Raw genomic sequence first — 57,671 nt, 5'->3', positions numbered from 1 at the left:
ATCGTGGACGGCCGCATCGGTTGTGAGCCGACGCTGCGCCACGAGCCGAACAGCTTCGCCTTCGGCGCCTCGCTGATCCAGGACCCCGTCTCCGGCCGCGCCCTGCTGGCCGTGGACCACCAGCGGTCCGTGGTCCCGGACGCGGCGGCGGAGTCCTTTCTCGACGCCTACGCGGAGGCACTCCACGAGATGGCCACCGCCGCCCGCACCACCGCCCCCGCACACCCCTGAACCCGCCCGGCCCCGATTGGAGCGGATGTTGCCATGAGCGATCCCCAGCACACTCCCCTCGTCCCCACCGGTCCCACCGACCCCGACGGCCCCGCCGTCCCGTCCGCCGCGCAGGACCCGGTGGCGCGTTTCCTGCGGGTCGCCGCCGAGAACCCCGAGCGGACGGCGGTGCGGGCCCCCGACGGCAGCGTGGACTTCGCCACCCTGGAGCGCCGCACCGCCGCCCTCGCCGCCGCGCTGCGCCGGCTCGGCACCGGCCGCGGCGACCGCGTCGGCATCCATCTGCCGCGCGGCGTCGACCTGGTGGTCGCGCTGCTCGGCGTGTGGCGGGCGGGTGCCGCCTATGTGCCGCTCGACCCGGCCTACCCGCAGGAACGGCTGACCCACATGATCGAACAGGCCGGGCTCACCGTGCTGCTGGACTCTGGCGGCGGCTTCCGGCCCCCGGCGGGCGTCACCGTGCTGCGGCCCACGCGGTGGGGCCTGGACGACGACTCCACCACCGACTCCACCACCGGATCCGCCGCGGAGTCCACGAACCCGCTCGACCCGGCCTACACCATCTTCACCTCCGGTTCGACAGGCGTCCCCAAGGGAGTGGAGGTCCCCCGGGGCGCCGTGGCCGCGCTGCTGACCGGATTGGAGGGGATGGGCGCCTACCGGCCGGAACCCGGTGTGGTCGGCTGGAACGCCAGCGTCTCCTTCGACGCCTCCGTCCAGCAGTGGGTCCGGGTCTGCCGGGGCGACACCCTCCTGGTCCTCGACGAGGAGCAGCGGGTGGACCCGGTGCGGCTGGCCCGGACGCTGCGCGCCGAGGGCGTCACCGACCTGGACCTGACGCCCTCGCACTGGGAGCTGCTGCGCGAGCCGCTGGCGGGTGGCCCGGTGCCCCGGCTCTTCATGGGCGGCGAGCCGGTGCCCGAGCGGGTCTGGCGGGAACTGGCAGCCGCCGGGACCGAGGCCGTCAACGTCTACGGCCTGACCGAGTGCACGGTGGACTCCACCGCCGCCTGGATCACCGGCCCGAAGACCCGCCCGCACCTGGGCGCGGCACTGGCCGGAAGCACGGTACGGGTGCTGGACGACCGGCTGCGCCCGTCCGCCCCGGGCGAGACCGGGGAGCTGTACGTGGCGGGGGCCGGGCTCGCCCACGGCTATGTCGGCCGCGCGGGGCTGACCGCCGAGCGCTTCCTGCCCGACCCCTACGGGCCGCCCGGCCACCGGATGTACCGCACCGGCGACCTGGCCAGGACCGGTCCCGACGGCACCCTGGAGTACGTCGGCCGGTCCGATCGGCAGGTGAAGCTGCGCGGCTTCCGCATCGAGCCGGGCGAGATCGAGCGGGCCCTCACCCGCCTGCCCGAAGTGGCCGAGGCCGCGGTGAAGGTGATCGAGGCCGCCCCCGGCGACCTGCGGATCACGGCCTTCGTGACCGTTCGGGGCACCGCGGACACCGGCCGCGACTTCGCCCGGGGCGTACTGGGCCGACTGCGCGACACGCTGCCCGCCCACATGGTGCCCAGCAGCGTCCACCCGCTCGCCGCGCTGCCGCTCACCCCGAGCGGCAAGGTGGACCACCACGCCCTGACCGTCCCCCGTCCCGGCTCCCCCGGCGCGGCGGCGCCCGCCCCCGGCCGGCCCGCGGACACGGCGGCCGGCCGGGTGCCGGAGGACCTGGACCGGCAGGTCGCGGAGGTCTGGCGCACCGCCCTCCAGGTGGACCGGGTGGAGCCGACCGACGACTTCCTGGCACTGGGCGGCCACTCCCTCACCGCCCTGCGGGTGGTGCACGTGCTGCGCCGCCGCCTCGGCATCGAGATCCAGCTGCGCCAGCTGCTGGACTCCCACGACCTGGCCGACTTCACGGAGTCCGTGCGGCGGACCGCCGCCTCCGAAGCCGCGCCTCGACCGGCGTTGGCGAGCCGGGGCGCCCGGTGAACGGACCGCGTCCCCACGTCGTCACCGACCGGTTGCCGCTCCCGGCCCCACAGTCGCACCGCACCTTCCGGATCGTCCGCGTCCCGCGCACGGACGGCGACACCGCCCTCGGCGCCCCGACGGGATCCGCGGCGCGGGGGATCCGGCCCCGTGGGCACGGGGCGCGACTGCGGCTTCCACGAGCAGAGCCTCGACGTCCGGCACACCTGTCGGCACCGCCCCGGGCCGCCGCCCGCGCCCTCCCCGGCGGCCGCCCGGCGGTCGGCGTCGCCCACCGCGGGCCCGTGCCGCCACCGACCCCGACCATCCAACGCACCAGGGAGCACCCGTGGTCACCACGACAGTCGGCCCGAGCGTCAATCTGAGCGATCCCGGCCTGTGGTCCCGGCCCGACCTGCCGGAGCTCGTCGACGGGTTGCGGCGCGAGTCCCCGGTGCACCGCACCGAGACCGAGACCGACGGGCCCGTCTGGTCCGTACTGACCTACGAGTTGTCCGCGCAGGTGCTGCGGGACACCACGGTCTACAGTTCCGAGGGCGGTTCGCTGCTGGGCACCGGCCCCGCCCGGCCCGCCGGTTCCGGCCGGATGATGGCGCTGTGCGACCCGCCCCGACACCGTGCGCTGCGGGCCCCGGCCGTGCCGTTCTTCTCCCCGCAGGGGGTGCGCGGCGCCGCCCGCGGCATCGACGAGCTGGCCGACGCCATCGTCCGGCAGGCGGTGGAGCGGCGCGAGGTGGACCTCGTGCAGATGGTGTCGGCGCTGCCGCTGGAGGTGATGTGCGATCTGCTCGACGTACCGGGTCAGGACCGTGAGATGGTCCGGAACGTCTGCGACCTGGCGTTCCTGGGCCGCGCCCCCGAGGAGCGCCGCGCCGGCCACCAGCGGTTGATCCCCTACCTGATGCACCAGGTGATGCGGCGCCGCGCCGACCCCGGGGACGACCTCATCAGCGCCGTGGCCCACCACCGGGTCGGCGGGCGGCTGCTGCCGGTGGAGGACGTGGTCCTCAACCTGGACAACATCGTGGTGGGCGGGGTGCAGACGGTCCGGCACACCGCCGCGACGGCGTTGCTGGCGCTCGTCGAACGCCCGGTGCTGTGGCAGCGGTTGGTCGACGGCACAGCCGAGACGGGAGCGGCCGTGGACGAGCTGTTGCGCTGGACCTCGGTGGGCCTGCACACCCTGCGCACGGTCACCCGGAACACCGAACTGGGCGGCTTCCGCTTCGCCGCGGGCGACCGGGTGGTGCCCTGGCTCTGGGCGGCCAACCGCGACCCGGCCGTCTACGAGCGTCCTCACGAGATCGAGTTCGGCCGCTCCCCCAACCGGCACCTGGCGCTCGGCCTGGGCGCCCACTACTGCATCGGCGCGCCGCTGGCGAAGGCGGAACTCGGCGCGCTCTTCTCGGCCGTGCTGGAGCGGACCGAGCGCATCGAACGCGTGGGACCGCCGCGCTACAACGGCTCGCTCATCAACTTCGGCTTGGACAGCTGCCCGGTGCGTCTCACCCCGCGCCGACCGACACCACGGCGGCGGAACTTCCGCCGTCCTGCCTGACCGTCTGCCGCCCGGCCACGGCCACCGTCGATAGCTTCGGCGGCACCCCTCCCCGTCCCTGCCCCTCCCCAGGAGGTCATGCGCCATGACGAATCCCTTCGAGAACGAGGACGGCACCTATCTGGTGCTCGTCAACGACGAGAACCAGCACTCGCTGTGGCCCACCTGGATCGAGGTGCCCGAGGGCTGGACCACGGTCCACGGCGAGGACAGCCGTGCGGGCTGCCTGGAGTACATCGAGCGGAACTGGACCGACATCAGGCCCGCCGGCCTGACGGCCTCCCTCGAGCGGCGGTGAGGACCACCATGCCGAACTGGGAACTCGACCCCGGCCGCCCCGCCCGGATCCGGGTGACGGGAGTGACCTCCGCACGGGCGGCGGCCGACTGGCTGCGCGAGTCGCACGAGGAGATCTCCGCGGGTCTGCGGCAACACGGCGCGGTCCTGTTGCGCGGACTGCCCATCGCCACCACCGAGGACGTGGCGACGGTCCGCGACGTCCTGATCCCCGAACGCACCCCGTACCGCGAGAAGGCCACCCCGCGCAGCGACTTCGGCAACGGCGTCTTCTCCTCCACCGACTTGCCGCCCTCGCAGGCGATCCGGATGCACAACGAGAACAGCTACACCCTGACCTTCCCCGGGCTGCTGCTGTTCGCCTGTCTGACCGCCCCGCCCGAGGGCGGGGCCACCCCCGTCGCCGACTGCCGGAAAGTGCTGCGCGAACTGCCCTCCGAACTGGTGGCCCGCGCCCGGGCCACCGGCTGGAGCCTCACCCGGAACTACTCCGGATACATCTCGCTGGACTGGCGGACCGCGTTCGGCACCGAGGACCCGGAGGCGGTGAACGCCTACTGCGCCGAGAACCTCATCGACGCGCAGTGGCGGACGGACGGCACGCTGCGCACCCGGCAGATCCGTCCCGCGACGCTCACCCACCCGGACACCGGCGAGGAGTCCTGGTTCAACCACCTGGCCTTCTGGAACGAGTGGTCCCTGGAGCCGGAGATCCGGGCCGCGCTGATCGACGAGTTCGGCCCGGACGGCCTGCCCTTCAACACCGGCCTGGGCGACGGCACCGCGCTCACCCGGGACGAGGTCGCCGAACTCAACGCGGTCTACGAGGCGGCCACCGTCCGTGAGACCTGGCAGCGCGGCGATCTGATGCTGGTGGACAACATCGGCACCGCACACGGTCGGGATCCCTTCCGCGGCGACCGGAAGATCGCCGTCGCCATGGGCGCCCCCGTCCGGATGGCCGACTGCCGGCCCGGCGTCCGACCGGCCGCCACCGCGGCCGCGTCCACCACCGACCGTTGATCCCCGGGGGCCGTCCGCCGGCCCCCGGGATCCCACCCGACCGGCCCGTCCCCGGTGATGTGATCAAGCAGTAGGGAGTAGCACCGTGATACCGGTGTCGTTCGCACAACAGCGCCTGTGGCTGATCGACCAGCTGGACGGGCCGAGCCCCCTCTACAACCTGCCGATCGCCCTGCGGCTGCGCGGCCCGCTCGACGTGGTCGCGCTGCGACGGGCGGCGGCGGACGTCGTGGCCCGGCACGAGTCCCTGCGCACCGTGTTCCCGGTGAGCGAGGGGATGCCCCGGCAGGAGGTGCTGCCCGCCGGGGAGACCCGGCCGCGGGTCGACGTGGTGCCGTGCGCCGAGGACGAGTACCCGGCGCTGCGTGACGCGGCGGCGGCCCGCCCCTTCGACCTCGGCACCGAACCGCCGATCCGGGTCACCGTCTTCGTCCTCGGCCCCGAGGAGCACGTGCTGCTCGTGGTGCTCCACCACATCGCGGCCGACGGCTGGTCGCAGGCCCCTTTCCTGCGCGACCTGGCGGTGGCCTACCGGGCGCGTCGCGCCGGGGACCGGGCCCCGGCGTGGGAGCCGCTGCCGGTGCAGTACGCCGACTACACCCTCTGGCAGCGCGAGTTGCTGGGCAGCGACGGCGACCCGGAGAGCCTGCTGTCCCGGCAGCTCGCCCACTGGCGGGAGGTCCTGGCGGGGTTGCCCGAGGAGCTGGGGCTGCCCACCGACCGGCCCCGCCCGGCCGCGCTGACCGGCACCGCCGCCGACGCCGTTCCCGTGCGCCTGGCGCCACGGCTGCACCGCTCGCTGGTGCGGCTGGCGCGCGAGCACCGGGCGACGTCGTTCATGGTGCTCCAGGCCTCCCTGGCCGCGCTGATGTCCCGGCTGGGCGCGGGCCGGGACATCGCCGTCGGCACCCCCGTCGCCGGCCGCACCGACGAGGCGTTGGAGGAACTGGTCGGCTTCTTCAACAACACCCTGGTGCTGCGCACCGACGTCTCCGGCGACCCGTCCTTCACCGAGCTGCTGGGCCGGGCCCGGGAGGTGAACCTGTCCGCCCAGGCGCACCAGGACGTGCCGTTCGAGCGGCTGGTCGAGGAGCTCAACCCCGCGCGCTCCCTCGCCCGCCACCCGCTGTTCCAGGTGATGCTGACCCTCCAGAACCACGAGCCCGGCCGGTTCGACCTGCCCGGGGTGACGGCCGAGCCCGAGCCGATCGGCGTGCGGGTGGCCAAGTTCGACCTCAGCATCGGTATCGAGGAGACCCACGGCCCGGACGGCGTCCCGGCCGGCATGACCGGCTCGTTGGAGTACGCCACCGAGCTGTTCGACCGGGCCACCGTGGAGCGGCTGACGCGGTGCTGGGTGCGGCTGCTGGAGTCGGCCGCCGCGCGGCCGGAGCTGCCCCTGTCGGAACTGGAGATACTGAGCGCCGAGGAGCGTCGGGAGGCGCTGGCCGCCGGACGGGGTGGCCCCGTACCACCGCACCGCCTGGCGCCGCTCGGGGAGCTGTTCGCCGCCCGGGCCGCCTGCCGGCCCGAGAGGACGGCGGTGGCCGGTGCCCGGGGCGGCTGGAGTTACGCGGAGCTGGCGGATCGGGTCGACCGGCTGGCGCGGCGGTTGACCGGCCAGGGCGTGGGCGCGGGTACTCCGGTGGCCCTGTCGCTGGGCCGCACCCCCGCGGCGGTGGCCGCGCTGCTGGGCGTGGTCGCGGCGGGAGGCACCGCCGTGCCGCTGCCCACCGAACTCGCGCCGGAACACCGGGCCCACCTGGTCACCGCCTCGGGGGCCGCCCTGCTCCTCACCGACGGCGCCGACAGCGCCGACAGCGTCCGGTGGCTGCCGTCCGGGGTGCGGGTGCTGCGTCTGGCCGAGGCGGACGCCTGGCCCGGCGGCACCGCGCCCCCGACGGGCCCCACCGGGGCCGGGGCGGCGGCCTACCTCCTGCCCGAGGCCCCGCCCCCCGAGGCCGGGGACGGCCCGCCCGCGCTCCGCGCGCTGCGCCACCGCGATGTGGCGGGTCTGACCGCCGACCACCGCTGGGACGACGGCACGGACGGCCCGCGGGTGCTGCTGCACGCGCCCTGGTCCACCGACGCCGCGGTCTTCGAGCTGTGGCTGCCGCTGCTGACCGGGGGCACCGTCGTGCCGGCCCCCGAGGACACTCCCGACCCAAAGGCGCTGCCCGGCCTCGTCGCCGACGGCGGACTGACGACCCTGCGGATGGACACGGCGCACTTCGCCCGGACCGTCCGGGCCGACGCGGCGGCGCTCCGCGGGCTGCGCACGGTCATCGTGGGCGGGGCTCCGGTGCCCGCGGAACCGCTGCGTGTCGCGCGGGAGGCGTGCCCGGAGCTGCGGCTGGTGTGCGCCCTGGACCCGGCCGGTGGCGCCGACTTCGTGACCGCGCGGGTGGTGACGGACGAGGACCTGGCGCACGGCGGCCCCGTACCGCTCGGTCGGCCTCTGGACGGACTGCGTCTCCATGTGCTCGACGGCGCCGGGCTGCGACCGGTGCCCCACGGCGTGCCCGGCGAGCTCTGCCTCGCCGCCGCCGGTCACGCCCACGGCCGGGTGCACGCCCCCTCCGCGACGACTGTCGCGGATCCCCACGCCCCGGAACCGGGCGGGCGGCTGCTGCGGACGGGGGTGCTCGTGCGCCGTCGTGTCGACGGCGTCCTCCTGCTCCCGGACCACGCCCAACCCGCCGACCCCACGCGCCCCACGGCGCCTGTGGGGAACACGGTCCCCGAGGACGTGCGGGCGCGGCCCGGCGGGGGCGGCCCCCGCACCCCCGAGGAGGAGGTCCTCCGCACCCTCTTCGCCGACACCCTCGGCCTCGATCCCGACGGCCTCACCATCGGCGACGACTTCTTCCACCTCGGCGGCCACTCCCTCCTCGCCATCCGGCTGACCAGCCGGATCCGCGCGGCCCTGGGCGCCGAACTGTCCATCCGGACCGTCTTCGAGCACCCCACCATCGCCGAGTTGGGCGAGAAGCTGGCCGCCGACCGGCCCCGGCCGGCCCCGACCGCGGTGGCGGTCCGCCCGGAACGGCCGCCGCTCTCCTACGCCCAGCAGCGCTTCTGGCTCGTCGACCAGTTGGAGGGGGCGGGCACCACTCACAACATCTCCCTGCCGCTGCGCCTGCGCGGCGCCCTGGACGTGCCCGCCCTGGGCGCGGCACTCACCGACGTGGTGGCCCGGCACGAGGCACTGCGCACGGTCTTCGCGGAGAGCGACGGCGTGCCCTGGCAACGGGTACTGGACGCGCCCGGCGCGGAGGCCCTGCTGACCGAGACCGACCGCACCGTGGACGAGGCCGCCGCCCACTCCTTCGACCTCTCCGGCGACCGTCCGTTGCTCCACGCCTACCTCCACCCCGCCACCCGGCCCGAGGACCGGCCCGAGGAGCAGGCCGAGGAACGGGTCCTCACCCTGGTGGTGCACCACATCGCCGCCGACGGCTGGTCCCTGGGGCCGCTGCTGCGCGACCTGGCCACCGCCTACCGCGCCCGCCGCGCCGGAGACCGGGCACCGGCGTGGAAACCGCTGCCGGTGCAGTACGTCGACTACGCCCTCTGGCAGCGCGACCTGCTCGGCAGCGACAGCGACCCCGACAGCCCCCTCTCCCGGCAGCTCGCCCACTGGCGGCAGGCCCTGGACGGGCTGCCCGAGGAGCTGCCGCTGCCACTGGACCGCCCCCGCCCCGCGGCGGCCGGCCACCGCGCCCGGCAGGTGCCGGTGACCCTCGACGCCACCGCGCACCTGCGGCTCACCGAGCTGGCCCGGGAGCACGGCGCCACCCCGTTCATGGTGGTGCAGGCGGCGCTCGCCGCCGTGCTGCACCGGTTCGGCGCCGGGGACGACATCCCCATCGGCTCGCCCGTGGCGGGCCGCACCGACGAGGCGTTGGACGACCTGGTCGGCTTCTTCAGCAACACCCTGGTGCTGCGCACCGACCTCACCGGCCGCCCCGACTTCACCGAGCTGTTGGGCCGCGTCCGGGAGACCGGCCTGGCCGCCCTCACCCACCAGGACGTGCCGTTCGAGCGGCTGGTCGAGGAGCTCAACCCCGCGCGCTCCCTCGCCCGCCACCCCCTCTTCCAGGTGGCGCTGTCACTGCACGGCACCGAGGACACCCCGCCGGACTTCGACGGCCTCGACGTGTCCTTCGCCTCCTCCGACATCACCACGTCCACCTTCGACCTGACCCTCAGTCTGGGCGAACGCCACACCCCGGACGGCTCCCCGGCCGGCCTGGACGGCGCCTTCGAGTACGCCACCGACGTCTTCGACCGTGCCACGGCGCGGCGGCTCGCGACGTGCTTCACCCGGCTGCTCACCGCCGTACTGGCCGACCCCCGGCGGCCCGTCGCGGAGATCGAGCTGCTGTCCCCCGAGGAACGCCGCACCCTGCTCGACGGCCGGCAGGGCACGCCGACCCGGCGGGGCCACCCCGGCGCCACCGTGCCGGAGGTCTTCGCCCGGCAGGCCGCGGCCACCCCGGAGGCCGTGGCCGTGGACGGCGCCCGGCGGCTGACCTACGCCGAGCTCGACGCCCGCGCCAACCGGCTCGCGCACCGCCTCCGTACGCTGGGCGTCGGCCCGGAGACCCCCGTGGCGCTGCTCCTCGACCACTCCCCCGAGGTCGTGACGGCCGCTCTGGCGGTGCTCAAGGCGGGCGGCGCCTACGTGCCGCTGCACCCGGGCCTCCCCGCCGAACGGATGGCCGACATCCTCCACGAGACCGGGGCCGCCGTCCTGCTCACCGACCGGGCCGACGCCGGGTTCGAGCACCGCGCCCGGGTCCTGCGGCCGGACGAGGAGCCGCCGCGGACGGCCGGTGCCGAGGACGCCCCGCCAGTGCGAGTGGCCGCCGGGCAGTTGGCGTACGTGATGTACACCTCCGGCTCCACCGGGCGGCCCAAGGGCGTCGCCGTGCACCACCGCGACATCACCGCCCTCGCCGCCGACCGGTGGTGGGCGGACGGGTCGATGCGGCGGGTGTTGCTGCACTCCTCGTACGCCTTCGACGCGGCCACCTTCGAGATGTGGGTGCCGCTGCTGACCGGTGGCACCGTCGTCTGCGCCCCCACCGCCCATCCCGAGCCCGCCGACCTGGCCGCCCTCATCGCCCGGCACCACGTGACCGGGCTGTTCCTGACCAAGGGCCTGTTCGACCTGATCGCCCAGGAACGGCCCACCGCGCTGCGCGGCCTGCACACCGTCCTCACCGGGGGCGAGGCGGGCTCGGCCGCGTCGATGCGGCGCGTCCTGGAGGCGTGCCCCGGACTGCGGCTGTTGAACGCCTACGGGCCGACCGAGACCACCACCTTCGCCACCCTCCACCCGATCCGGCCGTCGGAGCCGGACAACGGCCGTCCGCTGCCGATCGGCGGCCCGCTGGACGGCACCCGCGCCTATGTCCTGGACCGCGAGCTCCGACCGCTCCCGGTGGGTGTGGCCGGTGAGCTGTACCTCGCGGGGTCCGGCCAGGCGCGCGGCTACCTCGGCCACCCCGCGCTCACCGCGGAGCGCTTCGTGCCCGACCCCCACGCGCCCCGCCCCGGCACCCGCATGTACCGCACCGGGGATCTGGTGCGGTGGAACGACGACGGTGCCCTGGAGTACCTGGGCCGCACCGACCAGCAGGTCAAGCTGCGCGGCTTCCGCATCGAGCCCGGCGAGATCGAGGCGGCCCTCGCCGCCCACCCCGGGGTCGCCCAGGCCGCCGTCCTGCTCCGCGAGGAGAACGGCGACCGGCGCCTGGTCGGCTACTGCGTGCCGGCCGACGACACGCTCACCACCGCCGCCCTGCGCCGGCACGCCGCGGGGTCGCTCCCCGCCTACATGGTGCCCGCCGCCCTCGTGCTGCTGGACCGCCTCCCGCTGACCTCCAACGGCAAGATCGACCGCGGGGCGCTGCCCGCCCCCGACTACACCACGGGCGGTACCGGCCGAGAGCCCGGCACCCCCCGACAGCGGCGGCTGCGGGAGCTCTTCGCCGGGGTCCTGGGCCTGGCGCCGGAGCGCGTCCACCTCGACGACGACTTCTTCCGGCTCGGCGGTCACTCCCTGTTGGCCACCCGCCTCGCCGGCCGTGTCCGATCCGCCTTCGGCACCGGCCTCAGCCTGCGCACCCTCTTCGAACACCCCACCATCGCCGCCCTCGACGCCCTTCTGGACCTCCCGGCGGACCCGGCCTCCCCGTCCGGCGGCGCCGGCGGCGCCGGCGGCGCCGGGGAGGCCACCCCGGTCGAGGCGGCCCGGCCCCGCTGTACGGCCGGGGAGCGTCCGGCCGTGCTTCCCCTCTCCTTCGCCCAGCGGCGGCTCTGGCTGATCGACCGGTTGGAGGGGGAGAGCCCTTTCTACAACATCCCGCTCGTCCTCCGCCTGGACGGCCCGCTCGACCGCGCCGCCCTGCGCGCCGCCGTCGGCGACCTGATGGTCCGCCACGAGAGCCTGCGCACCGTGTTCGGCACCGGGCGGGACGACGAACCGCACCAGCGGGTGCTGCCCGCGGACACCGTCCGGAACGCCGGGGCGATGTGGCAGGAGCACGACCGCACCGGTGACGGCGCGACGCTGCGCGCCGCCTGCCAGGAGGCCGTGTGGCGGCCGTTCTCGCTCGCCGCCGAGCCACCGCTGCGGGTCGATCTGTTCCGCGCGGGCCCCGACGAGCACCTGCTGGTCCTCGTCCTGCACCACATCGCCGCCGACGGCTGGTCCCTCGGCCCGCTGCTGCGCGACCTCGACACCGCCTACCGGGCTCGCCTCGGTGGCGCCGCGCCCGGTTGGGCGCCGCTGCCCGTCCAGTACGCCGACTACACGCTCTGGCAGCACGAGCTGCTCGGCGACGTCACGGACCCGGGCGGCCTCCTCGCCCGTCAACTCGCCCACTGGCGCGATGCCCTCGACGGCCTGCCCGAGGAGCTGCCGCTCCCCGTCGACCGGCCTCGCCCCGCGGTCGCCGGCCACCGCGGCGACCGCGTCGCACTGCCGCTGGACGCCGAACTCCACGCGGCGATCGTGCGGCTGGCGCGCGAGCACCGGGTGACGTTGTTCATGGTGCTCCAGGCCTCCCTGGCCGCGCTGCTGCACCGGTTCGGCGCCGGGGACGACATCCCCATCGGCTCCGTCGTCGCCGGCCGCACCGACGAGGCGTTGGAGGAACTGGTCGGCTTCTTCGCCAACACCCTGGTGCTGCGCACCGACGTCTCCGGCGACCCGTCCTTCGCCGAGCTGCTGGGCCGGGCCCGGGAGGTGAACCTGTCTGCCCAGGCGCACCAGGACGTGCCGTTCGAGCGGCTGGTCGAGGAGCTCAACCCCGCGCGCTCCCTCGCCCGCCACCCGCTGTTCCAGGTGATGCTGACCCTCCAGAACAACGATGCCGTGCCGCTCTCCCTGGGCGGGCTCGAGGTCACGGCGGAGTCGGTCGACGCCAGGGGCGCCAAGTTCGATCTGAGTGTGATGTGCGAGGAGGTCCTCGGGCCCGACCGCACCCCGGCGGGCATCGACGTGGCCGTGGACTACGCCGTGGACCTGTTCGACCGGGAGACCGTGGCGCGTCTCACGGCCGCCTGGGCACGGCTGCTGCGCCAGGCGGTCGACGCCCCCGGCCGGTCCCTGAGCGCGCTGGAGGTGCTGACGCCGCGGGAGCGGCGCGAGGCGCTGGAGCAGGCCCGGGGCCCGGTCACCGTGGCGGCGGAGGCGGCCACCCTCGCGGAGCGGTTCGCCGAACAGGCGGCCCGCACCCCCGACGCCCTCGCCCTGGACGGGGCGCTGCCGCTGACCTACGCCGAACTCGACGCCCGCGCGGGCCACCTGGCCCGGCGCCTCAGCGCCGCCGGGGCCCGCCCCGGGGAGCCGGTGGCCCTCGCCCTGGCCCAGTCCCCCCACACGGTGACCGCGGCACTCGCCCTCGCCAGGACCGGCGCGGTCTGCGTTCCGCTGGACCCCACCGCCGCGCCGGAGCACCGGTCCGCGGTGCTCACCGCCGCCGGGGTTCGACTGCTGGTGACGGAGACCCCGCCGCCCGCTCCGGAGCCTCCCGGTCTCCGACTCGTCTCCCCGGCCGCCCCCGCCCCCCTCCCGGACGCCCCGGACGCCCCGGACACACGATCCACCGCTCCTTCCGCCCCGGCGTTCCTCCGCTTCGCCCCCGGGCCGGACGGCGCCCTGGAGCCGGTGCGCGTGCGGCACGCCGAGGTGACCGCCACCGCCGCCGACACCCACTGGCGTCCGGGCGACGGGCCCGCCCGGACACCGTTCCTCGCCGGGCGGTCCTTCGACGCGGCCGGCCTCCCGCTCTGGGCGCCGCTGCTGACCGGCGGCACCCTCGTCGTCCTCCCGGAGGACCGGTTCGCGCCGGACCGCCTCGCGGACACCGTCGCGGCCCACGGGCTCACCCGGATGTGGTCCGCACCGGACCGCCTGGAGCAGACGGCGCGCAGCCACCCGGCGGCGTTCCGCGGGCTCGAGACGGTGCTCACCGCCGGGGACCCGGTGCCCGTCGAACCGCTGGTCCGGATCCGGGAGGCGTGCCCGGAGCTACGGCTGGTGTGCGCCCACGGCCCGCGCGTGGGCGCCGGAGCGCCGCCCCTGACGGCACGTGTGGTGACCGACGGAGACCTGGCGGACGGCGGCCCACTGCCGCTCGGCCGCCCACTGGACAACCTCCGCGTCCACGTACTGGACGCCGGACTGCGACCGGTGCCCGCGGGCGTCCCCGGTGAGCTCTGCCTCGCCGGACCGGGCCGGCCGCAGGACCCGCCCGCGGGTCCGGTGGTGCGGACGGGTGCCCGGGCCCGCCGTCGCCCCGACGGCACCCTCCTCCCTCCGGCCCCCGGCCTCACTCCGGGAACCGTCCCCCTCCCGGGCGTCACCGCCACCGCCCCACGAGCCCCTCGCACCCCGCAGGAGGAGACCCTCCACGCCCTCTTCGCCGACACCCTCGGCCTCGATCCCGCCGCCCTCACCGTCGACGACGACTTCTTCCACCTCGGCGGCCACTCCCTCCTCGCGAACCGGCTCGCCGGGCGCGTCCGGACCGGCTTCGGCACCGAGATCTCGCTGCGCACCGTCTTCGAACACCCCACCGTCGCGGGGCTCGCCGCGCACCTCGAAGCGGCCGGCGCCCGGGCTCACGACCCGCTGGACGTACTGCTTCCGCTGCGTGCGGGCGGCGGTCAGGCCCCGCTGTTCTGCGTCCATCCGGCCGCGGGCATCAGCTGGGTCTACTCCGGACTGCTGCGGCATCTCGACCCCGACCGTCCGCTCTACGGTCTCCAGTCCCGCGCGCTGCGGGGCGAAGCCGCGGGGAGCGTGGAGGAGATGGCCGCCGACTACGTGCGCCGACTGCGCTCGGTGCGGCCGACGGGCCCGTACCACCTGCTGGGCTGGTCCTTCGGTGCGTCGGTCGCCCACGCCATGGCCGTGCTGCTGCAGGAGGCGGGCGAGGAGGTGGCCCTGCTGGCGCTGCTCGACGGCTATCCGGCCGTGCCCGGCTCCCCCGCGCGCGGGGAGCTGCCGGACGACCCCGCCGAGGCCTTCGCCGTGATGCTCGCCTCCCTCGGCTACGCGTCGGCACGGGATCCGGGCTTCGTGGAGCTGACACAGACGTTGGGCACGGCGGCGGAGCACCTGCCGGAGACCTTCGCCGGCCACCACAAGCTGCTCGACGAACACCGGCCGCGACGCTTCACCGGCGAGGCGCTGTTCCTCGGCGCCGCGGGGGACAAACCCGCGGACTGGCCGTACGAGGAGTTGTGGCGTCCCTACGTCGGCGGCCCCCTCACGGCCCACCGGCTCGCCTGCGCGCACGGCGAGATGACCCGAGGCGCCTCCATCGCCGAGATCGCCGCCCTTCTCACCGAGCACCTGGGAGAGCCGTCATGACCGAAACCGGTAGCGTCACCGTCCGGGTTCCGAGCCCGCGCAAACCGCCCCGGGACTGGTGGGGACTCTGGCGGCGGCCGGACTTCCGCCGATTGTGGACCGGGGAGGTGACCAGCGCCCTCGGCACGGCCGTCGGCAGTGTGGCGCTGCCCCTGGTGGCGGTGGTGGTCCTCGACGCCCCGCCGATCATGCTGGGCGTGATCACCGCCTCGGCGTGGCTGCCCTGGCTGTTCATCGGACTGCTCGCCGGGGCCTGGGTGGACCGGTTGTCCCGACGGCGGGTGATGCAGACCTGCGACGCGCTGCTGATCGGGATCCATCTGAGCGTGCCGCTGGCGGCCTGGGCGGGGCTGTTGACCATATGGCAGTTGGTGGCGGTCGCCCTCCTCTCCGGCGGGGTGCGGGTCTTCTTCCACACCGCCTACGGTGCGATCGTCCCCACCCTGGTCGCCGGGTCCGAGCTGCTGGAGGCCAACGTCAAGCTGCGCAGCGGCGAGTCGGCGGCCGACGTGGCGGGGCCGGGGTTGGCCGGGATCATCGCGCAGTTCCTCGGCGCGGTCTCCGCCGTCCTGGTGCACGCGGTCTCCTATGTGGTGTCGCTGGTGTGCCTCTCCCGGATCGAGACCCGGGAGAGCCCCCCGGAGCGGTCCGCCCGGCGCGGCATCCGGCGGGAGATCGCCGAAGGGGTCCACTTCGTCTCCGGGGACCGCTACCTCCGGGTACTGGTGTGTTTCAGCGCGCTGGGCAACGTGGCGCTGAGCGGCATCCAGTCGGTACAGGTGCTGTTCCTGGTCCGGATCGTGGGGCTGGAGCCGGGCGGTGTCGGCATGGTCTTCGCCGTGGTGAGCGTCGGCGGCCTCCTGGGCGCCACCCTGGCCGGTCGGATCGCCCGCCGCTTCGGCACGGCCCGCGCTCTGCTCGCCTGCGAGCTGGTGGCCGCTCCCTGCATCGTGCTGCTGCCCCTGGCGGGTCACCGGGTTCCGCTGGCGGCCGCCACCTTGGCGTGGGCGGTCGCGGTCGGCGGGATCGTCGCCGGGAACGTCGTCTCCGGCAGCTTCGTGCAGAGCTACTGCCCACGCCCCCTCCTCGGCCGCGTACGGGCCACCACCTCCACCCTCAACTACGGCGCCTTCGCCGCCGGGGCGCTGCTGGGCGGTTTCCTGGGGCAGTCGCTGGGACTGACCGGCACCATCTGGATCATGTGCGCCGTCCTCGCCGGCGCCGCCACCCTCCTCCTCCTCAGTCCCGTCCGTCCCCTCCGCGACCTCCCCACCGTCCCCGACCCCACCTGACCCCCGAGCGCGTGCCGGTGTCCCGGCGGCCGGCGTCTGCGCCGTTCCGAGGGGCACCGGACGGCCGGGCACCCTCGTGGGCCCCGCCCCGAAAGCGCCCTGCCTCCGCGAACGGCCTGGGACCGGACGCTGCCGTTGCCGTCGGGGTCGGGGCGGGCGTCCTCGGGGAGCCACGCGGGGAGGAGTCCTGGGCCCCGTTCCCGCCGTCGGGTCAGAACTCGGCGGAGAGGGCGCGGATGGCGTCCGTCTCGGGCTCCGCCGCCGGCCGTGTCCCGATGCCCAGCTTCTCCTTGATCTTCTTCTCGATCTCGTTGGCGAGGTCGGGATTGTCGCGCAGGAAGTTGCGGGCGTTCTCCTTGCCCTGACCCAGCTGATCGCCCTCGTAGGTGTACCAGGCACCGGACTTGCGGATGAAACCGTGCTCCACGCCCATGTCGATCAGCCCGCCCTCCCGGCTGATGCCGATCCCGTAGAGGATGTCAAACTCGGCCTGCTTGAAGGGCGGCGCGACCTTGTTCTTGACGACCTTGACACGGGTGCGGTTGCCGACCGCCTCGGTGCCGTCCTTGAGGGTCTCGATCCGGCGGATGTCCAGCCGCACCGAGGCGTAGAACTTCAGCGCCCGCCCACCGGTGGTGGTCTCCGGCGAGCCGAACATCACCCCGATCTTCTCGCGGAGCTGGTTGATGAAGATCGTGGTGGTCTTGGAGTGGCTGAGCGCGCCGGTGATCTTCCGCAGCGCCTGGCTCATCAGTCGGGCCTGCAGGCCGACGTGGGAGTCGCCCATCTCGCCCTCGATCTCCGCGCGCGGCACCAGGGCCGCCACGGAGTCGATCACGATCAGGTCCAGCGCGCCGGAGCGGATGAGCATGTCGGTGATCTCCAGCGCCTGCTCGCCGTTGTCCGGCTGGGACAGGATCAGGGAGTCCACGTCCACGCCCAGCCGCTTGGCGTACTCCGGGTCCAGCGCGTGCTCGGCGTCCACGAAGGCCACCGTGCCGCCCATCCGCTGGGCGTTGGCCACCGCGTGCAGGGTCAGGGTCGTCTTGCCGGAGGACTCCGGGCCGTAGACCTCGACGACCCGGCCGCGCGGCAGGCCGCCCACGCCCAGGGCCACGTCGAGGGCGGTCGACCCGGTGGGGATGACCTCGACGGGCTCGTTCGGCCGCTCGCCCAGGCGCATCACGGCGCCCTTGCCGAACTGCCTCTCGATCTGTGCGAGCGCGGCGTCGAGCGCCTTCTCGCGGTCCTGTTCTTTCACGGGATCCACCTCGGTGGGTTGGGGTGTGCCGGCGCGGCGGACGGCTTTGGAGGTGTCGGCACGGCTGTCGGCCGGTCCGCCACCGGGTCCGCGGTCTCGTGGAGGGCCGCGGGGGACCGTGTCCCCCCGTGTTCGCCCGGTGCCGTCTCGACGTCGGTTTCCGGGCGGGACGGGGAGGTGTCGTCCCGGTGTCCGGGATGGCACTCGGCGCAGATCAGGCCGAGGGCCGCCGGTGGGGTCCAGGTCGTGAGGGGGTCGGACGGGACGGGAACGGCCATGGCGATCGGCTCTCGCGTTGCTCGGGGCGGTCGGTTCGGTCAGAAGGGAAGTTCGCTCTCCCGGGGAGCGTGCCGCTCCCCGTCGTCCCGGTCGGGCGCCCCGCCGGCCGGCGGGGCGGCGCCGAAGCGGTCACCGGCGAGGGCGCTCGTGCGCGATTCCTTGGTGACCTTCGCGCCGGCGAACCGCAGCGAGGGGCCGACCTCGTCCGCCTCGCACTCGACCACGGTGCGTTTCTCCCCCTGGCGGGTCTCGTACGTCCGCTGGCGCAGCCGCCCCTGGACGATGACGCGGGTGCCCCGCGTCAGGGACTCGGCGACGTGCTCCGCCTCCTGTCGCCAGGCCGAGCAGCGCAGGAACAGCGTCTCGGAGGAGTCCCTCCACTCGTTGCTCCGCCGGTCGAAGGTGCGGGGCGTGGAGGCGACGGTGAAGTGTGCGACCGTGTCGCCGGACGGGGTGGTGCGGATGTCGGGGTCGTCGGTCAGGTTGCCGACGACGGTGATGACGGGCTCACCGGCCATGGGTGGCTCCTCTCGTGCGGCGGGTGACTCCTCACCCGTGTCCGTCCGGGTGCGTCGGGTGTCGCCCGGTGCGGCGGGGCGGTGGGGCGGTGGTCATCGCCTCTCGCCCCGTCCCTCGCCGCTGTCGAGGGCGAGCAGTCGGGGCAGGTCGATCTCGCCGGTGCGCCAGGCCCGGGCGACCTGCTCCGTTCCGCCGGGCACGGGTCGGAGGCTGAACGAACGCGGTTCGGGTGCCGGGGCCGCCTCCAGTCCCGGGATCACCTCGCCGGTGTGCGGGTCGGTGACCGGGTCCGGCCAGGCGGCGAGTTGGGCGACGAACTGCTTCCGCCAACTGGGACGCACCCGGACGAGCGTCTCCACCTCGCCCGGGTGGTTCTCGATCACCCAGGTGGTGAAGGCGTCCTCGTCGGCGACCACGACTCCCGGCTTGGGGTCGATGAGCGTGATGGTGGCGATGGGGGTGCCGTCCCGCAGGGTCACCCGGATCGACTTGAGGGCGTACTCGGCCCGGGCCGCGCGCAGTTCGTCGAGGACCTCGCGGCGCATGGCCTGGTACTGGTCCTCCACCGCGTCGCGCAGCACCTTGAGCACGGCGACCCTGGTGGCGTGTTCCTTGAGGTTCATGCCGCCACGGCTTTCCGCTCGGTCGCCTTCTCGGTGTCCTTCCCGGTGTCCTTCCTCGCCTCGGTTCCGCGGCGCACGATGAGGTCGCCCAGTGTGGTCGGCTTCCCCGTGGGATCCAGGACGGCGGCGGCGAGCAGGTTGTGCCGGCGCGCCTCCTCGTAGAGGGCCCGGAGCTCCTCGTAGGTGGTGCCGGGGGCGGTGGCGGTGGCGAGGTAGTCGGAGGCGCTCGGGGTGGGCCTGCCGGCGTTGAGCCAGTCCAGGACGGAATCGGCGAAGTCCGTGCCCGGTTTGCGGATCACCAGCCCGGACAGCGGCTTCGCCCGGGACTTGGAGATCACCAGGGTGTTCTCGTGGTCGAGGTCCCCGACGATGTCGAACTCGTACTCGATGCCCTCGCGCTGCTCGGGCTTGAGCCCGACCTTGCGCGGCACCTTGCGCCCGCGCTCGTCGGTCTCCACGACGTACTCGGTCTTGGTGCGCATGGTGACGATGAGGTGACCGGGGTAGGCGAGCAGGGCGTCGATCATCGCCCGCTCCATGGGGCGGGTCTCCTTCCAGGCGGCGAAGCTGCTGCCCGCCCCGAAGCGTTTCGCGGCGTTGTCGACCTGTTCGAGCATCCCGCCCGCCCCGGACCAGAAGTGCGAGAGCGAGTCGACGATCACGACGTCGTAGCCGTCGTGGGCGGCCACCGCCAGTACGTCGATGAGTGCGGTGGGCTCGAACGAGGTGAGTTGGAGGGTGTCGAAGGCGAATTCGTCGGCGTACTTGGAGGCGCTGCCGTGTTCGGTGTCGACGAGGGCCACCCGCTCGCCGATCGCGTTGCCGGTGACGAGCGCGGTGTAGGTCTTGCCCGAACCGGTGGGCCCGGTGAACGCGATGCGGGCCTTGGCCTGCTCCTTGGTGGCGGGGGCGAAGGTGAAGGTGTTCACGCCATTTCTCCTCTGGCGCATTCGACGGCGGTTCGGGGTGGGCTTGGCGGCGACGGGACGCGGTCCCGGCCCGGCAAGACGTGCACCCACACGGCCGAAGCTTTGGATCGAATCTTTGTTCGAAAGTGTCCTGACTCACAGAGTAGGCACACAAAAGGGACGAATCAATAGCGATCGGATGGAAAACCCCGCAGGTCCCGACGCCCCGACGAGGGTCGGAACGAGCACGACGCGCCCACGGCACCGTTCGCCCTCGGACGGGACGGGGTCACCCGGCCCACGTCCGCACTCCACCGACCCGGCGATCGACGGCGCCCCTTCCCCGGGGGGAGGAACCGGTCGGCCTGCGGGCGCAGCGCACCGGAACCGTGAAATCCCCTTTGACCAGGGGCTTTGTCAGTGCCCGGCAGTAGGATGGGAGAAGATCGAGACGGCCGGACGACCACCTCAGGAGGATACCGATGGCCTCTGCCGCGCTCGCCGCCGAACACCGTCCGAAGACTCCGCCCGCACCCGCGACCGCCCCGCTGACCACCATGACCACCCTGCCGAAGAAGCCGCTCCCGGCCGGCCGGCCCCGTGAGTGGTACATCGCGCACAACCGCCGCCTGAAGGCCATGCGCCTGGCCATAGCCCTGCTCGACACCGGGGTCCACCGCCCGGAGCAGGCTCCAAACCGCACGATCCGCACCACGGCCGAGCGGATCGGCGTCCGCCCGCCCTCCAACACGACCTGCCGCCTGGTCCGCTCCCTGCTCCACGCCGGCGACCACTGACCCGGGGCATCCCCCGGTACGGAAGCCGCCGTCGGGTGCCGCGCCGCACGGCCTCGGCATCCGACGGCGGCCTCCCGCCCGCCGTGGGCCCGCCCCGCCCGAGAGCGTCCCGGTCGCGCCGTCGGTCGACAGGCCCGGGGGGCGCCGGGACCGATCACGGCCTCCGAACGGGTGAGCCGGTCTGGCGTGGGGAACCAAGCGCCCTTCGCCTCTTCCGGCAGGTCACACGCCTCCGGCGTGGCAGAAGCGGTCTGTCGGCTCCGGTCGACCACCGGGCGACACGTTCGACCGGAGGGCACTCCCGCGGACCGCGTGGAAGACTTTCGATGCCCCTGTCCCCATCGGGGGCGGCGTAGATCCGGGTGAGGCCCATCCGTCCGACGGCGGTACGGGGTCACCGGTTCCCCGTGTCGATCACTGCCGATGTCGTCGGTTGTGGCCGTCTTCCCTCGGGTCCCCCCCACCCTCATGAACCACCGCCGGAGGAGAGATGACGAAAGCAGCGCGGCCGGCCGTCACCCGTCGCACTCTTCTGGGAATGGCGGCGCTCCTGTCGTCGACCGGCTGCGGGAAGAGCGGAGGGGCTTCTCCCGCTGCCTCCCACTCCCCTTCCCCCTCCGTCGCCGCGGCACGCCGGCCCCACGGCCGCCTGATCGAACTGGAACGGAAGTTCGACGCGCGCCTGGGCGTGTACGCGCTCGCCACCGGAACCGGTGCCACCATCGCCCACCGGGCCGACGAACGCTTCGCGTTCTGCTCGATGTTCAAGGTGCCGGCGGTGGCAGCGGTCCTGCACCGCAATCCGCTGTCCCACCTGGACACGGTCGTCAGGTACACCGAGGACGACCTCATGAGGCACTCCCCCGTCACCAGACGGCACGTGGACACCGGAATGACGATCCGCCGGCTGTGCGACGCCGCGATCCGCTACAGCGACGGAACGGCCGGCAACCTCCTGCTCCGCGAACTCGGCGGGCCGGCCCACGTGACGGCGTACGCGCGCGGCATCGGCGACACGGTCACACGGATGGACCGCGTCGAGCCGGCCATCACGGAAGCCACCCCGGGAGACCCCCGCGACACCACCTCACCCCGGGCGTTCGGCACCGGCTTCCACCGGATCGTGCTGGGGGACGCCCTCACGAACGACAAACGTGCCTTCCTCCGCGACCTGCTGGAACGCAACACCACCGGCGCCCACCGCATTCGGGCCGTGGTGCCGCGGGGATGGACCATCGCCAACAAGACCGGAACCGGTGATTACGGCACGCTCAACGACACGGCCATCGTGTGGCCCGCGAGAACCGCCCCGCTCGTCGTCACGATCATGTCCGGCAAGGCCGCCCGGGACGCCGAGTACGACGAGGCCCTGATCGCCGAGGCCGCCGCGTACGCCATGGCCGTCCTCACCTGACCGGTCGCCTCGAACCCGGCCTCCGGGCCTCGTCGTCCGGGGCGCTTCCGCCCCGAGCCGGCGGTCACTTCGGCGGCCGGGTTCCGAAGCCCCCGAGGGCGGGGACCGTCCGGGCGCCCCCGGGGCGGGCCGGCGCCACGTACCGTCGCCGGTGTTCACCGGCCCCCGTCACGCCGTCAGGAAACGGCGCGCGTGTGCCGCTCCGACCGCCGGGGCGCGGCCCTCGGTGCCGACCACCGCCGCCACCAGTTCCTCCGTGATGTCGCCATCCGCCGCGATCAGCGCGTCGATCGACTCGTCGGACGGTCGGGGAAGTGTGGGGTCGTGACAGCCGGAGGAGTCGTACCCGCAGGCGTCGAGGATCCGGCGCCGGGTCCTCTCGCGGGTCAGCGCGAGAAGGTTCACGGCGGAGAACCCGTCGTCCATGCCGTAGTCCACACGCCTCCACACCGTGCCGTCGAAGCCGTAGACGATGGCCACGTTCTCGTTCTCCCGTACGGCGTCCCGCAGCGGCGGCCGCCACCAGTCGGGCACCTCGGGGACCAGGTCGGGAAACTCGTCGGGCTCGGGCGAGCATTCGTGGTCGTTCCCGACCAGTACGGCGCGCCCGCCACCGAGACGGTGGAGGTCCACCCAGTTGCCGCCGCCGTCGTCGTAGTGCCACACGGACCCGTCGGCCCGACATTCGTCACTCCGTCCCATGGCTGCGTGGACGGCCGCCCAGGCGGCCCACCGGCCGCGCAGCCGAGTCGGTTCGGGCAGGTCGAGCGCGACGAGCTCCATGATTCCCCTCGTAGGTTCCCCGATGGTCCGTCGGATCACCGGGGCCTCGCGTCGCCGCGCCCCGGCGCGCCGGCCCCGCCCCGCGGAACGGATCAGTCGAAGACGCCACTGTAGGCGTTCAGAGCGGGCTGACCACCGAGGTGGGCGTACAGGACGTTGGAGTCCTCGGGGATGTCGCCGGTGCGGACGAGGTCGATGAGCCCGGCCATCGACTTGCCCTCGTACACGGGGTCGATGATCATGCCTTCCAGGCTTCCCGTGAGGCGGATGGCGTCCAGGGTGGACCGGACGGGGACGCCGTACAGATCGCCGGCCCACCCCTCCAGGACGGTGATCTCGTCGTCGCGCAGGTCCCGGCCCAGGCCCATGAGGTCGGCGGTGCTCCGGGCGATCCTCTCCACCTGGGCGCGGGTCGCGTCGATCTTCGCGGAGGCGTCGATCCCCAGGACGCGGCGAGGCCTCTCCTGGCCCGCGAATCCGGCGATCATGCCCGCTTGGGTGCTGCCGGTGACGCTGCACACCACGATCGTGTCGAAGAAGACGCCCAGTTCGCGTTCCTGTTGCCGTACCTCGTAGGCCCAGTCGGCGAAGCCGAGGCCACCCAGGGGGGTGGTCGGAGGCTCCGGCGGGGATCGCGTACGGTGTGCCGCCGGCCGCCCGCACGTCCTCCAGGGCCTGGTGCCAGCTGTCCTTGAAACCGATGTCGAAACCGGCCCGCACCAACCGCACGTCGGCGCCCATGATCCGCGACAGCAGGATGTTGCCGACCTTGTCGTTGACCGGGTCGGGCCAGTCCACCCAGCTCTCCTGGACCAGCACGGCCTTCAGACCGGCCCTGGCGGCGGCGGCCGCCACCTGCCGGGTGTGGTTGGACTGCAGCCCGCCGATGCTGACCAGGGTGTCCGCGCCCTGGGCGAGGGCGTCGGGGAGCAGGTACTCGAGCTTGCGGGTCTTGTTGCCGCCGAAGGCCAGTCCACTGTTGCAGTCCTCCCGCTTGGCCCAGATCCGGGCCCCGCCGAGGTGATCGCTCAGCCGGTCCAGGGGGTGGACGGGGCTGGGGCCGAACAGCAGGGGGTAACGCTCGAACGCGTCGAGGGGCATCGGTGACTCCTTCGTGTCCGCCCCGGCCTCGGGGCTCCGGTTGCCGTCGTCGGTGAGGTGGTGATCAGCGCGGGGCGAGCGCGTCGTCCCCGATGCCGTCGGGCGGATCGTCCGGAGGCAGGGTGTCGAGCAGGGGCGCCAGCGTCTGCCAGTTGGCACGGGTGGCGGCCGCCGCTCCGTCGGTGTCCCCGGCCTCGCACAGGTCGACGATGCGGTCGTGCTGGGCGACCGAGCCCCGGCCGCTCAGCGACGAGAAGCGCAGCCGTTCCACGCGCCGCAGCACCGGTGTGAACTGTTCGAGCACGGTGCGCACCGCGGGATTCGCGCAGGCGGTGACGGCGACACCGTGGAAGTCGTCGTCCGCGGCGATCGCCGCGTCGACGTCGTTGCCCCGCAGGGCGTCGGCGAAGCGTGCGTTGGCCTCGCGCATGGCGTCCAACTCGGCGACCGACAGGTTGGGCAGCGCCTCCCGGACCGCGAGTTCGTGCATGGCCGCCGTCACCGACTGGGCGGCACGCACGGCGCGGACGTCCAGCGGGCTGACCATGGTGTAGCGGCCGGGCCTCGTCCGCACCAGTCCGGCCTGCTCCAGGCGCGCCAGGGCCTCTCGCACCGGCGTCCGGCTGACTCCCAGCCACCGGGCCAGATCACCGTCGTTGAGCCGCTCGCCCGGGGCGAGCGTGCCGTCGACGATGGCGTCCCGGATCGCCCGGTAGGCGTTCTCCCTCAACAGGGACCTGGCGACGAGCCCTCGGCTCTCCGGAACTGGCATGCAATATATTGCATGCTCCATACAGGGCGGCTGTCAAGGGGACGACCCGGCCCGGCGTCCTCCACACTCCCCCTGGGGCGCCCCGTCTCCACCGAAACCTCCGGGCCGACGCCACGACGGCCGAACCCTCCTCGGTCCGGTCGCCCTCGTCTGCTACAAGGGACCCGTCGGCCTCATCGTCCGGGACACGGCCCGAAGCGGACGAGGGCCGGTCGATCGGTCGGCGCCCCCACGTCCTTCCACGTTCCGTGCCCGGCGCATCGTCCGTCGGTGGTGCGCGACTCGGAAGAGAATCCGGGAGCCGTGTCGATCCGCGGCGTTCCCGTTCGACCTATGGGTGAGAGGGCCCCGGGAAAGGGCCCGGACCCGGAGCAGGGAGACAGACCATGAAGTACATGCTGATCATGCGCGCCACCGACGAGGCCTTCGCGGAGATGGCGGCCGTCGACTTCGACGAGATGCTCAAGACCGTCGGCAGGTACAACGACGAGTTGATCCGGGCCGGGGTACTGGTCGCCGCCGAGGGACTCGACGACGCCGCCGAGGGCGTGGTCGTCGACCACTCCGCGGAACCGCCGGTGGTCACCGACGGCCCGTACGGCGAGACCAAGGAGTTGTTCGGCGGGTTCTACATCCTCAACGTGGCCTCCAAGGAGGAGGCGGTGGAGTGGGCCAAGCGGTCGCCGATGACCGGTCCGGGCTTCAGGACCGAGATCCGCCGGGTCACCACGATCGACGAGTTCCCCCAGGACAACGAGTGGGTCCAGCGGGAGCGGGCGTGGCGCGAGGCCACCGGCCAGCTCTGAACGGACGGACGGGAGATGGCAGACTCCACCGGCCGCGAGGCGGTCGCCGCCGTCTGGCGGATCGAGTCCGCACGGATCGTGGGCGCGCTCGCGCGGTACACCGGCGACTTCGCGATGGCCGAGGACCTCGCCCAGGAGGCCTTGGCCGAGGCGCTGGTGACCTGGCCTCGCGACGGTGTGCCCCGCGCCCCCGCGAGTTGGTTGCTCACCGTGGGCCGGCGCCGCGCGATCGACGCGTTCCGCCGGGGCTCGGCCCTCGACCAGAGGTACGCCGCCCTCGCCCACGGCCTGGGCGAGGGCGGCGCCGTCTCGGGGGGCGCCCCCGCCGATCCCGTCCGGGAGGCCGAGGACGTGCTGTGGGATCCGGACCGGATCGACGACGACGTGCTCGCGTTGATGTTCGTCTCCTGCCACCCCGTGCTGTCCCGGGAGGCGCGGGTGGCGCTCGCCCTGCGGGTGGTCGGCGGCCTGACCAGCGACGAGATCGCCAAGGTGTTCCTCGTTCCGACCGCCACCGTGCAGGCCCGGATCACCCGGGCGAAGAAGGCCCTCGCAGCGGCCCGGGTGCCGTTCGCGGTGCCGGCGGCCGAGGAACGGGCCGAGCGGCTCGGCTCGGTGCTCAGCGTCGTCTACCTGATCTTCACCGAGGGGTCCTCCGCCGGCGCGGGGAAGGAGCTGATCCGGTTCGACCTCGCGAGCGAGGCACTGCGCCTCGCACGGGTGGTGAGCCGGCTGATGCCGGACGAGCCCGAGGTCCACGGCCTGCTGGCGCTGCTCGAACTGACCGCGGCGCGGTTCCCCGCCCGCGTCGGACCGGACGGCCGGCCGGTGCTGCTGGAGGACCAGGACCGCCGCCGCTGGGACCGCTCCGCGATCCGTCGGGGACGAGCCGCCCTGGCCCGCGCGGAGGCCGCCGGCCGGGGGCTGGGCGCCTACGGCCTCCAGGCGGCGATCGCCGAATGCCACGCCCTCGCCCCCTCGGTCGCCGCGACGGACTGGGAGCGCGTGGTGCTCCTGTACGAAGCACTCGGTCGGCTCGCGCCCTCACCGGTGGTCGACCTCAACCGGGCGGTGGCGGTCTCCATGGCGCGGGGACCGGCCGCGGCCCTGCCCATCGTGGACGAGCTGGTCGCCGCCGAGGCACTGGCCGGCTCCCCTCTGTTGCCCGGCGTACGCGGAGAGCTGCTCGTCCGTCTGGGCCGCACCGACGAGGCGCGCGCCGAACTGGAGCACGCCGTCCGGCTGTGCGGCAACGAGCGCGAGCGGGCGGTGCTGGAGGGCAAGCTCGCCGCCCTCGCCGAACCGCGTGCCCGGTGAACCGGGCCCACGGCCGCAAGGGTCGCCGTCGGATCCCGAGCGGCCGGTGGCGGCGCCTGGACATCAGGCGGCGCAGGGCCACCGCTCCGCCCCCAAAGGCGCGCCTCCCCGCGGCCGGACCCCTCGGGCCGCGACCCTCGGACGGGGCCGCGACCACCGGTGAGGGACGTGCCGGACGTCTCGGCGGTACCGGTCCGGCGCGGTGCGCGGTGTTCCCGCGAGGGCTCGGCAGAGGGCACCGACTACTTCGCGCGGCGCCCTTTCTCCACCTCTCGCCTGTGCCTGCGCCGGTCGCGCCACCAGTCCAGCCTGTCCCGCGACTCCTGTGGGAACACCGAGGCCGACAGGAGGACGAGGTAACCCACCAGACCGAAACCGACGGCCACCGGCCACGGAGCGTCGACCAGGAAGGCCGAGGCGGACGTCACCGCCGCGCCTCCCGCGAGGATCTGCTCCCTCACCCGGTGCTCCACCCGCTGCGGCGCGGCCTCTCCGGGGCGTACACATCGTTCCGACGGACGGCCGCCCGGCTCGACGGACGGCTCGCCCGGCGGGGTGACCGCATCGCGCCGGCCCCGATCCTCCGGTGGGCCACCGACGGAGCCGCCGCGGGACGGCCGACGGAGGACCCTGACGCCCCGCCCGCGGACGTCACCGCATCAGGTGCGGTCGTGCGTGCCGATGGGAATGCGAACACGAGTGCTCCTCGCCTTCTCTGTACGGGAGTGGACGGGTGGCGGGAGACGCCGCGGGACTCGGAAGCCGGTCGGCCGGTGGGGCGTACCGTTCCGGCGTGCCGTTCTTCCCGCGCGTACCGCCGATGTGAGGCCGCGGCACGGCCCCCTCGATTCCGATCGGTGTCCCGGGCCCGGGTGGAAGGCCCGCCCCGGAGAGGCATCCTCGGGCACCCGGCCCTCCGCTGCCCGGGATTTCTCGTCTCTCCCGGCGGGGCGGGACGGTGCGGTGCTCACGGGCGACGGTCGACAGCGGGCCGTCCTCGTCCCCCGTGAGCGGTGCCGCCCCTCGATACGGTGATCACGTCCCGCGGGTCGATCACGTGGTTCGACTCTGCGGGAGGCCCCGGGGGACGGTCAGTCGACGAGGCCCGTCGCGCGCAGGATGTTGAAGAGGCCGAGGCCGGTGGCGACGAGCACCACTCCACAGCCCATCAGGTTGCGGGCGAGGTTGTTGCGGTACTCGCCGAGCAGGTCGCGGCGGTTCATCACCACGAGCAGGAACACCGCGACGACCGGCAGCAACAGCCCGTTGGCCGCCTGGGCGAAGAGGATCGCGGCCACCGGGCTCCTGCCGAGTACCGCGAACGTCGTGCCCGCGAGGATCACCAGGGCCCATGTCGCGCGGAATCCGGGGGCCTTCAGGTCCGGTCGTCGGCCCAGCGCCCCGCTGACCGCGAACGCGGCCGCGAGCGGTGCGGTGATCGCGCTGGTGAGGCCGGCCGCGAACAGTCCCGCCGCGAAGAAGCCCTGGGCCGCCGGGCCGAGCAGGGGCTCCAACTGGGTGGCCATGTCCGCCGCGTTCTCGACCTCCAGTCCCTCGGCGAACATGGCCGTCGCCGCGGTGGTGACCACCGCGAGGGTGACCAGCCCGCCCAGGCCTATGGAGAGGTAGGTGTCACCGCGCGCCTCCGCCAACGCCCGGTCGACGGGTGTGTCGTCGGTCCACTTCTGCCGCACCGAACTCGCGTGCAGGAACAGGTTGTAGGGCACGACGGTGGTGCCGACGAGGGCGATCACCGTCAGGGTGGCGCCCGAGGGCATCCGTGGAACGAGTCCGTCGAGCAGGGCCGACGGATCCGGTCGTACGATCACCGACGTCACGACGAACACCACGCCCATGACGACGACGAGGGCGACCACCGCTCGCTCGATCAGGCGGTAGGTCCCGGTCAGGAGCAGGACGAACGCGGCGGCGCCGACCACCGCGGCCCACAGCCGGGGCGAGGTCCCGGTGAGCACTTCCAGGCCGATTCCGGCCCCCGTGAGGTTCCCGGTCTGGAAGGCGGCGTTGCCGAACGCGATGGCGACGACGACGAGCGCGATGGCGGCGTAGGACGCGCCGGGGTGCCGGAAGGTCGTGCGCAGCGCCTCGCCCAGGCCGGCCCGACTCACGATGCCCAGGCGGGCGGCCATCTCCTGGAGCACCATCGCCGCGCCCACGGAGAACACCAGCGCCCACACCAGCGCGAACCCGAAGTCGGCACCGGCGATGCTGGCCGTGGTGACCGTTCCGGGACCGATGAACGCGGCGGTGACCAGCAGTCCCGGCCCGAATCTACGGCTCGGCGCGTGCTGGACGTGGTGCTGTTCGACCGACTTCGACTGGCTGACAGGTTCGTTCACGGTGGGGTCTCCTCACCTGATGGGAATCCACGTCCAGACACCTGTTGTTCAGCACCATCAGCGTATGGATTGTTGAACGATCCCGCAATAGTCTTGTGGGAGCTTTCCCCCACCGACCGGAAGATCCGGACAGAAGTGCGACACATCCACCCGAAGGCAGGGCCCTACGGGACTCTCCTCTCTCTGTTTACGAGCGAATCGCTTCGTATTGTTGAACAAAATGACAAGGTGTCTGTTGTCTCGCCCTACGATCTCCGGTTGACTGGTCGGTACGAGCACCGCACGTCGTGCGGCCGTCGACGAGAAGCACGGTGGATTCCACGCGAAGGGGATGGATGCGATGCCGACCGAGATCGACCCGGCTGTTCTCGCCGGTGACCGCGCGCTGTTGGGGCGTGCCAGCACCGCCGAGCGCGTCGCCGACATCCTGCGCGCGCACATCGCCGAGGGGCACCTGCCTCCCGGGAGCAAGCTCTCCGAGGACACCATCGGCACCGCCCTCGGCGTCTCCCGCAACACCCTCCGAGAAGCGTTCCGCCTCCTGACCCACGAACGGCTCCTGGTCCACGAGCTCAACCGCGGTGTCTTCGTACGCCTCCTGACGGCCCAGGACGTGGCCGACATCTACCGCGTCCGTAGCCTGATCGAGTGCGCGGCGGTCCGTGCCCTGGGCGCGCCCCCCTACGACCTGAGCAGGGCACAAGCCGCGGTCGCCAAAGGGAAGAAGGCGCGCGAGGAGGGTGCCTGGCACGAGTTGAGCACCGCCAACATCCACTTCCACCAGGCCATCGTCGCCCTCGCCCACAGCACCCGCCTGGAGGAGATGATGCGCGGGGTGCTCGCCGAACTCCGCCTCGCCTTCCACGCCGTGGAAGCCCTCGACACCTTCCACGAGCCGTACCTGGCGCGCAACCAGGACATCCTCGCCGCGCTCGGGGAAGGAGACACCACGAGAGCGGAACTGCTCCTCGCCTCCTACCTCGACGACGCGAGGGAACAGCTCCTCGACAGGTACTCGACCGCCACGGCCGATCACCGCCCCCGGAGAGCGCCCGGCAAGTGATCACGGCGGAACTCACGCAGACGGGGGACGGGTGAGGCGAGGTGGCCGGCGGCGAAAGCGGAGCGCGGGGGCGACGTCGTCCAGGTGACGGCCCCCGGAGAGGGCATCACCAAGGTGGCCGACCGAGCCGGGCGGCGCGGCTCGCCGGGCGTCTCCTACGGTTTGCGGCCGACGGCGCCGTAGTTGACCTCCTCGGCGGGATCGCCGCTCGGCTCCTGCTCGGGACGCCAGTACGGGCAGGGCACCAGGCCGGGCTCGACCATCTCCAGGCCGTCGAAGAAGGCGGCGATCTGTTCCACCGGGCGCAGGACGTAGGGGATGGCCCCGCTGTCGTTGTAGCTTGCCTGGGCTCTGTTGGCGGCCTCGTAGGTGTCGGTCCCGTCGTTGAGGGAGAGGTGGCTGCCGGAGGCCAGGGCGTCCATCAGCCGGCGCACGATGGCGCGGGCCTCGTGGTGGTCGGGGATGTGTCCGAGGGTCCCGCTGAAGATCAGACCCACCGGTCGGTCCAGGTCCAGGGTCCTGGCGGCCTCGGCCAGGACGGTGTCGGGGTCGCGCAGATCGGCGTCGATGTAGGCGGTGGCCCCCTCGGGCGTGGAGGTCAGCAGCGCGCGGGCGTGCGCGAGCACCAGCGGATCGTGATCGACGTAGACGACCCTCGACTCCGGGGCGATCCGCTGGGCGACCTGGTGGGTGTTGTTCGCGGTCGGCAGACCGGTGCCGACGTCCAGGAACTGTCGGATGCCCGCCTCGGCGGTCAGGTAGCGAATGGAGCGGGCCAGGAAGCCGCGGGAGGCGCGGGCCAGCAGCTCGATCCCGGGAAACACCTCCTGGTAGGCGTCACCGGCCGCTCTGTCGGCGTCGTAGTAGTCCTTGCCGCCCAGCCAGTAGTTCCAGATCCGCGCCGAATGCGGCACGCTCGTGTCGATCCTCGACGACACCTCGCCCTCAGCGGGCACGTCATCGGCCATGGGCACTCCCTGAATGTGAAGCCGAGCATGGTCGCCGGCCGGGCGACGCGGTCCCCGTGCGGTGGCTCCGGCTCGACCGGCTCTTGCCAGCAGCCTGCCACACCCGCCCGGCCCTGCGGGGCGATGTGCCGCCGTCGTCCTCGGCGGGTACGGCGAACAGGTGCCCGTTCCGACGGCTCGCGCGCCCGGTCGGATCCCCGAAGTCGCCGTCGCGTCGACGCCGCACGCGACCGTCCGGACCGCTGCGCGGCCTCGTGTCCGGGCGCGTCCCCTCCCCGGCCCGGAGGTCGAGGTACCCGCGTGCGGGGATTTCCGTGAACCGGCAGTGTCGCCGGTCGGAAGGCTGCCACACCGTGCACAGGCGCTCGCGGTGTGGACGGTGACAGGGTTCCGCGCATGATCGGTGACCGGGAAGTGATCTGCCGTCCCCTCCGGAGGCGCGCCCTGTGGTGCTTCGTCGCACTCGGCGCGGCCGGGGCGGGCTCGGCCGTGGCGCGCCTGGCGTACCGGGGCGAACCGCTGGACGTGTGGCTGGGTGTCGGCCTGCTCCTCTCGCTGGTGGGTGTCGCGTCGCTCCACTCGGTCACCGCGCGGGTGAGCGCCGACACGCACGGTCTGCGCTCCCGGACGTTGGCCCGCCGGCGAAGCGTGTCGTGGCGCGACGTGGCCGACCTGCGCGTGCACCTGCGGTACGCGGACGTCCACCGGACCCGTGAGATCCGCCGTGTCGGCCTGGCGTTGCGCGACGGACGCAAACGACTCCTGCCCCTGCCGCAGGACGGCTGGATCTGCGGCGACCCGGACTTCGACGCGAAGCTGGACGCCCTCCGGGCGCTGCACCGGCGTTACGGAACCCCGAAGTCGAGCCACGTCCCCGTCGTCTCGTACCGCACCGCCGGGCGCGGCTGGGTGGGGTCACTCGCTCTGTGCGCACTGTTGCTCGCGTGCGCGGGCGTGGCCGCGTGGTCCGTGCCGAGCACGGCGTCGAACGAGCGGGCGTGGAAGTCGGCCACCCCGTGCACCGACGAGACGCCCGCCGCGGAGCGCGGCGAGTGCCTGACCACCCTGCCGGCCGTCATCGAGCGGACCGAGGCCGAACGCCCTCGGCAGCGCGGCCGGCTGTACTTCGCCGACGGCCGACCGTTGGAGCGGCTCACGGTCTCGCGAGAGGCCGCTCGGGCGTTCCGGCCCGGCGACAGCGTCGAACTGACCTTCTGGCGCAGCCGGGTGAGGGAGGTCGCCGGGGAGCGTCACGTGTGGCGCGATCACGTACCCGGCGCCGGGAGTTCGGCCGTCGCCGCGGCCGTGTGCGTCCTCGCCGCGGGCTACCCCGGAGCACAGGTACTGCTGCGTCTGCGCGGGCGTCGGCTGCCCGACGACGAGGTTCTCCCGTCGGCCCTTCCGTTCGCGGGCGCGCTCGTCGGTACGGCCCTGTGGCTGGTGCCGTTCTGCTTCCTCCACCCCACGGCCCCGCTCGCCTCCCCCGTGGCGATCACGTGGGTGGCCGCGGGGTCACTGGCCACGCTGGGCCTGTTCGCCTGGGCCTGGCGCGCCACCCGTGTCCGTGCGCCCGGGACGGGCGAGGACGGCGTCGAGGGGAAAGCCGAGGAGGAGGACGAGGGGAGGGACGTGTACCTGGCCGCCCGTTTCCTGGAGCACACCGACTACAACCCGTACGGCTTCGGCACCCACATCGTCCTCGGGGGTGGCCCGCCCGCGGTGACGCCCCACCACGGTCCGGGCCGGTTCGCGGCGAAACGGATTCCGGTGGAGCGGCTCGCCCTCAAGGACGTGCGGCGTCCCCGGGGCGACGACGGCGACACCGTCCCCGGAAACTGGCACGTCGCCGAAATCGACGACGCCGGCACACCGGTCCGCCTCGCGGCCGCCCCGGCGGACCTGGCCCGCGTCCTCCGCGCACTGGACCTTGCCGCAACTCCCGCGAACACCACGAGCCGCGCGCCGTGACCACCTCCCGGCCCCGTTCCGCTCGCTCCCACCGCTCGCCGCGCTCACCGCGGCGTCGGTTCCCGCCTCCGTGGGACTTCCTCGACTCGGTTCCCGAAGGCGGTGAAGGCGCTGCGATGGATGTCGTGTGACACCCCCGGCAGGTCGCGGGTCGAACCGGGAGGCGGCAGCCGCTCCGCGGCCGCCAAGGCGACATCGTCGATGAGACCGCCCCGGCCGGGCAGGACGGGCGCGTCAATCCGGGGCAGCAGGGGGAAGAGCGGTCCGAAGGCGGCACTGTTCGCGATGACGCGCGCCGCGATGTCCGGGTCCGCGCCCGGCTTCCCCTCCAGGAACGCCCGCCGGTCGTCCGGGTGCCGCCCGGCACGGAGGGTGTCGGCGATCCGTTCCGGGTCGGCCCGGCGGGGCACGCGCGGTGCCTTTTCGAAGGCCGCGGGGAACCTCGGGTTCGTACGGAACGTCAGGTCCGCGAGCGGGTCCACGAAGTGGGACCTGCCGCCGGGCGTCTTGGCGAACCGCCTGTCGACACCCCCGGCAGGCACCGGGACCGCACCGACTGACAGCCGCGGACGGTTCGTGCGACACTCGACCGGGCCCGCGCTCCCCCGCGCCGCGCCCGTCCCACCGGCCCCGCGGGCGAGGTGCGCTTGGTCCCACCCCTTGGTCCCGCACTTCCGAGAGAGCTCTCGCCATGCAAGCGGACGGTCGTCTTCCTTCACTCGACGTCCTGATCCTGGCAGCGGAGAAGGACCTGCCGGGGCTTGGGGCCTGCGTGGAAGGCCTCCTGGCCCACTGCCGGAACCCCATCGCCACCCTGCGGATCGTCTCCCGGAGCAGGCCGACCGTACCCGACACCGTTCCGGGGACGCGGATCGCCTGGACGGACGAACTCCGGTGCGTGCCCGGCGTCCGGGACATCCACGGGTTCCTGCGCGCGTCCGGCAGGGATCCGTCCAACGCCTCCTGGTACTTCCAGCAGCTGGTCAAGCTGCGGTGCTTCGACCTCCTCCCCGCCGACGCCCCCGAGCACGTCCTGGTCGTCGACGCCGATTTCGTCCTTCTGCGGGACACGGTGTTCGTCGACGCGCTGAGGCGTTCGCTGGTGCCGTACGGATACCCGCTCTCCTGGCGATTGGGCACCCGCGAGCATCGGCTCCCGAACCGCCACACGGCCCTGGAGGCCGCCTCGCGGCTGGTTCCCGGCTGGCAACCGGTCGACGCCTACAGCGGTATGCAGCACCACATGGTGTTCGACCGCACGATCCTCGACGATCTGGCCGAACGGGCGCGCCACGCGCACGGAACGTCCCTGTGGCAGGCCTTCCTGGCCACCTCCGACGCCGGCAAGTGGACGGGGGCTTCGGAGTACGTCCTCTACCGGCACTTCGCCGAGCGCTTCTTCCCCGACCGGATCCGCCCGCGGCACCTCCGGGCCGTGGACGTCATCCAGGCGGACACCCGCGACGGGCTCCGCCTGTCCGAGGTCGTACACGCCGCGCGCCACTCCGACCTGGACGCCGTGGGCTGCCACCGCTTCCTCCACTACGCCGAGCGGTTGGCCACCATGGACTACGTTCCCGACCGTCTCCGCCGCGCCCTCCTCCAGCGGCCCGGGCCGCTGCAACTGCGCCTGGACCGCGGTCTGCTGATGATCACGCCCGCGTCCCGTCCCCTCGTCCTGGAGTCGTGACACGCCTCCGCCTCGGCCGGGCCGGGCGGGGTGGGAGGGGCAGGCGAAGCCCTCCCACCCCTCCCGGAAGGGATCAGCCGGCCTGGCAGCTCGGTGACGGTGACAGCGCCGATGGTTCGGCGGTGCTCCAGTTGAGGTAGAAGGAGGTCTCCTGGCCGGGCCTCAGGTCGGCGTTCCAGCCCAGGCTCTCGGCCGACCAACCGGTCCCCGTCGTCTCCAGCCGGGCGTTCCAGTGGTCGTCGAGCTGTGCGCCGGCCGCGCGGTTGGCGCCCACCCGCCAGCCGGACAGGGGCTCGTCGCCGTCGTTGGTGACGGTGACGCGGACCAGACGGCCGTCGTCCCAGTCGCCGATGACCTCCCAAACGGCCGTGCAGCCCCCGTGGCGGGTGAAGTCGCCCAACTCGTCCAGGGTGACGACGTCCCGGTGGTGGTAGACGTGGTTCAGGTGGTCCCGCGAGTTGGTGACTCCGTCGCTGACGAAGTCGCCGCTCCAGGTGGTGAAGTAGCTCCAGTCCACCTGGTAGGCGCGCATCAGGTCGGGGTCCGGGATGGGGCCGTTCTCGCTGAGGGCGACCGGCTTGGTGTCGTCCACCAGCTCCACCAACCGTTCGTACGCCCCGCTCTGAGGGCTGTGGTCACCGGCGGGCGGGTAGGTGTCGGCGCTGACGATGTCGACCACGTCGTCGCCCGGGTACCAGGCCGGGTCCAGGGAGTTCCACACCCACAGCAGGTTGTGCAGGCCGTGGTGGTCGACCATGCGGTCGTACATCAGCCGGTACAGCTCTTTCGCCGGCTCCGGTCCCTTCGCCCCCCACCAGAACCAGCCGCCCTCGGCTTCGTGCAGGGGACGCCAGATGACGGGAACGTTCGCGTCCCGGAGTCGGGCGAGCCGGGCGGCGATGGCGTCGATGTCCCGGAGCAGGAGCCGGTACTCCTCGGAGGCGGGGTCGGCGAGGGCGGCGGCCACGTCGAAGGTGGTCGCTTCGGTGTAGAAGCCGCGCCACCACTCCTTGCCGCCCGGCTCGTCGATCAGGCCGGTGGGGGCGTTCCAGTGCCAGACGAACGCGTTGACGCCGCCGCGCTCGTGCCAGGCCAGGGCGTTCTCCACCTCCCGGGAGGAGGTGCCGCGCTCCACCCGGCTCGGGGAGTAGTCCATCATGTCCAGGCCCGCGATGGCCGGGGCGCGCCCCACGGTGTCCTCGACCCAGGCGACCGAGCCCATGTCCTGCTGACCGCTGAGGGTGTACTCACCGTAGTTGTCGGCGAGGTAGCGCAGCAGGGACCGCGCCTCGGGTGTCGCCCGCGGGTTCACCGGGACGCCGCCGACCCGGTGCGGGCCGCGCGGCGGCGTGGGGCTGACGCCGATGGCGTCGATCTCGTACCAGCCCCAGTTGTTGCGGAGGGTGACGGTGTTCTCGCCGGGGTCGAGCAGGACCCGGCCGGCGTCGGCTGTGGTGAAGACGTTCGACTCGGTCAGCGGCACGTCGCCCGCTCCCTCGCCGTTGAGCAGCACCGAGGTGACCTTGGACCCGTAGGGCGCGCGGTAGCGCACCGTCAGGTCGAACAGTCCGCCGGGACTGTCGGGGATGGTGATGGTGACCTGGTCGTCGGCCGCGTCGAAGCCCTCCACGTAGCCGGTGCCCGAGAAGCCGGTCGCGGCCGAACCCACGGTGACGCCCCGGAGTTCACCCTCCTCCGCCTCGTAGAACACGAGGTCGCCCGCCGGAACCTCGGGCTCGGCGTGTGCCGTGACGGGGGACACGGCGGCGAGCAGGCAGGCGACGAGCGCGACGGCCGACTGCCGGGTTCCGCGGCGCCCGCGTCCCGGAGAGGGAGGGCGGAAAGCCGGCGAGGGCCTCCGGTCCGCCCGGAGGCGGGGTAAGGACGGTATGCGCATGAGGGCGACTTCTCCTGGGTTCCGGTGGGACGAGGTGACTTTGGGAGCGGTTCCATTCACGGGGAGCGGCACCCACGCGTCAATAGCCGGAGCGGCCGTTCCTCGAAAGCGCCGCCTGTCGACCGCCCGGCCACCGCGCCCGGTGTCGGCCGCCGGCGATGAGTTTCGGCGCCGGCCGGCGTCCGATCCCACAGAGAGCGTCCGAGAACGAGACGGCGAGGAGCGGGACCCATGTCCGACGACGAGGAACTGATCCGGACCTTGGTGGAGCGGTGGGCCGCGGCGGTGCACCGGGGCGACATGGACGGCGTCCTGGCGGACCACGCGGAGGACATCGTGATGTTCGACGTACCGCCGCCCTACGAGGGAGTCCGCGGCATCGACGCCTACCGCGAGACGTGGCCGCCCTTCTTCGCCTGGCAGGCGCGGGGAGCCTCCTTCGAGATCGACTCCCTCGACGTCACCGTCGGCGGCGACGTGGCCTTCGCCCACGCCCTGCTGCGCTGCGGAACTCCCCGGGAGTTCGCCGAGCGTCCGGAGAACCGCCTGCGGCTCACCCTCGGGCTGCGCAGGGAACGGGGCCGCTGGGTCGTGACGCACGAGCACCACTCGTTCCCGGACGCCCCCGACGGGAGCGCGACATCCGCGGCCGAGCGACAGGTGCGCTCGATCCACCGGCAGTGGTCCGTCGACACCGCGGCGAAGAACCTGGACGGGCTGATGGACCACATCGCCGAGGACGTCGTCTCCTATGAGCACGACGCGCCCCTGCGGCACACCGGGGTGGAGCGTGTCCGTGAGGTCTGCCGGCGCGGCCTGGCGGCGTCGTCCGGCTCCGTCGGCTGGGAGGTCCCGGACCTGACGGTCCTGGTCGACGGAGACGTCGCGGTCGCCTGGGGACTCAACCGCATGACCGCGCGTCCGCCGGACGGTACGGCCACCGAGAGCTGGTCGCGCGGGACGCGCGTGTTCCGGCGGAGGGACGGCGAGTGGGTGATGGTCCACCAGCACCTCTCGTACCCCTACGACCCGGAGACCGGGGAGGCGAGGACCGATCTGACCCCGTGAGGGACGGGCCGGGTGGCCCGTCCCCCACCGAGCCGCCCGGGGCACGGCGCTCCTCGGCCCCCGGTCCCGGACGGTCGAACGCCTCCTGCGGCGACGGCCCTCCGGCGCCGGGCACGCCCGGACGGCCACGGTGTCAGTGCGCGCCCGCCCGACGTACCTCCGCGGCCGCCTTCCGGGCCGCCACCAGCACCGGGTCCCACAAGGGGGAGAACGGCGGGGCGTATCCCAGGTCCAAGGCCGTCATCTGCTCGACCGTCATCCCGGCGGACAGCGCGACCGCGGCCACGTCCACGCGTTTGCCCGCCCCCTCGCGTCCGACGATCTGCGCGCCCAGGAGGCGGCCGGTGCGGCGCTCGGCGAGCATCTTCACGTGCATCGGCGCGGCACCGGGGTAGTAGCCGGCACGGCTGGTCGACTCGATCGTCACGGTCGTGAACCGCAGCCCGAGGGCCCTCGCCTGCTCCTCCGACAGGCCGGTGCGGGCGATCTCCAGGTCGCAGACCTTGCTGACCGCCGTGCCGACGACCCCGGGGAAGGTGGCGTAACCGCCGCCGATGTTCGTGCCGATGACCTGGCCGTGCTTGTTCGCGTGCGTGCCCAGCGCGACGTGCCGGGTGCGGCCCGAGACGAGGTCGAGGACCTCGACGCAGTCACCGCCCGCCCAGATGTCCTCCCGTCCCCGCACGCGCATCGCCAGGTCCGTCAGCAGACCTTCGGAGCCCCCCAGCGGCAGGCCCGCCTCCCGCGCGAGTTCGGTCTCGGGCCGCACTCCGAGTCCGAGCACCACGATGTCGGCCTCGTACTCGGTGTCCTCGGTGGCGACCGCACGCGCCCGGCCGTCCTCGCCGGTGCGGATGGCGGTGACGGTGGCACCGGTGACCGTCTCGATGCCCATGCGGCACATCGCTTCGCGCACCAGACGGCCCATGTCCGGGTCGAGCGTCGTCATCGGCTGCTCCGCCCGGTCCACCACCGTGACCTCGTGTCCGCGACGGATCAGCGCCTCGGCCATCTCCACACCGATGTAACCGGCACCGATCACCACCGCGCGCCGCGGGGTTCCCGCCGAACGCGCCGCCTCGATCCTCTCCAGAGCCTCCAGCAGCGCCCGGCCGTCCTCCATGGTCTGCACGCCGTGCACACCCGGCGCGTCGATGCCCGGCAGTTCGGGACGTAGCGGGCGGGCACCGGTGGCGATGACCAGCTGGTCGTACCCCAGCCACTCCCCGGGGGGCCCACCATCGCCGCGCCCACGGACGCGGACGCGCCGGCCGTCCGGATCGAGGGCGGTGACCTCGGTGTACAGCCGCAGATCGATGTCCCGCTCGCGGTGCTGTTCGGGAGTCCGCGCGATCAGGTCGTCGACACCCGCGACATCGCCCCCCACCCAGTAGGGGATGCCGCACGCGGAGTAGGAGGTGTAGCCGCCCCGCTCGAGGACGACGATCTCCAACTCCCCGACCGGTTTGAGCCTGCGCGCCTGGGAGGCGGCCGACATGCCCGCCGCGTTCGCTCCGATGACCACCATGCGCTGTGTGGTCGCCATGGCGTGCGCTCCCTTCGCCGTGTCGGGCACGTGCCGGCCTCGGCCACCGTATGCCCGCGGCGCGCGCCGTGGCACCACCGTCGCCCGCGGCCGTCGGCCGAACGGTCGATCACTCCGGCGGAACGAACGCCCCCGCCGTGCCGCTCCCCGGACGCTCCCACCGGGCCGTGCCCCCGGCCCGTCCCGGCCGGGCGGCCGCCGGTTCCGTCCCGCCGCCCACGGCGGTCGCGGAGGCCGGTCAGGAGCGCAGGGCGTCGAGGGCCTGTTCGACGGTGGGTTGGAAGGTGAAGACCTGGTCGAGGCCGACGGTGCGGAAGACACGCAGCAGGTGGGGGTTCACCCCGGCGAGGAGGAGACGGGATTCCGCCGCCCGGGCACGGTGGTAGGCGGTGATGAGCACGGTGATGCCGGTGGAGTCGCAGTAGGCGAGTTCCGACAGGTCGATCACCACGGAACGGTCGAAGGTCGTCTCCTCCAGGGAACGGGCGAGGCGTGGCGCGGTGTGGTGGTCGAGTTCCCCGGCCACCGTCAGCACGGTGGCGCCGGAGGGGTGGTTCTGGCTGTCGACGGTCAGGGCTCGGTCGGTCACCGGTTCTCCTGTGCGGACGGGTCGATGCGGTGGGACGGAACGGACAGGGCGAGCAGCGCGGTGTCGTCACCGACCCCGGTGCCCAGGTCGGTGAGGAGCTTGTCCACGGTGCCGAGCAGGCCGTCGGCTTCCCGCACGGTGGTGGCGGACAACCGGCGGACCAGCCCGTCCTCCCCCAGCATGGTGCCGTCGGGGGTGCGGGCTTCGGTGAGGCCGTCGGTGTAGAGCAGCAGGGCCTCGCCGGGGAGGAGCCGTGTGGTGGCCTGCACGAAACGGGGTCGGGGCAGCATCCCGATCAGTTGGCCGCCGGTGGTGGAGACGAGTTCGATGGTGCCGTCGGCGCGCAGCGCGAGGGCCGGGGGGTGGCCGCCTCCGGCCAGGGAGACGGTGAAGGAGCCGTCGGGCACGGGTTGGAGCACTCCGAACACGGCGGTGCAGTACCGGGGGGCGCCGTCCTGGTGCTCCCCCTTGAGGACGGTGTCGAGGTTGGCCAGGGCCGCGCAGGGATCGGGGTCGTAGATGGCGGCGGCCCGCAGGGTGTAGCGGGTCAACGAGGTCAGGGAGGCGGCGTCCGCCCCCTTGCCGCACACGTCACCGAGGAAGAAGGCCCAGCGGCCGTCGTCGAGGGGGAACAGGTCGTAGAAGTCGCCGCCCACCTCGTCCACGGAGGCGGGGTGGTACGCCGCGGCCGTGTCCAGGCCGGGCACGGCCGGCAGGGCGGGCGGAAGCAGGGCTCGCTGCAGAGCGCGGGCCAGGCGCTCCGCCGTGGTGCGCTGGGCGCGTTCGGCCGCGATGGTACGGACGGCGGACAGCCTCACCTCCAGTTCGTCCATCACCAGTGAGGCCAGGTCCACGAGCGCGGCCATCTGATCGTCCGTGACCTGGCGGGGCCGGGTGTCCAGCACGTTGACCGTTCCCAGGCACTCGCCCCGGGCCGTGGTGATGGGCGCGGCCGCGTGGAACCGTATGCCCGGCTCGCCGCGGACCAGGGGGTGGGCCGCCGTACGGGGGTCGCCGAGGGCGTCGGGCACCACGCACGGGGCGTCGTGGAGGAAGGGCGAGGCGCACAGACCGGGCTCACGACCGATCTGGGTGATCCCGCCCAGCCCGTGCGTGGCCTTGAACCACACCCGGTCGGCGTCGACGATCGCCACCGCGGCCATCGGTGTGCCGAAGATGCGGGCGGCCAGCGAGGTGACGGTGTCGAACGCGCCCTCGGGCGGGGTGTCCAGGACACGGTAACGGCGTACCGCGGCGAGCCGCCGCTGCTCGTCGGCCGGGGAGGGCTCCGCGACCCGGTGGAGGGCGCCGTTCGTCACTGTCGTCTCCCGCCTGCTCCCGGTCCCAACCCGCGCGCCCGCTGGTGGGTGTGGCTGTCTTATCCTACGGATCACGTCACCGAACTCCGACGGGCGGCCGGGCTGGTGGGGGGCTCCCCGCGGCAGCCGGGGCGCGCCGCGGACCGGCTGCCACGGGCGTGGTCGGCGTGAGCGGTGGCCCCGTGGGTTGGTCGACGTGAACGGAAGGGTGTCGCGTGACACGTTCTGCAGACGGTGGGCACGAGCCGCCGGCGGCGGCCGGAACCGACGTGTTCGCCGTCGACGGCGAACACGTCGGTCGGGATCTCGCCGCGGTGGACTGGGCGGCGACCCCGCTGGGGCCGCCGGCCGATTGGCCGCAGAGCCTGCGGACGGCGGTGAGCATCCTGCTGTCGTCCCGGTTCCCGATGTGGATGGCGTGGGGTCCTCGTCTGACGTTCTTCTGCAACGCCGCCTACCGGCGGGACACCCTGGGTCGGAAGTACCCGTGGGCGTTGGGCCGGCCGGCGAGCGAGGTGTGGGCGGAGATCTGGGACGACATCGGCCCGCGGATCGACACCGTGCTGTCCACCGGGGAGGCGACCTGGGACGAGTCGCTGTTGCTCTTCCTGGAGCGGTCCGGATACCCGGAGGAGACCTACCACACGTTCTCCTACAGTCCCCTGCGGGACGACGCCGGCGAGGTGGTCGGCATGTTGTGCGTGGTCACCGAGGACACCGAGCGGGCCATCGGCGAGCGGCGGATGGCCACGCTGCGGGACCTGGGTTCCGACCTCAGTGTGGTCCGCACCGAACAGGAGATGCTGGCCTTCGCCGGTCGGCAGCTCGACCGTAACCCGCGGGACCTCCCGTTCACCCTGACCTACCTGTTCCAGGACGACGGTCGCGCGCGGTTGGCCGGTGCGACCGGGATCCCCACCGGGCATCCGGCCGCCCCGGCGGAGGTCCCGGTCGAGGATCCCGGCGGGGTGTGGCCCACGGCCGCCCTGGCCCGGGGGGAGACCTCGCTGGTGACGTTCGACGGGCCGCCGTTCGTCGACCTGCCGTGCGGGGCCTGGCCGGAGCCGCCCGTGCAGGCGTTGGCGGTGCCGCTGCTGCAACAGGGCAGCACGCCCTACGGGTTCCTGGTGGCCGCGCTGAACCGGTACCGGCCGCTGGACGACAACTACCGCGGGTTCGTCGAGCTGACCGCCCGGCACGTCGCCGCGGGCGTCGCGAGTGCCCGCAGCTACCAGGCCCAACAGCAGCGGGCCGAGGAACTGGCCGAGCTGGACCGCGCCAAGACCGCCTTCTTCTCCAACATCAGCCACGAGTTCCGCACCCCGCTCACACTGATCATGGGGCCGTTGGAGGAGTTGCGCGGCCGGTTGTCCGAGGCGGACGAGCGGACGCGGGAGGAGCTGGAGGCCATCCACCGCAACGGACTGCGGTTGAGCAAGCTGGTCAACACGCTGCTCGATTTCTCCCGCATCGAGGCCGGACGGATGCGGGCGAGCTACGAGCCGGTCGATCTGGCCGCCGTCACCGCCGAGCTGGCCAGTGTCTTCCGCTCCGCCATCGACAGGGCCGGGCTGTCCTTCGAGGTGGACTGCCCTCCGCTGCCCGCCCCCGTCCACCTCGACCGCGCCATGTGGGAGAAGGTGATGCTCAACCTGCTCAGCAACGCGTTGAAGTTCACCTTCGACGGATCGATCGGCGTCGTCGTGCGCGCCGAGGGATCCCACGCGGTGGTCACGGTCGCCGACACCGGCGTCGGCGTGCCGGCGACGGAGATGCCCAGGCTGTTCGAGCGGTTCCACCGCATCGAGAACACCCGCTCGCGCTCGAACGAGGGCAGCGGCATCGGTCTGGCCCTGGTCAAGGAACTCGTCGGGCTGCACGGCGGGACGATCACCGCCGACAGCACCGAGGGCGAGGGCACCCGTTTCACCATCCGTCTGCCGTTCGGCTCCGGCCACCTCCCCGCCGACGCCGTCGTGTCGTCCCCGGGGGCCCGCGACGCCACCTCCTCCGCCGACCCGTATGTGCAGGAGGCCCTGCGCTGGCTGCCCGCGGACGACACCGGCGCGCTCGCCGCGGAGGCCACGGCACCGCCCTCGAGGTCCCCCGCCGACCACGTCCCGGCGCGCGTGCTGGTCGCCGACGACAACGCCGACATGCGGGACTACCTCGCCCGGCTGCTGCGCGACGCCGGCTATCACGTCAGCACCGTCAGCGACGGTCGGGAGGCCCTGGACGTCATCCGCGCGGACGAGCCGGATCTGGTCGTCAGCGATGTGATGATGCCCCGCCTGGACGGTCTGGCCCTGGTGGCGGAGCTGCGCGGGGACGCGCGCACGGCGTCCGTGCCCGTTCTGCTGTTGTCCGCCCGCGCCGGCCAGGAGGCCTCCATCGAGGGCCTGCGGGCCGGCGCCGACGACTACCTGGTCAAGCCGTTCGCCGCCGCGGAGCTACTGGCCCGGGTACGGGCCAACGTGGAGCTGGCGCGGCTGCGCAACCACCACGCCCGCTGGCGCACCGCGCTGGTGAACTCGCTGCAGGAGGCGTTCTTCGTCTGCGACGAGGACGGCGCCGTCATCGAGATCAACACCGCCTTCGCGGACATCCTCGGCTACGGTCCCGAGGGCCTGCCCTACCAGCCGGTCCACCCGTGGTGGCCGGACGCCGACACCGACTCCGACGCCCATCGGCAGGTCGCCGAGGCCTTCGCCCAACTGCTCGACAACCCGCAGGGCAGCTACACCATCCCCGTCACCCACCGCGACGGGCACCGGTTGTGGGTCACCGCCACCTTCAATCGGGCCCAGGACCCCGACACCGGGCGTCGCGTGACCGTCGGCACCTTCCGCGACGTCACCGCCGAGCACCACGCCATCCAGCGCGAGAGCGCCCTGGCGGCGCTGAGTCTGCGGCTGTCGGAGGCGACGAGCCTGCACGGGGCCCTGACCGCCGCCCTCGGCGAGTTGAAGGGCCTGTGGGGCGCCCGGAGCGTCCTGGCCGCGGTCTTCGACCACGGTGACGAACCCTCCCTGATCGCCGACGACACGGAGCCGGGCCGGCAGGACCTGTCGGCCGACCGCCGCGAGGCGCTCACCGCCCTGCACGGGCAGCCCCCGCTCACCCCGGTCGTCGGCCGCACCGGCGCGGGCATCACCGTCGAACACCCCCACGGTCCGATGGCGCTCTGGATCGAGCTGGGGGACAACCGGCCCTTCTCCGACGAGGACCAACTACTGCTGTCCCTGCTGGCCGGACACCTCGCCCAGGGAATGGCCCGCGTCCACCAGATCGACCAGCAGCGCGAAACCGCCATAGCGCTGCAGCGCGCCATACTCGGCCCCTCCCACCTGCCCGACGGCTTCGCCGTCCGCTACGAGCCCGCCACCCGTCCCCTGGAGGTCGGCGGCGACTGGTACGACATCATCGCCCTGCCCGACGGGCGCATCGGCATAGTCGTCGGGGACTGCGTCGGCCGCGGTCTGGAAGCGGCCAGCGTGATGGGACAACTGCGCAGCGCCTGCCGGGCCCTGCTGCTGCAGAACACCGGCCCCGCCCGGACCCTCATGGCCCTGGACCGCTTCGCCGCCGGCGTTCCCGGTGCGATGTGCACCACCGTCTTCTGCGGCGTCCTCGACCCCGAGACCGGACACCTGACCTATTCCAGCGCGGGACACCCGCCGGGCATCCTCACCCACCCCGACGGCACCACCCGGCTGCTCGAGGACGGACGTTCCATCCCCCTGGCCGTCCGCCCCGACAGGCCCCGGCCGGAGGGCGAGTGCACCATGCCCGCGCGCGCCACCCTGATGCTGTACACCGACGGGCTCGTGGAGCGGCGTCGCCGCCCGCTGAGCGCGGGCATCGACCAGGCCAGCGAAGCCGTCCAGGAAGGCCGGAACACCGCCGTCGACGACCTCGCCACCCAGGTCATGACCCGTCTGGCTCCCGTCGACGGCTACGACGACGACGTGGCTCTGCTGCTGTACCGCCACCCCGCCCCGCTGGAGATGGCCTTCCCCGCCGAGTCGTCCCAACTCGCGCCCGTCCGCAGAACCCTGCGGGGGTGGCTCGACCAGTGCGACCTACCGCCCCACACCGTGCAGAACATCCTGGTCGCCGCGGGCGAGGCGTGTGCCAACGCCATCGAGCACGGGCACGGGCACCGCCACACCCCCGGCGACACCGTCCGCCTGCGCGCCGAAGCTCTCGTCGACAATCTGCGCCTCACCGTTGCCGACAGCGGTCGTTGGAAGCCCCCCCGGCCGGAGGCCAACCCCCACCGAGGCCGCGGCGTGGCTCTCATGCGAGCCATGATGCAGCAGGTCACCATCGACTCCGGCCCGACTGGCACCACCGTCGAGATGCAGACAAGGATCGCCTGATGACCACCCCCCTCACGCTCACCCCCGGTCGCCGCGCGGACGGGACCGCGCTGCTCACGGTCGTCGGCGAAATCGACATGAGCAACACCGACGCCCTCGCCGGCGCCTTGGAAGACATACCGGGGCCCCTCGTCGTCGACCTCACCGCCGTCGAGTACCTCGACAGCGCGGGTCTGAGCGTCTTCTTCCGGCACGCCGACCGGATCGAACTCATCGCCCCTCCCCTGCTGACTCCCGTTCTGACCGTTTCCGGTCTCGCCGACATCGCCACCGTCCGCGGGCCGGACGAGTGAGTCGGGTCTCGTGCGGCCGGCTCGCGAGGTCGGGGCCCTCCGCCGGGCCGCCCGGGGGGACACCGGGGTGGAAGTCGGCGACACGCCCGAGCTCGCCACGCATGGGGTCGCCGGGCTCGACGCACACCGTGTGCGCGAAGGACGGGGCGATGTGCCCTGTCGTCCCGCGGTGTGGAGTACGCCCCCGGCCGGCGATCGTCAGCGGACGATGGTGTCGGGGCCGAGGACCACGACCGGAAGGGCGTTGACCGACACGTCCGACCGGCAGGTGGGGGCGTCACCGGCCTCGACGGTCGCGCGGCCGGCGCGGCGGGGGGCTCGGCCGGGGCCGTGGCGGACAGGCCGAGCACCGCGGCCACCACCGCGGTGGTCGATACGGCAGCGTTCACCATACGCGGAAACATCACAGTCCTCTCGGAGAGCCGATCGGAACGTGTTTCCAGGCGAACGCCCAAAGCCCCGGGTGAGCCACCGGGGCGAGGCGAACGGACGAACCCGCTCCCCGCCGACCGTCCGTCACCCGGCGCCACCGGCCGGTGGACGGCGTCCTTTCCGGCCCCGTGCCTCCGCTCGTGCCGCGCCGATACCGGCGGTGACCACCAGGAGGGTGCCGACGAGGTGGAGGGCCGTGGGGATCTGGGCGATGAGGACCACACCGGCCAGGAGGCTCACGGCCGGCTCCAGACCGGCCAGTGTGCCGTAGGTGGTCTTGCCGATGCGCTGAAGGGCCGTCATCTCCAGCAGGAACGGCACCAGCGGCATGAGCAGGGCGATGCCCGCCGCCGCGGCGGCCGTCCGCCAGGTGAGGGCCTCCAGGGCGCCGGGGGCACCGACCGGTGCGGCGGTGAGGGAGGCGACGGTGAGCGAGACGGCCAGGGCGTGGGGGGCCGAGAAGCGGCTGCCGACGTGTGAGGTGCCGACCACGTAGAGGGCCCAGCACGCCGCCGAGCCGAGCCCGAACAGGACACCAGCCGAGTTCGCGGTGCCGCTCCAGGGCGAGGTGAGCAGCAGGACTCCTGCCGCGGCCAGCCCCAGCCAGGCCAGTTCCCGGCACCGCCGGGAGGCGACGACGGCGACGACCAGCGGGCCGAGGAACTCCAGGGCGGTGGCGGTTCCCAGGGGCAGCCGCGCGGCGGCTTCGGAGAAGAGCAGCATCATGCCCGCGCTGACCGACCCGAGCAGGACGGTGGCCAGCAGGTCGCCCCGCGGCGCCGCTCGCACCACCGGCCACAGCGACCGCCCGGTGAAGGCCAGCAGGAGAGCGGCGGCGAAGGTCAGACGCAGCCAGGTGGTGCCGGTCGGGCCGAGGGAGGAGAACAGTTCGGTCGCCAGTGCGCTGCCGGTGTGCAGGACGACCATGGCCGCCAGGACGAGCGCCGTCCCCGGCACGCGGCGGGGTGTGGTGGGCGATGCGGCGACATGGGGCTCGGTAGGGGCGGTGGTGGCGTTCACCGGGCCATTGGAACGCCATCCGTTTGCTTCTGTCCACGAACCGATCGTGGACATACCGTCCACTGATGGTGGACGATGGCGACATGGCGGCAGACGACGCGGGACAGCTCCCGAACCTGGGCCGGCTCAGACTGCTGGTCGAGCTCGACCGCCTGGGCACCATGGCCGCGGTGGCCGCCGACACCGGCTACGGAACCTCCGCGGTCTCCAAACACCTGGCCGTGCTGGAACGGGAGGTCGGCGTACGGCTGCTGACTCCGGTGGGCCGTCAGGTCCAACTGACGCCGGCGGGCAAACGCCTGGTGGAGCACGCCGTGGGCATCCTCGCGGCGGTGGAGGAGGCCCGGGCGGAGCTGCGGGGCGGGAGCGAGCCCGCCGGACGCGTGCGGCTGGCGAGCTTCTTCAGCGCCGTCGAGCCGATGGTGCTGCCCGCCCTGACCCGGCTGCGGGAGTCGCACCCGCGCGTCGAGGTGGAGGTGCTCGAACACGAGCCGGAGCACACGGTGGACCTGCTGCGCTCCGGTGACGTCGACCTGGGCGTGGCGTACGACTACAGCCTGGTGCCGCGCGCCGTACCACCGGAGCTGGACGCCAGGCGCCTGGGAGAGGAACCCCTGTACCTCGCCGTGCCCGTACACCGTGCCGGCGTCGACCGGCGACCGGTCGGCGTGTCCGAACTGGCCGACTACGCCGCCACCGGCTGGATCGGCAACTCACGTGGCACCGACGACGACGAACTGGTGCAACGGGTCTGCGCGCTCGCCGGTTTCACCCCCCGCATCGTTCACCGCGTGGACAGCCTCCATCTGGTCAACAGCCTGGTCGGAGCGGGGATGGGGGTGGCGCTGCTGGCCGAGGCCGGTACCGAGGAAGGTCGCACGGACGTCACCTTCCGTCCCCTGGACCCGCTGGTCGGAACCCGCCGCGGCTTCCTGCTCGCGCGCACCGGCCAGTGGTCGTGGCCCCCCATCGCCGCCTTCGCGTCGGCCCTCACCGAGAACCGTCACCGGCTCGCGGCACGGGCCGCCCCGCCCACCGGCCCGCGCTGAGGCGCGCGGCGGAAGGTGCCGCCTCGGGTGCTCCGGGGCGCGGGTGCGGCGGGCCGCCCGTTCCGGTGCGGCCGCCGGTGCGGCCCGGTTCAGGAAGGCACGACCGGGCCGGTGGGCGCGGCCGCTTCCACGGGAGCGTCGGTGATGCCCAGCCGCAGGTGCTCGACGTGGTGGAGGGCCTGGTCGAGCAGTTCGGCGACGTGGTTGTCGTGGAGCGCGTAGACCACGGACCGCCCCCGGCGGTCGCCCGTGACCAGGCCCAGCGTCCGCAGGACGCGGAGCTGGTGGGAGCAGGCGGACTGTTCCATGCCGACGGCGGCGGCCAGTTCGGTGACCGCGCACGGCCCCTCTCGCAGCCGGGCCAGGATCAGCAACCGGGAGGGGGTGGCGAGGGCCTGGAGGGTTTCCGCGACCTTCGGCGCGTTCTGGGGAGTCAGCCGGGTGCGCGGGGGGGCGCTGTCGTTCTCGGGGGGTTTCGCTCCGTGGCCCATGACGCCATCCTACGGAAACAAAAACATGAATGAATGTTCAGTGATTCATGTAACGTGAGAGGGTCAGAGACCGCTCTCACCGAAGGCCTCCGTCATGACCTCCACGTTGACCGCCCCCGCACCACCTGCCGGACGGACGGATCCCACCGCGCCACGGCGACGTACCCGGATCCTGGCCCTCCCCGAAGCCCGTTGGGCGCTCGCGGCCCTGGTGCTGTTCCTGATCGCCCTGCCGCTCGACCTGCTCGGCGCTCCCGCGTGGGCCTGGGGGCCGCTGTACGCCGCCGTCTACGCCACCGGCGGCTGGGAGCCGGGCTGGGAAGGGTGCAAGGCCCTGAGGGACAAGACCCTGGACGTGGACCTGCTGATGGTCGTCGCCGCGCTCGGTGCCGCCGCCATCGGTCAGGTGCTCGACGGGGCCCTGCTGATCGTCATCTTCGCCACCTCCGGCGCCCTGGAGGCCATCGCCACCGCGCGCACGGCGGACTCGGTGCGCGGCCTGCTCGACCTCGCGCCCCCCACCGCGACCCGGCTGTCGCCCGACGGGGACGAGACGACCGTCGCCGCCGAGGAGCTGACGGTGGGGGACGTGATCCTGGTCCGCCCCGGCGAGCGGATCGGTGCCGACGGCCGGGTCCTGGCCGGCGAGAGCGAGGTGGACCAGGCCACCATCACCGGTGAGCCGCTGCCGGTGGCCAAACAGGCCGAGGACGAGGTGTTCGCCGGCACCGTGAACGGCACCGGCGCCCTACGGGTGCGCGTGGAGCGGGACCCGTCGGACTCGGTGATCGCCCGGATCGTGCGGATGGTCGAGGAGGCCTCCGAGACGAAGGCCCCCACACAACTGTTCATCGAGAAGATCGAACAGCGCTACTCGGTCGGCATGGTGATCGCCACCGTGGCGGTCTTCGCGATCCCGCTCGCCCTCGGTGACGAGCTGCGGTCAGCGCTGCTGCGCGCGATGACCTTCATGATCGTGGCCTCCCCGTGCGCGGTGGTGCTGTCCACGATGCCGCCGCTGCTGTCGGCCATCGCCAACGCCGGGCGCCACGGAGTGCTGGCCAAGTCCGCCGTCGTCATGGAGCGCCTCGGGCAGGTCGACACGGTCGCGTTGGACAAGACCGGCACCCTCACCGAGGGCACCCCCCACCTGACCGACCTGCGGCCGCTGGCCGGCGCCGGCCTGACCGACGAGGCGCTGCTGGCCCTGGCGGCCGCGGCCGAACACCCCAGCGAGCACCCGCTGGCCCGCGCCATCGTGGGCGCCGCCCGGGAGCGCCGCCTGACCCTGGCCGACGCGGTCGACTTCGCCTCCGTCCCCGGCCAGGGCGTGCGGGCCACCGTCGACGGCCACACGGTCCACGTGGGCTCCCCGGCCCGGCTTCTGCCCGCCGCCGCCGTCGCCGCGCACGCCGTGGTACGGGAACTGGAGGAGGCCGGGCGCACCGCGATGCTGGTGTTGCGCGACGGGTCCCCGGTCGGCGTACTGGGGGTCGCCGACCGGTTGCGGCCGGACGCCGCCGCCACGGTCGCCGCGCTCACCGAGCTGACCGGTCGCCCTCCGGTGCTCCTGACCGGCGACAACGAACGTGCCGCCGAACGTCTGGCCGCCGAGGTCGGCATCACCGACGTCCACGCCGGGCTGCTGCCCCAGGACAAGGTCGCCGCCGTCCGCGGGTGGGAGCGACAGGGTCGGAACGTGCTCGTGGTCGGCGACGGCGTCAACGACGCTCCCGCCCTGGCCGCCGCGCACTGCGGCGTCGCCATGGGGCGGGCCGGCTCCGACCTCGCGCTGGAGACCGCCGACGCCGTCGTGGTCCGCGACGAACTCGCCACCATCCCCTCCGTCGTGCGGCTGTCCCGGACGGCCCGGCGCCTGGTGATCCAGAACCTCGTCATCGCCGGGGTGTTCATCACCGTGCTGGTGGCCTGGGACCTCATCGGCACCCTGCCGTTGCCGATCGGCGTCGCCGGGCACGAGGGCTCCACCGTCGTCGTCGGCCTCAACGGCCTGCGTCTGCTGCGGGAAACCGCCTGGCGGAAACCCCCGGGGGACGCCGGGTGAGGGACGCCTCCGTCCCCACGGAACCACGCGGCGGGTCCGCGAACCCGGGCGGCGGATACCTCGAACCTCTGTTATGCCTTAAATGTAGAAAACCTACGCAAAGGGACTGGAGGTCGGTGTGCCGGAACGCAACACGCTCGCCCGTAGCCTGCACGATCTGGGAATGGGCGCATGGTTCGGTGGCTCCCTGATGGGCGCCGTGGGATTGAACGGCGTTGCCCGCGAGTGGGAGGACAGCAAGACCGGAGACAGGATCGCAAGCATCGGATGGGCGAAGTGGACGCCGGTCAACGGCGTCGCCATCGCCGCTCACCTCGCCGGCGCCGTGGCCATGCTGGCGTCCAATTTCCACCGGGTGGAGCACCAGCGGGGGGTGGGAGCCACCTCGGCCGTCAAGACCCTCCTCACCGGTGCCGCCCTGGCGGCCACCGCCTACGGCCGCGTCCTGGGCAAGAAGCTCGAGATGGCCACCTCGACCGAGCCGGGAACGGACACGGCGGCCGAACACCACCCGGTCTCCGTCGAGGACGCCGAACGGCAACTGCGCTGGACCCAGTGGAGCATCCCCGTCCTGACGGGTGCGCTGACCGTCGTCAGCGCCCTCGCCGGCGAGCAGCAGAAACCGACCCAGCAGAAGATGGGCATGCTGCGCAAGGCCGCCGCGCGCCTGGACATGGACTGAGCCCGGTTCGCCCACCGCACAGGGTGACGCACGGTGCCCCGACCGTACCGGTCGGGGCACCGTGCGTCACCCTGTGCGGTTCGGAGAAGTGGTGGGCCGGGCGTCACGGGCCGCCCCGATATCCGGCGATCATCATACGAACACCAGTCCAGTCGTTCATCCGATCGGTTGTCCGCCCCTTACCCCGCACCGGTCTCGGTCACGCTGTCGACGGGACGGCCGGACGGGGACCCATCGGGTCCGGCCCGGTGGCGCGGTGACCGACGCCGCCACCGGTACCGCAACACAGGGAGGGGTGCGCGGTGACGCGAGGAACGGGACGGGAACACGGTCCGGGTGGGCACGACGCGGTACTGCTGGCCGTGGGACTCGCGGACTGGGCCCTGGACGGCCTGACCACCGCCTTGGAGGGCCTGCGCGGTCTGCTCGGTCGGGCGGACCTGGCCGACTTGGCCCGGAAGGGGGAACAGGACCTCAGGGCCCGCGGGCGTCTGGCCCTGGACCGTCTGGCCACCGTTCCGCCGGCCCATGTGGAGACCCTGGCCCGGCACGCGGCCGCCCGGCACGCTCGCCGTGACGAACGCGACGAACGCGATGAGCACGGCGATGCCTGACGGCGGTGTGCGGAGCGGCATTCCGGTCGGCGGCCCCCTCGACGCCGGTGTGCGGTCCGCCCTGAAGACACGCGTCGACGCGGCGCTGCGCGACTTCGTCGAGGAGGAGCTGGACGCGCTGTTGGCCGTCGACGCCGACCTGACACCGGTCGCCGAGCAACTGCGCGTCGCCACCGCGCACGGCAAGCGGCTGCGGGCGGCGTTCTGCTACTGGGGGTGGCGCGCGTCCGGACAGTCCGACAGCGACGCGCCGATCCGTGCCGCGGCCTCGATGGAGCCGGTCCACGCCGCGGCCGTCGTCCACGACGATCTGATCGACGGCAGCCCGCTGCGGCACGGCCTGCCCACCGCCCACGTCGCCCTGCGCGCCGCCGTGTCCGGTCGCACGCGGTCGGAGGCCGCGCGATCCCTGGCCGTGTTGGTGGGCGACCTGCTGATGTCGTGGGCCGGGCAACTGTTCGCCACCTGTGGCCTCCCCGGCGCCTACCTGTCGCGTGCGCGACCGCTGTGGGCGGTGCCGGCCCGGGAGTTGATCGCCGGGGAGTGCCTGGAGATCCTGCACACCGGCGCCACGCCGGACACGGCCGCCTCGCTGAAGGTGATCCGCTACAAGACCGCCAAGTACACCGTCGAACAGCCCCTCCTCATCGGCGGTGCCCTGGCCGGCGCCGCACCGGGGGTGCGGGAGGTGTTCACCGCCTACGGGCTCCCGGTGGGCAAGGCGTTCCAACTCCGGGACGATCTGTTGGGCCTGTTCGGCGACCCGGACCGCACCGGCAAGGCCAACACCGACGACATCGTCGCCCACCGCCCCACCGCCGTCCTGGCCGAGACCTGGCGCGAGGCGACACCGGACGAGCGCGAGGACCTGAAACGCTTGATGGGCCGTCGCCGCCTCGACGAGGACGGGCTCGAACGGGTGCGTCGGATCATGCGCCGGACCGGAGCCCCGGACCGCGTCGAGCACATGATCAGCCGGCGGGTGGAGGCCGCCGACGACGCCGTGGGGCGGGCCCGGCTGCCCTCCGACGCCGCCCGCGCCCTGGCCGACCTCGCGGCCACCGCCGTCTTCCGTCACCACTGACCACCGCCCGGCCACCGCCCGGCCACCGACCGACCGCCACACGTCGGGGACAGGAGCCGCGAGGCCGGTTCCCGACGCGTCGGCGTCCGCGTCCGGCCACGGCGGTCGCCGTCTCGAAGTCCCGCCCCCACCACGTGAGGAGAGCCTCCATGACCTACACCGATGCGTCGATGGACGCGCTGCGACCGATCGGCGACGAGTTGGCCGACGCGACCGTGGCGGCCCTGTTCGAACGCGGGGAGGTGGGAAAGTTCAACACCCTCATGCGGTACGTCTCCACCACCGGCCAGGAGCTGCCCGAGGGGTTGCCCGACGTCGCGCGGGAGTACCTGCACGTCACCAGCGCCCCACCGTCCTGGGTGGACTGGGACGAGATGGAGAGGGCTCGGCTGTTCTTCATCGACAACAACGTGCACATCTCCACCGCCCTGTCCTTCGCTTCCATGCCGGTCTCCTACGCCCTGCCGCACGTGGCCAGGCTGCTGTCGGCGACACATGCGTTGAAGTACCCCTCCAAGCGGATGGCCGAGACCGGGCAGTTCACCGTCTACCTCATGCAGCCCGACGCCTTCGAGGCCGGCAGCCGCTTCGTCCCCGCCGCGCAGAAGGTCCGCCTGCTGCACGCCTCCATCCGCCACCACCTGAAGCGGGAGGACCGCTGGGACACCGCGTCCCTGGGCACACCGATCTGTCAGGAGGACATGATCGGCGGGCAGATGGTCTTCTCCCTGCTGGTGTTGGACTCCCTGCACCGCCTCGGCGTCCACATGTCCACCGAGGGCGCCGAGGCGTACTTCTACGCCTGGCGGGTGGTCGGCGCGATGCTCGGTGTCGACCAGGGCGCCGTGCCCAAGGACCTCGACTCCGCCCGCCGCTTCCTGGACCTGTACATGGTCCGCCACATGGGCCCGTCCGAAGAGGGCGTCCACCTGACCCGGCAACTGATCGACCTGTACGAGGAAGTCGTCCCCGGAACCTTCTTCGATCCGATCGTCTCCGCCCTGATCCGGCATCTGATCGGCGACACCTGCGCCGACTGGCTCAACGTGCCCCGCTCCCCCTGGGACACCGTCGCCAAGGCCGCCCCCGTCCTGCTGGGCGTGCTGGAGACCGTCGAGGACCGCTCGCCGCTGGGTGCCTGGGCCCTGGACCGGCTCGGACACCTCGTCACGCTCCTGGAACTGTCCTCCCTCACCCGCGGCCGGGTGATGCACTACGCCATCCCCGAACAGCTCAAGAAGGACTACGGGGTGTCCACCACCGTCCCCCGCACCCGCCGCTGGACCCCGCCCGCTCCCACCGTCACCCCTTGAGCCGGGTTGCCCCACGGCTGCCGGAGGACGGCCGCCCGGAAGCCGGCCGGGGCACCGGGCCGGGGGCGGCCCGCCGGGGTCAGGCCGCCGGGGCCGGGTAGGTCGGGTACTCCACTCCGGAGACGTACTGGACGACGCGGACGACCTGGCAGGAGTAGCCGAACTCGTTGTCGTACCAGAGGTACAGGATCGCGTTGTCGCCCTCGACCTTGGTGGCACCGGCGTCGACGATCGAGGCGTGGCGGGAGCCGATGAAGTCGCTCGAGACCGCGTCGGGGGCGCTGATGAAGTCGATCTGGCGCTTGAGCGGCGAGGTCAACGACACGTTGCGGAGGTGGTCGAGGACCTCCTCACGGGAGGTCTCACGCGCGAGCTGCAGGTTGAGGATCGCGATCGAGACGTCCGGTACCGGAACACGGATCGAGCTGCCGGTGATCCTCGCCTTGAGGTCGGGCAGCGCCTTGGCGACGGCGGAGGCGGCACCGGTCTCGGTGATGACCATGTTGAGCGGCGCCGAACGGCCACGGCGGTCGGACTTGTGGTAGTTGTCCAGCAGGTTCTGGTCGTTGGTGAACGAGTGGACGGTCTCCACGTGGCCACGCAGAACACCGTACTCGTCCGCCATCGCCTTCAACGGCGGGACGATCGCGTTGGTGGTGCAGGAGGCGCAGGACAGGATCCGCTCGTCCGGCTTGATCGTCTCGTGGTTGACGCCGTGGACGATGTTGGGGACGTCGCCCTTGCCCGGGGCGGTCAGGACCACCTTGTCGATGCCGGGACGGAGGTGCTTCGACAGGCCCTCGCGGTCGCGCCACTTGCCGGTGTTGTCGATGAGGATGGCGTCCTTGATGCCGTACGCCGTGTAGTCCACGGACGTCGGGTCGTCGGAGTGGATCACCGTGATCTCGTTGCCGTTGGCGATGATCCTGTTGTTCGCCTCGTCGACGGTGATCGTGCCCTGGAACTGACCGTGGATGGAGTCGCGGCGCAGCAACGAGGCGCGCTTGACGATGTCCTTGGCGCCCTCGGCGTCCTTGGTCGCGTCCCCGCGGACGACGATGGCGCGCAGTCGCAGGCCGTTGCCGGAGCCGGCCTTCTCGATGAGCAGACGGGCGAGGAGACGGCCGATGCGGCCGAACCCGTAGAGGACGACGTCGCGCGGTTCGCGGCGCTCGATCCGGTCGGGGCCCGTGGCGCCGGCGACGGCCTCGGCGGTGAACTCCCTCACCGTCAGCCCCCGGTCGTCGGCCTTGTACGTCGCGGCCAACATGCCGATGTCGATCTGGGAAGGCCCCAGGTCGAGGGTGGTGAGGGCCTGCAGGAACGGCAGGGTCTCGGTGACCGAGAGCTCCTCCCCGGCGATCTGCCGGGCGAATCGGTGGGTCTTGAGGATGCTGACCACCGACTTGTTCACCAGGGATCGGCTGTGCAACAGGACCGTGACGTCCCTCTCCCGGTGCAGCCTCCCGATGATCGGGATCATCGACTCCGCGATCTCCTCGCGGTTCTTCCAGTTGGTGAACGAGTCCACGGTGGTAGTCACAGGTTCATCTTTCGAGCTAGGCGGTGCTCATATGATAACCACCCGATTCTTCGATCACTCACACGGCCCGCCCGAGCGGACGGCGCGGCCGGCCACCCCGGCACCCCCGTCCCTCGGGCGGGCCGTTTCCGGGACGCCGTCAGCCCCGAGCCACCAGGCCGGTCAACTCCAGCGCCCACTCGACGGCCCCGTCGACGGTCTCGACGGCGTACATCGTGTCCACCATGACGTGGTCGATGCCGGTGCGCTCGTGGATGGTCCGGACGGCGGCGGCGACCCGGTCGGGTGAGGCACCGGCGTCGACGTTGACGCGCAGGACGGTGTCGATGGCGGACGGGTCGCGGCCCGCCTCCCGGGCCCGGCGATCGATGAACGCGCGCTGTGCCACGAGTTCGTCGGTGTCCACCCGGCTGGGCACGGCGCACAACGGCAGCCATCCGTCCCCGCGCTCGGCGATCCGGCGCAGCGCCCGTTCGGACCGGCCCCCCAGGTAGAACGGCGGGCGCGGGCGCCGGCCGGGCTTGAGCGGAGCGTGGTGCGAGGGGATCGACAGGATCTCGCCGTGGTACTCGGCCGGGTCGGTGGTCCAGATCGCCTCCAGCGCGTCCAACAGCTCGTCCATCCGGGCGCCGCGCGTGGTGAAGTCCTGCCCCGCGGCCTCGTACTCCTCGGGCGACCAACCGACACCGAAGCCGGGCAGCAGCCGACCGCCGCTGATCAGGTCGATGCTGGTCAGCGAACGGGCGAGCGGAACGGGCGGGTAGAGCGGCGCGACGAGTACGTGGCAGCCGAGCAGCACGCGTTCGGTGGCGCTCGCGGCGATGCCGAGCAGCACGAACGGGTCGGCGGCCGGGTTCAGTTCGGCCGGAACGGTCGTGCCCTGACCGCCGTAGCCGACCCGGGGGCGCACGGCCGCCAGGTTGCGGTCCCCCACCCAGAGGCCGGCGGCCCCGGCCCGCTCGACCTCCCGCGCGAACTCCGCGGTCCGTGCGATGCCGTACGCCTGTCGATGGAACTGGGGCAGAGCGAAACCGATCCTCATCCATGGCCTCCGTCGAGCACAGCGGGGTGGACGGGCTCCTCCGGCGCGAACGGCGGCCCCGCCGCCCGCGTGTCACCCGTCCCGTCCCCCCTTGTGTACCGGCGTCGCCGCGTGTTCAACCACGGCTCGGCGGACCGCGCCCCCTCCCCCGCCGCCCCGTCGTTGAACGGTCGGTGCCGTACGGGCCCTGTCCCGGACGGTGACGCGGGCGCCTCGGCCGCCCCGATCCTCCGCACCGTGCGTCCACGACGCGGCCACGTCCGGTTCGGCGGGACGACACCACCCTGCCGCCCCGCCGCTCCAGGCTGCTGCGGAGGTCCTCGTTCCCGACCGGAGGAGACGTTCGTGACCGTACGCCGATCAGGGTGGCCGGCTTCCCTGT

Annotated in this window: 41 protein-coding genes and 3 pseudogenes (2 of these 44 running past the window's edge); 25 read left to right on the top strand and 19 right to left on the bottom strand. The window is 73.1% G+C overall.

Features of this window, described 5'->3' with window-relative positions; translation table 11 throughout:
- The 7 genes and pseudogenes from F0L17_RS25530 to F0L17_RS25500 form a co-directional block, all read left to right on the top strand.
- Positions 1 to 231: the final stretch of a non-ribosomal peptide synthetase gene (locus F0L17_RS25530; protein ID WP_155072881.1), read on the top strand. The gene continues 4,332 nt to the left of window position 1, outside the view; the window shows 231 of its 4,563 coding nt (coding positions 4,333-4,563); its start codon lies beyond the left edge, outside the window; the stop codon is at positions 229 to 231.
- Between the two features lie 33 nt (positions 232 to 264).
- Positions 265 to 2,169 (top strand): non-ribosomal peptide synthetase, encoded by a 1,905-nt coding sequence (locus F0L17_RS25525; RefSeq protein WP_155072880.1) that lies wholly within the window; start codon positions 265 to 267, stop codon positions 2,167 to 2,169.
- A gap of 328 nt (positions 2,170 to 2,497) precedes the next feature.
- Positions 2,498 to 3,727, top strand: coding sequence for a cytochrome P450 (locus tag F0L17_RS25520; RefSeq protein WP_162466688.1), 1,230 nt, complete (start codon positions 2,498 to 2,500; stop codon positions 3,725 to 3,727).
- A gap of 85 nt (positions 3,728 to 3,812) precedes the next feature.
- Positions 3,813 to 4,025, top strand: a complete 213-nt coding sequence (locus tag F0L17_RS25515) for an MbtH family protein (protein WP_155072879.1) — start codon at positions 3,813 to 3,815, stop codon at positions 4,023 to 4,025.
- 8 nt (positions 4,026 to 4,033) lie between these two features.
- The gene (locus tag F0L17_RS25510; protein WP_155072878.1) at positions 4,034 to 5,047 is read left to right on the top strand and encodes a TauD/TfdA family dioxygenase; all 1,014 of its coding nucleotides are present in this window, start codon (positions 4,034 to 4,036) and stop codon (positions 5,045 to 5,047) included.
- A 94-nt stretch (positions 5,048 to 5,141) separates the two neighbouring features.
- Positions 5,142 to 14,939, top strand: a pseudogene (locus F0L17_RS25505) (non-ribosomal peptide synthetase); the annotation flags it as partial.
- Complete coding sequence (locus tag F0L17_RS25500) at positions 14,936 to 16,231, top strand: MFS transporter (RefSeq protein WP_155072876.1); 1,296 nt, start codon at positions 14,936 to 14,938, stop codon at positions 16,229 to 16,231. The pseudogene F0L17_RS25505 and the gene F0L17_RS25500, both read left to right, overlap by 4 nt.
- A gap of 211 nt (positions 16,232 to 16,442) precedes the next feature.
- On the opposite strand, the gene recA is transcribed toward F0L17_RS25500, so the two are convergent.
- The 4 genes from recA to F0L17_RS25480 form a co-directional block, all read right to left on the bottom strand.
- The gene (recA, locus tag F0L17_RS25495) at positions 16,443 to 17,492 is read right to left on the bottom strand and encodes a recombinase RecA (RefSeq protein ID WP_420802453.1); all 1,050 of its coding nucleotides are present in this window, start codon (positions 17,490 to 17,492) and stop codon (positions 16,443 to 16,445) included.
- 317 nt (positions 17,493 to 17,809) lie between these two features.
- On the bottom strand, positions 17,810 to 18,289 hold the full coding sequence (locus tag F0L17_RS25490) for a single-stranded DNA-binding protein (protein WP_155072875.1): 480 nt from the start codon (positions 18,287 to 18,289) through the stop codon (positions 17,810 to 17,812).
- A 93-nt stretch (positions 18,290 to 18,382) separates the two neighbouring features.
- Positions 18,383 to 18,913 (bottom strand): hypothetical protein, encoded by a 531-nt coding sequence (locus F0L17_RS25485; RefSeq protein WP_155072874.1) that lies wholly within the window; start codon positions 18,911 to 18,913, stop codon positions 18,383 to 18,385.
- Positions 18,910 to 19,842 (bottom strand): ATP-binding protein, encoded by a 933-nt coding sequence (locus F0L17_RS25480; protein WP_338018220.1) that lies wholly within the window; start codon positions 19,840 to 19,842, stop codon positions 18,910 to 18,912. The genes F0L17_RS25485 and F0L17_RS25480 overlap by 4 nt, the downstream gene beginning before the upstream one ends.
- Positions 19,843 to 20,303: 461 nt before the next feature.
- Between F0L17_RS25480 and F0L17_RS25475 the strand changes: the two genes are divergently transcribed.
- Together F0L17_RS25475 and bla are read left to right on the top strand one after the other, a co-directional pair.
- On the top strand, positions 20,304 to 20,618 hold the full coding sequence (locus tag F0L17_RS25475; protein WP_155072872.1) for a hypothetical protein: 315 nt from the start codon (positions 20,304 to 20,306) through the stop codon (positions 20,616 to 20,618).
- A gap of 490 nt (positions 20,619 to 21,108) precedes the next feature.
- On the top strand, positions 21,109 to 22,032 hold the full coding sequence (gene bla, locus F0L17_RS25470; RefSeq protein WP_155072871.1) for a class A beta-lactamase: 924 nt from the start codon (positions 21,109 to 21,111) through the stop codon (positions 22,030 to 22,032).
- Between the two features lie 168 nt (positions 22,033 to 22,200).
- On the opposite strand, the gene F0L17_RS25465 is transcribed toward bla, so the two are convergent.
- From F0L17_RS25465 to F0L17_RS25455, 3 genes and pseudogenes are all read right to left on the bottom strand, one after another.
- Positions 22,201 to 22,815, bottom strand: coding sequence for a proteophosphoglycan 5 (locus F0L17_RS25465; RefSeq protein WP_155072870.1), 615 nt, complete (start codon positions 22,813 to 22,815; stop codon positions 22,201 to 22,203).
- Between the two features lie 92 nt (positions 22,816 to 22,907).
- A pseudogene (locus F0L17_RS25460) lies at positions 22,908 to 23,916 on the bottom strand (1-aminocyclopropane-1-carboxylate deaminase).
- A gap of 64 nt (positions 23,917 to 23,980) precedes the next feature.
- A complete protein-coding gene (locus F0L17_RS25455) occupies positions 23,981 to 24,688 on the bottom strand; it encodes a GntR family transcriptional regulator (protein ID WP_155072869.1) in 708 nt (235 codons plus the stop codon).
- Between the two features lie 386 nt (positions 24,689 to 25,074).
- Here F0L17_RS25455 and F0L17_RS25450 point away from each other — a divergent pair, with 386 nt between their 5' ends.
- Both F0L17_RS25450 and F0L17_RS25445 read left to right on the top strand, forming a co-directional pair.
- Positions 25,075 to 25,494 carry a YciI family protein gene (locus tag F0L17_RS25450; protein ID WP_155072868.1) on the top strand — a complete coding sequence of 140 codons (420 nt, stop codon included), beginning with the start codon at positions 25,075 to 25,077 and terminating at the stop codon, positions 25,492 to 25,494.
- 15 nt (positions 25,495 to 25,509) lie between these two features.
- A complete protein-coding gene (locus F0L17_RS25445; protein WP_155072867.1) occupies positions 25,510 to 26,811 on the top strand; it encodes an RNA polymerase sigma factor in 1,302 nt (433 codons plus the stop codon).
- A 242-nt stretch (positions 26,812 to 27,053) separates the two neighbouring features.
- Here the strand turns inward: F0L17_RS25445 and F0L17_RS25440 are convergent, their stop codons facing one another.
- Together F0L17_RS25440 and F0L17_RS25435 are read right to left on the bottom strand one after the other, a co-directional pair.
- Positions 27,054 to 27,272: a hypothetical protein gene (locus tag F0L17_RS25440; RefSeq protein WP_155072866.1), complete on the bottom strand. Its 219-nt coding sequence runs from the start codon at positions 27,270 to 27,272 to the stop codon at positions 27,054 to 27,056.
- 630 nt (positions 27,273 to 27,902) lie between these two features.
- Positions 27,903 to 29,171 (bottom strand): Nramp family divalent metal transporter, encoded by a 1,269-nt coding sequence (locus F0L17_RS25435; protein ID WP_202917938.1) that lies wholly within the window; start codon positions 29,169 to 29,171, stop codon positions 27,903 to 27,905.
- 340 nt (positions 29,172 to 29,511) lie between these two features.
- Here F0L17_RS25435 and F0L17_RS25430 point away from each other — a divergent pair, with 340 nt between their 5' ends.
- Positions 29,512 to 30,234 (top strand): GntR family transcriptional regulator, encoded by a 723-nt coding sequence (locus F0L17_RS25430; protein WP_155072865.1) that lies wholly within the window; start codon positions 29,512 to 29,514, stop codon positions 30,232 to 30,234.
- Between the two features lie 155 nt (positions 30,235 to 30,389).
- Here the strand turns inward: F0L17_RS25430 and F0L17_RS25425 are convergent, their stop codons facing one another.
- The gene (locus F0L17_RS25425; protein ID WP_155072864.1) at positions 30,390 to 31,202 is read right to left on the bottom strand and encodes an SAM-dependent methyltransferase; all 813 of its coding nucleotides are present in this window, start codon (positions 31,200 to 31,202) and stop codon (positions 30,390 to 30,392) included.
- 396 nt (positions 31,203 to 31,598) lie between these two features.
- On the opposite strand from F0L17_RS25425, the gene F0L17_RS25420 reads away from it, so the two are divergent.
- Positions 31,599 to 33,170 (top strand): PH domain-containing protein, encoded by a 1,572-nt coding sequence (locus tag F0L17_RS25420; RefSeq protein ID WP_155072863.1) that lies wholly within the window; start codon positions 31,599 to 31,601, stop codon positions 33,168 to 33,170.
- 44 nt (positions 33,171 to 33,214) lie between these two features.
- On the opposite strand, the gene F0L17_RS25415 is transcribed toward F0L17_RS25420, so the two are convergent.
- Complete coding sequence (locus F0L17_RS25415; RefSeq protein ID WP_155072862.1) at positions 33,215 to 33,712, bottom strand: hypothetical protein; 498 nt, start codon at positions 33,710 to 33,712, stop codon at positions 33,215 to 33,217.
- A 149-nt stretch (positions 33,713 to 33,861) separates the two neighbouring features.
- Between F0L17_RS25415 and F0L17_RS25410 the strand changes: the two genes are divergently transcribed.
- The gene (locus F0L17_RS25410) at positions 33,862 to 34,860 is read left to right on the top strand and encodes a DUF6492 family protein (protein ID WP_155072861.1); all 999 of its coding nucleotides are present in this window, start codon (positions 33,862 to 33,864) and stop codon (positions 34,858 to 34,860) included.
- A 73-nt stretch (positions 34,861 to 34,933) separates the two neighbouring features.
- On the opposite strand, the gene F0L17_RS25405 is transcribed toward F0L17_RS25410, so the two are convergent.
- Complete coding sequence (locus F0L17_RS25405) at positions 34,934 to 36,622, bottom strand: glycosyl hydrolase (RefSeq protein WP_338018219.1); 1,689 nt, start codon at positions 36,620 to 36,622, stop codon at positions 34,934 to 34,936.
- Positions 36,623 to 36,988: 366 nt separating this feature from the next.
- Between F0L17_RS25405 and F0L17_RS28405 the strand changes: the two are divergent.
- Positions 36,989 to 37,378: pseudogene (locus F0L17_RS28405) on the top strand (YybH family protein); the annotation flags it as partial.
- A 39-nt stretch (positions 37,379 to 37,417) separates the two neighbouring features.
- Positions 37,418 to 37,825 (top strand): YybH family protein, encoded by a 408-nt coding sequence (locus F0L17_RS28400; RefSeq protein WP_338018289.1) that lies wholly within the window; start codon positions 37,418 to 37,420, stop codon positions 37,823 to 37,825.
- A gap of 133 nt (positions 37,826 to 37,958) precedes the next feature.
- On the opposite strand, the gene F0L17_RS25395 is transcribed toward F0L17_RS28400, so the two are convergent.
- From F0L17_RS25395 to F0L17_RS25385, 3 genes are all read right to left on the bottom strand, one after another.
- Positions 37,959 to 39,371, bottom strand: a complete 1,413-nt coding sequence (locus F0L17_RS25395; protein WP_155072858.1) for an FAD-dependent oxidoreductase — start codon at positions 39,369 to 39,371, stop codon at positions 37,959 to 37,961.
- A gap of 238 nt (positions 39,372 to 39,609) precedes the next feature.
- Positions 39,610 to 39,960 (bottom strand): anti-sigma factor antagonist, encoded by a 351-nt coding sequence (locus tag F0L17_RS25390; RefSeq protein ID WP_162466687.1) that lies wholly within the window; start codon positions 39,958 to 39,960, stop codon positions 39,610 to 39,612.
- On the bottom strand, positions 39,957 to 41,279 hold the full coding sequence (locus F0L17_RS25385; RefSeq protein WP_162466686.1) for a SpoIIE family protein phosphatase: 1,323 nt from the start codon (positions 41,277 to 41,279) through the stop codon (positions 39,957 to 39,959). The genes F0L17_RS25390 and F0L17_RS25385 overlap by 4 nt, the downstream gene beginning before the upstream one ends.
- Positions 41,280 to 41,494: 215 nt before the next feature.
- On the opposite strand from F0L17_RS25385, the gene F0L17_RS25380 reads away from it, so the two are divergent.
- Both F0L17_RS25380 and F0L17_RS25375 read left to right on the top strand, forming a co-directional pair.
- On the top strand, positions 41,495 to 45,661 hold the full coding sequence (locus F0L17_RS25380) for a SpoIIE family protein phosphatase (RefSeq protein ID WP_162466685.1): 4,167 nt from the start codon (positions 41,495 to 41,497) through the stop codon (positions 45,659 to 45,661).
- Positions 45,661 to 45,954, top strand: a complete 294-nt coding sequence (locus tag F0L17_RS25375) for an STAS domain-containing protein (RefSeq protein ID WP_155072857.1) — start codon at positions 45,661 to 45,663, stop codon at positions 45,952 to 45,954. The genes F0L17_RS25380 and F0L17_RS25375 overlap by 1 nt, the downstream gene beginning before the upstream one ends.
- A 516-nt stretch (positions 45,955 to 46,470) precedes the next feature.
- Here F0L17_RS25375 and F0L17_RS25370 read toward each other — a convergent pair.
- Entirely contained in the window at positions 46,471 to 47,406 is a 936-nt protein-coding gene (locus F0L17_RS25370) for an EamA family transporter (RefSeq protein WP_338018218.1), read from the bottom strand.
- 83 nt (positions 47,407 to 47,489) lie between these two features.
- Between F0L17_RS25370 and F0L17_RS25365 the strand changes: the two genes are divergently transcribed.
- Positions 47,490 to 48,455, top strand: a complete 966-nt coding sequence (locus tag F0L17_RS25365) for a LysR substrate-binding domain-containing protein (RefSeq protein WP_155072855.1) — start codon at positions 47,490 to 47,492, stop codon at positions 48,453 to 48,455.
- Between the two features lie 89 nt (positions 48,456 to 48,544).
- On the opposite strand, the gene F0L17_RS25360 is transcribed toward F0L17_RS25365, so the two are convergent.
- A complete protein-coding gene (locus tag F0L17_RS25360; RefSeq protein ID WP_155072854.1) occupies positions 48,545 to 48,946 on the bottom strand; it encodes an ArsR/SmtB family transcription factor in 402 nt (133 codons plus the stop codon).
- Positions 48,947 to 49,040: 94 nt separating this feature from the next.
- On the opposite strand from F0L17_RS25360, the gene F0L17_RS25355 reads away from it, so the two are divergent.
- The 5 genes from F0L17_RS25355 to F0L17_RS25335 all read left to right on the top strand — a co-directional run bounded on the left by F0L17_RS25355 (position 49,041) and on the right by F0L17_RS25335 (position 54,704).
- Positions 49,041 to 51,011 (top strand): heavy metal translocating P-type ATPase, encoded by a 1,971-nt coding sequence (locus F0L17_RS25355; RefSeq protein WP_155072853.1) that lies wholly within the window; start codon positions 49,041 to 49,043, stop codon positions 51,009 to 51,011.
- A 163-nt stretch (positions 51,012 to 51,174) separates the two neighbouring features.
- Positions 51,175 to 51,693 (top strand): hypothetical protein, encoded by a 519-nt coding sequence (locus F0L17_RS25350; protein ID WP_155072852.1) that lies wholly within the window; start codon positions 51,175 to 51,177, stop codon positions 51,691 to 51,693.
- A gap of 302 nt (positions 51,694 to 51,995) precedes the next feature.
- Positions 51,996 to 52,307 carry a hypothetical protein gene (locus F0L17_RS25345; protein WP_162466683.1) on the top strand — a complete coding sequence of 104 codons (312 nt, stop codon included), beginning with the start codon at positions 51,996 to 51,998 and terminating at the stop codon, positions 52,305 to 52,307.
- On the top strand, positions 52,300 to 53,391 hold the full coding sequence (locus F0L17_RS25340) for a polyprenyl synthetase family protein (RefSeq protein ID WP_155072851.1): 1,092 nt from the start codon (positions 52,300 to 52,302) through the stop codon (positions 53,389 to 53,391). The genes F0L17_RS25345 and F0L17_RS25340 overlap by 8 nt, the downstream gene beginning before the upstream one ends.
- A 149-nt stretch (positions 53,392 to 53,540) precedes the next feature.
- On the top strand, positions 53,541 to 54,704 hold the full coding sequence (locus tag F0L17_RS25335) for an oxygenase MpaB family protein (RefSeq protein ID WP_155072850.1): 1,164 nt from the start codon (positions 53,541 to 53,543) through the stop codon (positions 54,702 to 54,704).
- Positions 54,705 to 54,783: 79 nt separating this feature from the next.
- On the opposite strand, the gene F0L17_RS25330 is transcribed toward F0L17_RS25335, so the two are convergent.
- Both F0L17_RS25330 and F0L17_RS25325 read right to left on the bottom strand, forming a co-directional pair.
- On the bottom strand, positions 54,784 to 56,247 hold the full coding sequence (locus F0L17_RS25330) for a glyceraldehyde-3-phosphate dehydrogenase (protein ID WP_162466682.1): 1,464 nt from the start codon (positions 56,245 to 56,247) through the stop codon (positions 54,784 to 54,786).
- A 139-nt stretch (positions 56,248 to 56,386) separates the two neighbouring features.
- Positions 56,387 to 57,289, bottom strand: coding sequence for a TIGR03619 family F420-dependent LLM class oxidoreductase (locus tag F0L17_RS25325; RefSeq protein WP_155072849.1), 903 nt, complete (start codon positions 57,287 to 57,289; stop codon positions 56,387 to 56,389).
- 345 nt (positions 57,290 to 57,634) lie between these two features.
- On the opposite strand from F0L17_RS25325, the gene F0L17_RS25320 reads away from it, so the two are divergent.
- On the top strand, positions 57,635 to 57,671 hold the start of the coding sequence (locus F0L17_RS25320; protein ID WP_162466681.1) for a phytase. The gene runs 1,280 nt beyond the window's last position; only the first 37 of its 1,317 coding nucleotides appear in the window; it begins with the start codon at positions 57,635 to 57,637; its stop codon lies off the right edge, out of view.

Origin of the sequence: Streptomyces taklimakanensis, assembly GCF_009709575.1 — a bacterium.
Lineage (GTDB): Bacteria > Actinomycetota > Actinomycetes > Streptomycetales > Streptomycetaceae > Streptomyces > Streptomyces taklimakanensis.
This window is presented reverse-complemented; position numbering and strand designations above follow the sequence as displayed.

Excerpts from the sequence above, each read along its gene's own strand:
- F0L17_RS25525 (WP_155072880.1), top strand. The coding sequence starts at position 265 with ATGAGCGATCCCCAGCACACTCCCCTCGTCCCCACCGGTCCCACCGAC.
- F0L17_RS25515 (WP_155072879.1), top strand. The coding sequence starts at position 3,813 with ATGACGAATCCCTTCGAGAACGAGGACGGCACCTATCTGGTGCTCGTC.
- F0L17_RS25510 (WP_155072878.1), top strand. The coding sequence starts at position 4,034 with ATGCCGAACTGGGAACTCGACCCCGGCCGCCCCGCCCGGATCCGGGTG.
- F0L17_RS25500 (WP_155072876.1), top strand. The coding sequence starts at position 14,936 with ATGACCGAAACCGGTAGCGTCACCGTCCGGGTTCCGAGCCCGCGCAAA.
- F0L17_RS25490 (WP_155072875.1), bottom strand. The coding sequence starts at position 18,289 with ATGGCCGGTGAGCCCGTCATCACCGTCGTCGGCAACCTGACCGACGAC.
- F0L17_RS25485 (WP_155072874.1), bottom strand. The coding sequence starts at position 18,913 with ATGAACCTCAAGGAACACGCCACCAGGGTCGCCGTGCTCAAGGTGCTG.
- F0L17_RS25475 (WP_155072872.1), top strand. The coding sequence starts at position 20,304 with ATGGCCTCTGCCGCGCTCGCCGCCGAACACCGTCCGAAGACTCCGCCC.
- bla (WP_155072871.1), top strand. The coding sequence starts at position 21,109 with ATGACGAAAGCAGCGCGGCCGGCCGTCACCCGTCGCACTCTTCTGGGA.
- F0L17_RS25465 (WP_155072870.1), bottom strand. The coding sequence starts at position 22,815 with ATGGAGCTCGTCGCGCTCGACCTGCCCGAACCGACTCGGCTGCGCGGC.
- F0L17_RS25455 (WP_155072869.1), bottom strand. The coding sequence starts at position 24,688 with ATGCCAGTTCCGGAGAGCCGAGGGCTCGTCGCCAGGTCCCTGTTGAGG.
- F0L17_RS25450 (WP_155072868.1), top strand. The coding sequence starts at position 25,075 with ATGAAGTACATGCTGATCATGCGCGCCACCGACGAGGCCTTCGCGGAG.
- F0L17_RS25445 (WP_155072867.1), top strand. The coding sequence starts at position 25,510 with ATGGCAGACTCCACCGGCCGCGAGGCGGTCGCCGCCGTCTGGCGGATC.
- F0L17_RS25430 (WP_155072865.1), top strand. The coding sequence starts at position 29,512 with ATGCCGACCGAGATCGACCCGGCTGTTCTCGCCGGTGACCGCGCGCTG.
- F0L17_RS25425 (WP_155072864.1), bottom strand. The coding sequence starts at position 31,202 with ATGGCCGATGACGTGCCCGCTGAGGGCGAGGTGTCGTCGAGGATCGAC.
- F0L17_RS25420 (WP_155072863.1), top strand. The coding sequence starts at position 31,599 with ATGATCGGTGACCGGGAAGTGATCTGCCGTCCCCTCCGGAGGCGCGCC.
- F0L17_RS25410 (WP_155072861.1), top strand. The coding sequence starts at position 33,862 with ATGCAAGCGGACGGTCGTCTTCCTTCACTCGACGTCCTGATCCTGGCA.
- F0L17_RS25395 (WP_155072858.1), bottom strand. The coding sequence starts at position 39,371 with ATGGCGACCACACAGCGCATGGTGGTCATCGGAGCGAACGCGGCGGGC.
- F0L17_RS25375 (WP_155072857.1), top strand. The coding sequence starts at position 45,661 with ATGACCACCCCCCTCACGCTCACCCCCGGTCGCCGCGCGGACGGGACC.
- F0L17_RS25365 (WP_155072855.1), top strand. The coding sequence starts at position 47,490 with ATGGCGGCAGACGACGCGGGACAGCTCCCGAACCTGGGCCGGCTCAGA.
- F0L17_RS25360 (WP_155072854.1), bottom strand. The coding sequence starts at position 48,946 with ATGGGCCACGGAGCGAAACCCCCCGAGAACGACAGCGCCCCCCCGCGC.
- F0L17_RS25355 (WP_155072853.1), top strand. The coding sequence starts at position 49,041 with ATGACCTCCACGTTGACCGCCCCCGCACCACCTGCCGGACGGACGGAT.
- F0L17_RS25350 (WP_155072852.1), top strand. The coding sequence starts at position 51,175 with ATGGGCGCATGGTTCGGTGGCTCCCTGATGGGCGCCGTGGGATTGAAC.
- F0L17_RS25340 (WP_155072851.1), top strand. The coding sequence starts at position 52,300 with ATGCCTGACGGCGGTGTGCGGAGCGGCATTCCGGTCGGCGGCCCCCTC.
- F0L17_RS25335 (WP_155072850.1), top strand. The coding sequence starts at position 53,541 with ATGACCTACACCGATGCGTCGATGGACGCGCTGCGACCGATCGGCGAC.
- F0L17_RS25325 (WP_155072849.1), bottom strand. The coding sequence starts at position 57,289 with ATGAGGATCGGTTTCGCTCTGCCCCAGTTCCATCGACAGGCGTACGGC.